Here is a 57,210-nt window from a genome sequence, read left to right on the forward strand (position 1 = left end):
TTGGAGAGGCGAGAGCCAGCAGCAGCGTCGCTGCGAGCAGCGCGTTGCGGCGAGAAGTTTTTAACATGGTGAATTCCCTCCTTCGGATCTTATTGTGAGCAGGTGAGGGTGACTTTAAACGGGGTGAAAAGAAATGACAGGAAATAAATGAGTCGTGGAGGAGACGTTAAAGCGATGGAGTGGAAAGTCGAACGCAAATAAAAAGAAGCCTAGCAGAGCGAGGCTTCTATCATGGATAAGTATGGTGATCTGAACAGGGATCGAACCTGTGACCCCTACCCTGTCAAGGTAGTGCTCTCCCAGCTGAGCTATCAGATCGTGTCGGAAGGAACTTTTATATAATAGCAAGATAAGCTATCGAAGTCAACAACAGATTTTCTTGAAATTTTCGCCGGTGCGGGATGATTCGCCCGATCGCCGCGTAAACTGGTAATACCGGCATCTCAGGTTAGTATGGACAGAATCGGAGGCGCTTCCCGGGAATGGACAATATCCCGTTGTTAACGCTTTGGCTCGTCTTGCTGTTCGGTCTCATCGGAACGGTGCTGCTCGCGGTCGTTCGTCTGCTCGATCGCGAAGGATAGAAGAGGTCGGATCGGTACAAACTGGGGATATCCGAGAGAAGAAAAGAGGAATCCCCGATGAACGTTCGCAAGCAGGGCCGCGCGCTCGGTGCGGCCAAGTTGTTGATTATCGCCGGTACGACCGCAACGCTTGCCGGCTGCAGCCTTTTCCCCAAGCCCGAAGATACGGCTCCCGTGCTGACCACGGTTTATGAGCCGTCCGTCGGACAGGACGTTTATTCGTCGTTGTCGCCTTCCCATTTCTTGGAGTAGGCTTTTTTCGTTACCCATATCGTCAGCCAGATGATGACGGCTACGATAATCGTCGCTCCGATCCACAAGCCTGTCAAGTTTTTCGCCTCCTTAAATGTACGATTCGATATTCATAGACCGCACAGCAAGCTAAAAGCTGTACAGGCGGTGCTGTTCGACGAACCTCATCACGCCGCTGCGGCCGACGTATTCAGGCTGCGCGTCGCCGTAGTGCATGAGGTAAATCCTTCGCTGCAGATCCTCGGGCAGCGTGAGCAGCTGCGGCAGGCAAGTATGCACCACGCCCGGCGCCTCGAGCTGGCAGTCGTGAAAAATCGTCTCCACGCCGCGTTCCGCGACAAGCCGCTTAAGCAGCTCGGGCTCGAATATCATGTCGGACGAGTAGAAAAAAGACGGTCCGAACAGAATGGAATAGCTCAGCTTCCCAGGTATGTGGGGCGTCCGCACCAGTTCTGCCGTGAGTCCCGGGAGAATCTCGAACGGCGTTCCTTCCTGCAACGGCCGAACGTCGAAGTAATCGGCGAGCGAGAGCAGTCCTTCTTGTTCGAGGCCGCCCCGGAGGGAATGCTCCCACAAAATGCCGGTCAACGTATCTGCGATATAGAGCGGGATCCGACGTTTGAACTGGAATTTCATTTGAAAAGCGAGCTCTTCCAGTCCGCCGACATGATCCGCGTGAATATGGGTGATCAGCACGCCGTCGAGTTCCGGCAGGGTGATGCCGAGCTTGCGCATGGCGACGTGCGCGGTCGTACCGCAGTCGAGCAGGAGCTTTTTGCCTCCCGCGTAAACGATGGCGTTATTATTGTAGAACTCCTTGGCGAATGCGCTTCCGCAGCCCAGCATCCGAATATCCATCAGCAGCCTCCCGTGACCAAGCCCATACGGGCCCCCGACCGTAAATTCTAAATTACTGTACCATAATTTATAAGGTTGCAGAAGATGTCAATTCACATACCGGACCGGCAGTGGCGTCCGGGCTTCCGCATGCATAAATTATTCTGGCGCTCCGCACGCGGCCGCCGGAGGAGAAGCGCGAGATGAGTAAGCCAGCAAGCCAGAGCAAAAGCGCTAAGGGCGGGACGAAGAAAAAAGCGCACGCAGAGCATGTCCAGCCTCAGATGAAGGTCGTCCTGTCGGACGTATGCGCCGTGTGCAAGACGCCTTGCGCGCGGGGCATCGCGTACCTCGAACGGATGCAGAAGCCGGGCGCGCTCGGCAAGGGCGTTCCCTGCGTCCTTACGCTTCCCAAAAAAGGATGAAGCGAGCGGGGAAATAAACGGAAGGGGAGAGCATTTCCCGGGCAACCGCATGATCCGAGCCGCCTTGCCGACACTTCGGATTATCGGTCGAATCGTCCCGAAACTTTAATCTCTCCCCTTACCGCAACTTTTGCGCGCGAGCGCGGTATATACGTTTACATACGAGAAAAATGGCGTTTGTCAACTTGCGGCGAAAACGGAGGGAATTTTTATGAAGCTGCGCAGGCTTCTGATATTGACGGTAGCGCTCTCTTTGGTCGGCGGCTCCGCCATATACGCGGACACGATCGCGCAGAAGGTGCGGATCGTCATTAACAAGCAGGAGCTGGACGACCAGGGCATGCTCGAGGACGGCAAAGCGTACGTAGGCGTCCGCAGCCTGGCCGACCTGATGAAGGCGCTCGTCATTTGGGACGACTCCGCCAAGAAGGTATCGATCGTCAAGCCGAACGTGCACATGTTTTTGATGGACGGCAGCAAGCCGTTCGGTGGCGTGGAGCGCGGCAAGAAGAGCTTTAAGGTGTTTTCGCAGGTGGACAATCTGACCGTGTCGATCAACGCGTTCAAGGTGACGATCGCGGACCCTTACGGCGACGAAAAAGAGATCGAGACGCACACGAGCAAGGAAAGCGACTTCCCGACGGACAAGGACAACTTTTGGTTCACGAGCGGCGAGTACGCCTACAATTTCAGCAGCGTAGGCAAGTACACGATCCGCTTCTGGATGAAATCGGCCGACGGAGGCGCGTACCAGGTCGTGTCGGAGAAGACCGTATTCGCCAAATAATCCGCGCCAGGCGCGGGACCATTTACGAGCCGCGAACCTGGATCGCGGCTTTTGGCGCGTCGTTTGACCCGGTACGGGGTTAGTGATAGGATAGGGCGAAGACTAATTTAACCGATGAACGGAGGTTCTCCCATGAGCGATCATGTTCATGACGAAAACTGCGATCACGAGCACGATGAAGCCGTATTCGTCGTGACCGACGAGGATGGCAACGAGCACGAGATGGTGCTGGTGTATACGTTCGAGAGCGGAGACCAAGCGTACGCGGTGCTGCTCGACCGCAACGACCCGGACGACGACGGCGTCATCTTCCGGATCGAGGAAGACGGCGAGGACGAAGTCCTGGTCAACATCGAGGACGACGAAGAATGGGAACGCGTCATGAAGGTGTACGAGGAGCTGGCCGCGCAGGAAGCGGACTAAAGACTCGCGCAAAAAAGCCAATCCGTTCAAATGGGCGACGAAGCCGTCATTTGAGGGATTGGCTCTTTTTGTGCTGGCTTAGGAAATGGCGGTCTCTTCGACGATGACCTTGACGAACTCGACGTTGCGGTCTTCCGGTCCTTTGACGGGCAGCCCGACCTCGAGGTGATCGACGATGTAGTCGATGTTGTCCTGGGAAATGACCTCCCCGGGCAGCAGGATCGGAATGCCCGGCGGATAGACATAGATGAATTCGGCGATGATCCGGCCCGCCGACGCGCGGAAAGGCACGATCTCCGTCTCCCCGTAGAAGGCGTCTCTCGGCGTGAGGGAGAGGTGCGGGATCTGCGGAATCTCGACGACCAGCTCCTTGATCTCGCCTTTGCCCATATAGGTATCGGACAGCTCGCGCAGCGCGGCGAGCAGAATGCCCATCGACGTGTCGTCGTCGCCCGGCGTCACGAGACACAAAATGTTGTACATGTCGCTGAGCTCGACCTCGATGTTGAACTTGTCCCGCAGCCAGTTCTCCGCGTCATAACCGGTGATTCCGAGATGGCGGACGTGAATCGTCAGCTTGGTGGGGTCGTAATCGAAGGTCGCTTCCTCGCCCAGAATATCCTCGCCGAAGCAGTACAGTCCCGGGATCGCGTTGATCTCCGCCCGCGCCTGCCCGGCTCTCGCCACAGCATTCGCCGCAAGCTCTCGGCCGTTCGTCGCCAGGTGGCGGCGCGCCGCATCCAGCGAGGCGAGCAGCGGATACGAGGTCGAGGTCGTCGTAAGCAGGCTGAGGATCGTCTGCACGCGTTGAACGTTGACGAGCGCGCCCTTGACATTGAGCACGGAGCTCTGCGTCATCGAGCCGCCGAGCTTGTGCACGCTCGTTGCGGCCATATCGGCGCCTGCCGCCATCGCGGACAACGGCAGCTCGCTAGAAAAGTGAATGAGCGCGCCGTGCGCTTCGTCGACGAGCACCGGAATGTCGTATTCGTGGACGAGGTCCACGATCTCCTTCAAGTTGGCGCACACGCCGTAATAAGTCGGATTGATGACCAGTACCGCGGATGCGTCGGGATGGCGCTCGAGCGCCCTGCGCACCGACTGTGTCGTCACGCCGTGATCGATCCCGAGATTGCGGTCGCGCGCGGGCGACAGAAAGACGGGCCGCGCGCCGGCGAAGATGATCGCCGACAGGATCGATTTATGCACGTTGCGCGGGACGATGATCTTGTCGCCGTGGCCGCAGACGGACAAGATCATCGCCATGATCGCCGTGCTGGTGCCCTGGACGGAGAAGAACGTAGCGTCGGCGCCGAAGGCGTCCGCGGCAAGCCGCTGCGCTTCGAGAATGACGCTTACCGGCTGGTGAAGGTCGTCGAGCGGCGCGATATTGATCAGGTCGATGTCCAGAACGTTCTGGCCGACGAAGCTGCGGAATTCGGGATCCATGCCCGCGCCCTTCTTGTGGCCGGGGATATGGAACTGGACGGGATTGCGTTCCTTGTGGCGCAGCAGCGCATCGAACAAGGGGGTGCGGGAATGGTCCACTTTAGCCTCACTGCCTTTCAATGCCGAACATAGAATGCGAACAAGCATGAGTATAGCAAAACCGCGGGGGATTGCAACCGTCGAAACGCGTCGCCGGGACAGGCCGTCGGAGCCCGTCGTACGCGGGGACGCGCGCGCCAAGCTGTCACGAAAACGTCATGCGCTTTCATTTGGAACGACCCGGGCGTTGTGCTACCATATGAGTTATAGATGAAGGCCGGCTCCCGATCGATGCGGGCGCGGGTCTTTAATAGGGTTAAAGGAGCAAGATACGTGAAAAGCAGGCTGATCATCGTAGGACTTATGTTGTTCACCGTATTCGTAGGATTCGGCATCATCATCCCGATCCTGCCGCAGCTGGTGACGAACGCCAGCCCGGAATCGGCGAACTGGCATACGGGCGGCATGCTGTCGCTCTATTCGTTCGTGTCGTTCCTGCTGTCTCCCGTATGGGGCGGCGTCTCCGAGCGGATCGGACGGAGGCCGGTCATCATGATCGGAGTGCTTGGTTTTGCCGCCAGCTTCCTGATGTTCGGACTCGCGGACGGGAATCTGTGGATCATGTATGCGTCGCGGCTGCTCGGCGGTTTGTTCTCCGGCGCGGTCACCGCTTGCATCGTCGCGTACGTCGCGGACATTACGTCCGAGGAGAACCGGACGAAGGGAATGGCCGTCGTCGGCATGAGCATCGGCATGGGCTTTACGTTCGGTCCCTTTATCGGCGGCGAGTTGAGCCATCTGTTTTCCTTGAACACGCCGTTTTTCGCCGCGGCCGCGCTATCGCTGCTCACGTTTTTTGCCGCCTGGCTCAAGCTTCCCGAATCGCTCGCGGCGGACAAGCGCGAAGCGGCCAGGCTGCGCAAGCGCGAGTCCCGCTGGACCGCTTTTCAGGGGCCGCTTAAGCAGCTGTACGTCCTCGCCTTTTTTGTCACGTTCTCGCTGGCCATATTGGAGGGAACGCTGCAGCTGTACGGCATCGACAAGTTCGACGTCACGCCGCGCAAGATCGGCCTCATGTTCTTCTTCTGCGGCTTGGTCGGCGCGCTCGTACAAGGCGGTATCGTGCGGCGTCGCGTCAAGCAAGGGCAGGAGAGCCGCTATATCGCGGTCGGGCTCGTCATCTCCGCGGCAGGGTTTTTCCTGTTGCTGACGGCTCAGAGCTGGATCGCCGCTTCCGTGTACCTGTGCATTTTCGGCGTCGGCAATGCGCTCATCAAGCCGTGCGTCACCTCGCTGATCACGCAGAAGACGACCGTCTCCCAAGGCGTCGCCTCCGGCCTCAGTTCCTCGATGGACAGCCTCGGGCGCATCGTCGGGCCGCTGCTCGGCGCCGCGCTCCTGTCCGCGCAAGCCGGACTTCCTTTTATCGTGTCCGGTCTATTGTCGCTTGGCGCGCTTGGCCTGCTCGCCGGTTACCGGAGCTCCGACCGCGCTTCGGCTTCGCGGGCTTGAAGACAGGCTTCATGTCAAACCGCCCCCAAGCAGCCTTACTCCGACGCCTGTCGGGGTAGGCTGCTTTTTGGTTGGGCCGTTTGGGCATACGCATCTTCCCCGACAGGTCGTCCGCGCTCGCTTCCTGCCAGCGCCCAGAACAACAATGCGGCGCCGCTCACGGCTCCGCCGGCCCAGCAGACGCCGGACCAGCCGGAATAAGCGTATGCGTGCGTACCGATGAGGGAGCCGGCGCCGCTGCCGAGCGAATAAAAAATCATATAGCCGGCGGTTACTCGGTTGCGGGCCTCCGGACGAAGGGAAAACAGGAGGCTCTGATTGGTCACGTGGACGGCTTGAACCGCCAGATCGAGCAGCACGATGCCTGCAATTAACAGCAACGGAGAGCGCGCGAGCATGGCGATCGGAAGCCAGGACGCGAGCAGAAGCGCCAGCGCTCCGCCGGTCGTCCGACGTTGATAGCCTCGGTCGGCGAGGCGCCCGGCGCCGGCCGCGCCTAACGCGCCGGCTGCGCCCGCAAGTCCGAATGCGCCGATCGCGGCCGGGGAATAGGAGAACGGCGGATCGCTTAGCGGCAGCGATAGAGAGGTCCACAACAGGCTGAAGGCGGCGAATATGAAAAACGCGAATGCCGCGCGGATGCGAAACAGCTTTTCTTGGATGAATAGCATGGGCATCGATCGGATGAGTCCCCGATAGGACCCCCAGGATGCGTTCGAAGCGCGGGGAGCGGCATTCGGCAACGTACGCCAGGCCAACACGGAAAGCAAGGCCATGAGCGAAGCGGATATCAAATAAACGAGATGCCAGTCGCCAAGCCTCGCCAGCAGGCCGGCAAAGGTTCGAGCCAGCAAAATGCCGATCACGACGCCGCTTGTCACGAAACCGACGACGCGTCCCCGTTCGCCGGGAGCCGCGAGTATCGAAGCGAACGCGACGAGCGATTGGGTGGCGACGGCCAACAATCCGACGGCCGCCAAGCCGACGTACAGCGTCGTCCGTCCGTGCGCGACCCCCGTCACGGCCAAGGCGGCGGCCGACATCGCTAAATGCGCGGCGATCAGCGTTCTCCGGTTCAAGAGGTCGCCAAGCGGTACGAGCAGCAGCAGGCCGAGCGCATAAAACAGCTGCGTGACCGTGATCGCCTCGCCAATCGAAGAACGCGCGATATGAAGCGATTCGGCGATGTCGGCCAGCAACGGTTGGGCGTAGTAGATGGTGGAGACCGTCATGGACGCCGAGACGGCGAACAGCAATTTGGTCGATCGAAGCATCGGGGCCTGCGGCGCCGGTGAATCGGCTTGCGCGTTATCGGTTTTGGCCGATACGGATTTGTTTGTCGGTTCCGTATTCATCGTTAAGCCTCCTTCGCATCAGTTATTCGACAATAATATACCAAACGGTACAAAACGTTCGTGAACTAATCAAATAAGAATTTCGTTGAAATGTCAATGAAATAATTACTAATTTCAAGTCGCGTTGATCGAATTCCGATTTGAATATATAATTTATTTAATACCGATCGATAAGAAAAGGGGGGCGACGATGAGCCGAACGCGGGACTTCGACGAGAACGAGGCTTTGGAGCGGGCGATGGACGTATTTTGGCGGAGAGGGTATGAAGCGACGTCGCTCTCCGACCTGACCGAAGCGATGAATATCCGGCGTCCGAGCCTCTATGCGGCCTTCGGCGACAAGCGAGCGTTGTTCGAGGCGGCGCTGCGTCTTTATGTCGCCAGGCACGCAGCTTCCGCGCGTGCGGTACTTCAACGTAAAGGCGGGGTCGAAGAAGCGATCCGGGCTTACTTCGAAAGGGTGGTTGCCGATGCTTACGCCTCGTCGGAACGCCCGGGATGCTTTTGCGTCAATACGATGGTCGAGCTCGCGCCGAGAGAACCGATTTTCGAGTTGTTGACCCGCGAGCACCAACTCTATTTAGCCGAGCTGTTTCGCGAACGGTTGGATCGCGGGATACAGACGGGGGAGCTCGATGCGGGTTTGAACGCGGAGGCTTGTTCCAAGTCGCTCGTCGTCTCCGTCATCGGACTGACGGTGATGCTCAAGGCGCGGCCGGACCGTTCATTCGCGGATCAGACGGTCGATGCCGTAATGTCAATATTTAGGTAAGCGTCCGAGGTCCGATTCCTTCTCAGACTTTAGTCTGAGAGAAGATCCGGTCTCTGGCCGTTGTTGCCGGCAGGCCCTTCTCCTATATGCTTGATCGTAGCTGATGCAAGCATGAGGAGAGAGGGGCTATTTTAACGTGAGTTCATTCATTCAAGGCGTATTCAAAAACAAGGCGGCGGTCGTCATTCTGGTCGTGATGACGCTGGGCCTGGGCGTCTTCAGCTACTTTAAGCTGCCCATGGAGTTCCTGCCCGAGGCCGACAACCCGCAGGTGACGGTCAGCGTCATCGGGCCGGGCTACAACACCGCCACCATGGAGCGGGAGGTGACGGATCCGCTCGAGCAGGCGTTGTCCGCGATCAAGGGCAAGACGAGTTTGCTGTCGACGTCGGGAGACGGGTACTCGCAGCTCAACCTGAACTTCGACGCGAACACCGACATGTCGGAGGCGAAGGCCGAGGTCGAGAAGGCGGCGGCGGCCGTGCAGCTGCCCGAGCGCGTATCGAAGCCGTACGTCATCCAGTACAACACGTCGATGATTCCGATCTCGTTCCTGTCGCTGACGTTCAAGGACGGACTAAGCGACGCTGAGAAGGCCAAGGCCGAAGCGCGCGCGGTGGACGCCTTCCGGGCGATCGACGGCGCAGGCCAGGTTCAGCTGTCGGGCAAGTCGAGCCCGAGCATCACGATAACGCCGGATACCGCGAAGCTCGCTGCCAAGGGCGTGCCGGCACAAGCGCTGTACGCAGTATTGCAAGGACGCACCGTGTCGGCGTCGGTCGGCGCGGCCGTGCTTGACGGCGAGGCCGTCAACCTGAACGTGAGCGCCGAGCTCGGCAGCGCCGAGGATGTCGCGAAGCTGCCCGTCGCACCGGGCGTGAAGCTGTCCGACGTCGCCAGCGTGACGCAGTCCGACGACAAAGAGAGCGTGAGCCGCATCGGCGGCAAGGATGCGCTCATGATCGTCGTCTCCAAAGGCGCGAACGCCAATGCCGTCAGCGTGGGCAAGGACGTCGAAAAGACGGCCGACCGCCTGATGGAAGAGGACGGCAACATGGAGCTCAAAGTTATCATGAGCACCTCGGACCAAGTCGTCCATTCCGTAAACAGCATGATGCGAGAAGTGCTGATGGGCGCGCTTTTCGCCACTATCGTCATCCTGCTGTTCATGCGCAACCTGCGGGCGACGCTTGTCACGATCGTATCGATCCCGCTGTCGCTCGGGCTGACGCTATACCTGCTCGACCTGTCGGGCATCAGCCTCAACATCCTGACGCTGGGCGGCGTCGCCGTCGCCGTCGGACGGCTCGTAGACGACAGCATCGTCGTCATCGAGAACATTTTCCGCAGGCTCCAGAAGGAGAAATTCTCCGTCTCGCTCGTCATCGACGCGACGAAGGAAGTGTCCACGGCAATCACCGCCTCGACGCTCACGACGGTTGCCGTCTTCCTGCCGATGGGCCTGCTCCGCGGCTCCCTGCAGTCGTTCCTTCTGCCTTTCGCGTTGACGGTCACTTATTCGCTGCTGTCCTCGCTGATCGTGGCGCTGACCGTCATCCCGCTCATGAGCGCGGGACTGCTGAAGCGTTCCGAGATCAAGGAGCACCAGCCTTCCAAGCGCTTCGGCGGCTTCCTCGAATGGAACCTGAAGCACAAATGGCTGCCGCTGCTCGTCGCGCTGTTCCTGCTCGTCGGCTCGATCGCCACTTACTTCAGCCTGCCGAAGGGCGCGATCGATTCATCCGACGCATCGAACGTCAACGTGCAGCTGTCCTACCCGCAGGATACGCCGGTCGGCGACGTTCTCGAGAACGGCAAAAAGCTCGAGGCGTTCCTCTTGAAGCAAGAAGGCCAAGAGTGGGTGAGCATGGACATGGGCAACAGCGCTGACGGCGCCATGTACGGCAACGTCAAGTCGCCTACCCAGGTCGACTATACGATTCAGATGAAGCCGAAAGCCGACGCGGAAAAAATCATCGAGGCGGTCAAGACCGAGCGCGCGAACTATCCTGGCGCCGAACTGTCCGCATCCGCGGGCTCGCTGATGTTCGGCGGCGGGGGCAGCCAGGTATTCGTCGACATCGTCGGCGACGATCCGGATGAGCTGACCAAGACGGCAGACCTCGTCATGGCCAAGATCAAGCCGATCGAAGACGTGCTCAAGGTCGCCAGCAACCAACAGGAGCGAAAAACCGTCTATACGCTCCAGGTCGACCCGACGGTCGCCAAGGCGTCGGACATCGCTTCCCAGCTGCAGGGCATGCTGAACGCGGTGCCGCTCGGCAACGTCGTCAAGGACGGCCAGCTGCTGCCCGTGTCGCTCGAGCCGCTGCTTAAGCCCGGCGCTTCCGCCGAGCTGAACGATCTGACGGTCGCGACGGACGCAGGTCCGAAGAAGCTGTCCCAGATCGCCGAATGGGTCAAGAGCGACCAGCCGACCGAAGCGTATCACAAGGACGGCAAGACCTATATCCGCGTCAGCGCCACGGTCGAGCCGGCACAGCTGTCGATCGTCGGCGGCAAAATCTCGGACGCCATGAAGGACCTGGAGCCGGCGGACGGCGTGAAGCTGTACGTAGGCGGAGCGTCCGCCGACCAGAACGCGGACTTCGCGAGCCTGTTCATGATGATGCTCGTCTCGATCGGCATCGTCTACCTGATCATGGTGTTCACGTTCAAAACGCTGCGGGCGCCGCTCGCGATCCTGGCTTCGATCCTGTTCGTGCCGATCGGCGCCGTGCTCGGCCTTATCGTCACCGGCGTGACGCCCGACTTTACCGCGATCTTCGGCGTCGTCATGCTGATCGGCATCGTCGTCACGAACGCGATCGTGCTGATCGACCGCGTCAAGAAAAACGAAGCGAGCATGCCGATCCGCGAGGCGTTGATCGAAGCGGCCGGCACGCGGATGCGTCCGATCCTCATGACGGCCATCGCTACCGTATGCGCCATGCTGCCTCTCGTGTTCGGCACGTCTGAGAGCGGCAGCATCGTGTCGCAGAGTCTCGCCATCGTCGTCATCGGCGGCCTGATCGTCGCGACGCTGCTGACGCTGGTGCTCGTGCCTTGCGTCTACGAGCTGCTGCACTTCCGCAAGGCCAAGCGCCAGCGGCGCGCGGCAAGCCAGTCGGCCGCGGCCTAATCCGCCGCAAGCGCCAAGCAGCCCCTCCGGGTCCCGGAGGGGCTGCTCTTGCGTTGTCGGCTGTTTGGCTTTGGCGAATTTTGGTGTATGAATGAGTATGGCGGACGGCGGTTGAGGCTCTCGCTAGAAGGATAGCTTGTACAGCGGCAGCAGCCGGCGGAACGTATCCTCGGCCGTCCGCAGCAGGCTGTCCGGATCTTGCAGGCGTTCGTCGCCTCGCTTGATATGAAGGCCGCAGGTGATCTCCGCCGCCTTGACCGTTCTGAGCCTGGCCAGCCACTCGGTCATCGATTCGGCAGAGAGCTCGGCATGCGGCACGCCGTCAGGCAGCATATGGTCCTTGGACCAGACGAACGAAGCGGGAATCGCCGCGCGGATCGAATCGAGCTCGTCCGCCGCGCGTTCCGCGAATACCGTTTTGTTGCCGCTTTCGTAGATGATGGCGAACTGGATGAACAGATGCGTGGACCACAGTCCGATCTGAAAATGAGGATGCGCCTTGTAGCCGCGGGGATGACGCGACCACGCGACCCAAGTGTCGTTCGGCGGATTGACCGACCGCCTGGCGTGCTTGGCCACGTGCGGATACATAGGTTCCGCGCATAGTTCGGCCAGATAGGGAGCCAGTTCGCTCCCGAGTCGCTCAAGCTTGGGCCTTACTTGATGGATGATCGCTTCCATCCGGCCTTCAAGTCCCGGGACGGTCATGGCGTCGAAGTCCGAATCCGTAAAACCCGCGAATCCGGCATTTATTAGTGTGGACATGCTAGTCACCTCAGAGGCAAATTTCGCTTTGCTTTTTGCCCTCACTATACCGGAAAATAGTCAAGAAACCAAGTTGCCATAACATAAGATGAAGTATAAGATAAGGGTAAGAACAAATTATCTGAACATTCGGTCAACAACTCGATCGCTGCCCATACCGCAGGAGGGGGGATGGCCGTGAACCGCAGCCATGAAGTCGAATATTGCAATTTGGAGCTTCGATTCGATCGCGGACAGATTCAGAGTTTGATTCGGGATTTGATCCAAGAAGGCTATTCCCTGTACTGGAACGAGAGCGAGTCGTTTTTTCTCGTTTCCGTCCGCACGGGGAGAAAGCTGCTGAAACTCCGTTTCCAGCGAACCAGCGGACGCTACAAGATGGTCGGCGATTATTTGGTCAAGGACGAGAAGTTCGCGCTGTGGCTGGAGAAGCTGATCAACGATTCGCGAGGTCATGCCGTCGTCAAGCGTTTTCGGGACCGTCACTTGTTGATAGAGAATATTATGTTCGGCGAAATCATACGTCTCGTGGAGGTGTCAGGCATGGAGCATCGGATTATATTCCAGAAGCGCCCTCAGATCACGGTAGAAGATATGATTCAGGCTTACAAATCGAGGCGTGCCGAGCAGCGCGCAGGCGTGCTGCGGCTTGAGATCGACTACGAGCTGGCCGTGCTGCACGAAGCGATCCAGACGGGCGACGCCGAAGGCGTCGAAGCGTCCAAGGCGAAGCTCGCCTCGATGAGGCTCGAGAGCCTTCAGCTTGAACTTTAATTCGGAAGATATCGCATGGATGAAGGACGCTCCGGGAGGAGCGTCTTTTTTGCGGCCGAATTGCCGGATTGGTGTTGTCCTGCGACGCATCAACGGGTTAAAATGTGGGATGGCAACGATGACATCGCGAACGCAGCAGAGCAACGAGCACGAACGAGGATGACATGGGGCGAATCCGGAGGAGGATATTCGAATGAAGCTATCTTCAAATGACAAGCTGGTCATGATCGGCGACTCGATTACGGATTGCGGACGGGGCCGCCCGTTCGGCGAAGGACTGGGCGCGGGACTCGGCACCGGTTATGTGTCTGTTGCGGCGGGACTGCTGCAGAGCGTCTATCCGGAGCTTGCCGTGCGGATCGTCAACGTCGGCACGAGCGGGCATACCGTCCGAGATCTGGCGGGGCGCTGGCAGACGGACGTGCTGGATTTGTCGCCGGACTGGGTATCCGTCATGATCGGCACGAACGACGTCTGGCGGCAATACGATCAGCCGTACATCAAGGAGTCCCACGTATACGCGGAAGAATACGAGGAGACGCTTAGCGAGCTAGTCGAAAAGACGCTTACGCACGTAAAAGGGATCGTGCTCATGACGCCGTTTTATCTCGAGCCGAACCGGAGCGACGCGATGCGCGCCACGATGGACCTGTACGGCGGCATCGTCAAGCGGATCGCGGAAAATCACGGCACGCTGTTCGTCGATACGCAGGCCGCGTTCGACAAGATCCTCGCGCACGTTTATCCGGCGACGATCGCTTGGGATCGCGTCCATCCGAGCGCGACCGGCCATATCGCCCTGGCGAAGGCGTTCCTGGACGCGCTGGGCTTTTCGTGGGAAGGCGAAGCGAAGGCGTAAATTGCGCCGAATCGCGCGCCGCGCCGCCGTTTTTTACGCGCCGCGGCGGCCGGTTTTCATCTTCAGCCAAAAAGAGTACAATAGGGACTGGCTGAAAACGCGCAGAAAATAACGGCTTAACGGCTTGGAGAAAGGAATCGAAACATGTCTAATGCAAATATCGGCGTCGTCGGCATGGCCGTCATGGGACGCAACCTGGCGCTCAACATCGAGAGCCGCGGCTTTACGGTAGCCGTCTACAACCGCTCGCGGGAGAAGACGGACGACCTGATGAACACGGACGGCAAAGGCAAGAACCTCGTGCCTACATACACGGTCGAGGAGTTCGTGGCTTCGCTCGAAAAGCCTCGCAAAATCCTGATCATGGTTCAAGCCGGCTCGGGTACGGACGCGACGATCGAATCGCTCGTGCCGCATCTGGACAAGGGCGACATTATCATCGACGGCGGCAACGCCTATTTCCCGGATACGCAGCGCCGCAGCAACGATCTGACCGCACGCGGCTTCCACTTCATCGGCACCGGCGTATCCGGCGGCGAAGAGGGCGCGCTCAAAGGCCCGTCCATCATGCCGGGCGGTCCGGAAGAAGCGTACAGGCTGGTCGAGCAGATCCTGACGGGCATCTCCGCCAAGGTGAACGGCGAGCCTTGCTGCACGTACATCGGCCCGGACGGCGCCGGCCACTACGTCAAGATGGTCCACAACGGCATCGAGTACGGCGACATGCAGCTCATTTGCGAAGCGTACCAGCTGTTGAAGGACGTGCTGGGCGTGCAGCCGGACGAACTCCACGAGATTTTCGGCGAGTGGAACAAAGGCGAGCTCGACAGCTACCTGATCGAGATCACGACCGACATTTTCGCGGAAAAGGATCCGGAGACCGGCAAGCCGATGGTCGACGTCATCCTCGACTCGGCCGGCCAGAAGGGCACGGGCAAATGGACGAGCCAAAGCTCGCTCGACCTGGGCGTACCGCTGTCCATCATCACCGAATCCGTCTTCTCGCGCTTCCTGTCCGCGATGAAGGAAGAACGCGTCGCCGCCAGCAAGGTGCTGAAGGGACCGGCCAAGACCGCGTTCGCCGGCGACCGCGCCGCCTTCATCGAGAGCGTCCGCAAAGCGCTGTTCGCGAGCAAGATTTGCTCCTACGCGCAAGGCTTCGCCCAGATGCGCGCCGCGTCCGAGGAGTACGATTGGAACCTGCAATACGGCAACATCGCGATGATCTTCCGCGGCGGCTGCATCATCCGAGCTCGCTTCCTGCAGAACATCAAGGACGCTTACGACCGCGACCCGGGCCTTCGCAACCTGCTGCTAGACGAGTACTTCAAGGACGTCGTCGAGTCCTACCAGGACGCATGGCGCGAAGTCGTCGCATCGGCCGTCAAGTTCGGCATTCCGGTACCTGCGTTCGCGAGCGCGCTCGCTTATTACGACAGCTACCGCTCCGAGCGTCTGCCGGCCAACCTGCTGCAGGCGCAGCGCGATTACTTCGGCGCGCATACGTTCAAGCGGCTGGACAAGGAAGGCACGTTCCACCACAACTGGCTGCACAATTAAAGTGAAGCCCGCATAGTCATTTCAGGACGGCCGATCGAGCCCATCTAGTCCGGGACTCCTTCGGCCGTCCCTGCGATATGCGGTCGCGACGGACTGCGGGTAGGAATGCGCCGAATATGCTATGATGAAGGGCGAGGCATTCGCTTGCAAGCCCGGAATCGACAAAAAAGACGCAGGCCGCGCTGCCGCGCGATCTGCGTCCCAACATTCCTTCCGGCTTAAAGCTCGTTCCAGGCCAGCATGCCGCCGACCATATTGACCGTACGGCCGTAGCCGAGCTCGCTCAAGTATTCGCAGGCTCTGCCGCTTCGTCCGCCGCTGCGGCAGATGAAGATGACTTCCTCGTCCTTCGGAATCTCGGACAGCCTGTCCGGCAGCGTCCCGAGACGGATGTGCTTGGCGCCGGGGATCATGCCGGCCGCGACTTCTTCGTCTTCGCGGACGTCGATCAGGTGCAGCTTTTCGCCGGCATCCAGCCGCGCCTTCAACTGCTCTACGGTCGTCGTATCATATGTGTTCATCTGGATTGTCCTCCATCGCTCGATTGGCTTCAGTCCCATCATACGGACACCACGCGGCGCAAGTCAACCTGCGCGTCGTATGAACGACCTACATAACCGATTCCCCTCATTCATGGAAGGAGAACGCTGCCAAATGGATATGATCGTCACGCCGACCCCGCGGCTCGCGGGAGAGATTCAAGCCTTATCGTCCAAAAACTATACGACCCGGTACCTGCTCGTCGCCGCGCTGGCGGAGGGCACGAGCGTCATCCGCTATCCGGCGCACAGCGAGGACAGCGACGCGCTGCGCCGCTGCGTGCGGGACTTGGGCGCCGTCCTCGAAGAAGACGACGAGAAGATCGTCGTCACGGGCTTCGGCAGCCGTCCGAAGCCGGTCAAGGAGCTCGACGTCGGCAACGCGGGCGCGGTGCTTCGCTTCCTGATGGCCGTGGCTGCACTGCTGCGCGAGGTGACGTTCGTCAACAAATATCCGGAATCGCTCGGCAAGCGGCCGCATGACGATCTCATTCGCGCGCTCGAGAGCATGGGCGCGACGATCGAGCACCGCGAAGGCAAGCTGCCGATCACGATTCGCGGCGGCGACGCCGTGCGCGGCGGCAAGATTCAGGTATCGGGCAGCGTGAGCTCCCAATTCCTCAGCGCGCTGCTCTTCCTGACGCCGCTGCTTGCGGAAGACAGCGAGATCGAGGTGCTGAACGACCTCAAGTCGAAGGTCGTCGTCGGCCAAACGCTCGAGGTGCTTGCCCAGGCCGGCATCTTTGTCGAAGCCTCTGACGATCTGATGCGATTCAAGGTGCCGGGCGGCCAGCGCTACCGCGCGCAGGAGTACGTGGTGCAGGGCGACTATCCGGGCTCGGCCGCGATATTGGCGGCTGCCGCCGTCACCGAATCCGACGTCACCGTTCACCGGCTGCTCGAAGAGAGCAAACAAGGCGAGCGGGCCGTCGTCGACGTGCTGAAGGCGATGGGAACGCCGCTCACGCACAAGGACGGCGTCGTGCATGTCCAGGGCAACGGCAAGCTTCGCGCCGTCGAATTCGACGGCGACGAATTCACGGACGGCGTGCTCGCGATGGTGGCCGCAGCCGTGTTCGCCGAGGGCACTTCGCGCTTTTACAACGTCGAGAATCTTCGCTTCAAGGAGTGCGACCGCATCACCGATTACCTGGCCGAGCTGCGCAAGGCCGGCGCGAACGTCGAGGAGAAGCGGGACGAGATCATCGTCCACGGGCGTCCGGAGGGCGTAGAGGGCGGCGTCACGATCGACGCGCACTTCGACCACCGCGTCATCATGGCGCTCACGGTCGTCGGTCTCCGCGCGAAGGCGCCGCTGACGATCAAAGACGCGCATCACGTGGCCAAGTCTTATCCGAATTATTTCGACCATCTGACCGCGCTCGGCGCCAACGTGCGCTGGTCCGAATAAGCCGCCGGACGAACCTTAATTTTATCCTACGGAGGTAGATGAGCATGCCGTTCGAAAATCCGAGCCGCGACGAGATCAAACGCATCCTGCAGGAGACGAAAAACATCGCCGTCGTCGGCTTGTCCGGCGATCCTGACAAGACCAGCCATATGGTGTCCGCAGCCATGCAGGCGAAGGGTTACCGCATCATCCCCGTCAATCCGAAGGAAGCCGAGATTCTCGGCGAGAAATGCTATAAATCGCTGGCGGACATTCCGGAGCCGATCGATATCGTCAACGTATTCCGCCGTCCGGAGCACACCCCGCCGATTGCCGGGGAGGCCGTCGCAGCCGGGGCGAAGGTACTCTGGCTCCAGCTCGGCATCGCTAACGAAGAAGCGGCGGCGATCGCGGCGGCCGGCGGCCTGACCGTCGTCATGGACCGCTGCATCAAGGTCGAGGATTCGATTCTGCTTCCCCATGGGAAAAGCTGACCGGAGTTCGCTTCTCGCGGACGGGCCGCGCCTCAAGCCATAAGCGCTGCGGTCGGTCCGTCCTTTCTTTTTAACGTTAGGTTTGACCGTTAGATCGTATGACCAACCGCGGGAGAGGAGGAGGGAATCCTCGCATGTTCGGTATCGGCTATTTGCAAAGGCTCGGCCGGGCAATGATGCTGCCGATGACGGTTTTGCCCGCGGCCGCCATTTTCCTCATGCTGTCGCGGCTGCCTTGGGACGCCGTCGGCCTTCAGTCGGCGCCGTCGCTGCTGCATGCGGCGGGAATGGCGATTTTCGCCTATGTCCCTTACGTATTCGCGGTGGGCATCGCCCTGGGCTTGTCGAACCAGTCCGTGCACGCCGGCATGGCGTCCCTGGTCGGCATGATCATTTTCGGCGCGGTGACGCAAGCTTTCGATCCCGGCGGCGTCCAACCCTCCATGTTCGCGGGCGTCGTCATCGGCATGCTGTCCGGCTGGGCCAACGAGCGCTTCAAATCGTTCCAACTGCCCGAATCGCTGCAGTTTTTCGGCGGGACCCGCTTCGTGCCGATTTTTATGAGCGCCTTCGCCTTCTTTTTCGCTTGGCTCATGATCGGGATCGGCCAGGGGCTGCTCGCCTGGATCGGCGCGACCGGCGGCTTGGTGAATTCCGCAGGCGGCTTCGGCATATTTCTATACGGCTTTTTGCATCGCATTCTGGTCGCCTTCGGCCTGCATCATCTGCTTAATCATCTGTTCTGGTTCCAGATCGGAGACTACACCGCACCCGACGGCAGCGTATACTTCGGAGACATGCCGAGATTTTTCGCCGGGGATCCGACCGCCGGCGTCTACATGACCGGGCTCTATCCGGTCATCATGTTCGCCCTGCCGGCCATTGCCTTCGCGATCATCCACGAGGCGCGCGAAGACTTGAAGCCTAAGACCGCCAAGCAGTTCAGGGTGGCGGCGCTGACGGCCTTCGTCACGGGCGTGACCGAGCCGGTCGAATTCGCGTTTCTGTTCGTGGCGCCGTATCTTTTTATCGTGCACGCGCTCCTGTCCGGCGGCATCATGTGGCTCACGTACGAGCTGGGCATCCGCGAGGGGTTCACCTTCTCCGCGGGGGCGCTCGAGTATATCATCAATTTCAGGCTGTCGGAGCGGGGCTGGCTGATCATCCCGATCGGCCTGGCGGTCGGCGTCGTCTACTACGTGCTGTTCCGTTGGAGCATTCGCAGGTTCCAGCTGTCGACGCCCGGACGCGAGGACTCTACGCGGCTTGACGATTGGGGCGGCGATATTCCGTACAGAGCGCCGCTCGTCCTGCAGGCGCTCGGCGGCAAGGACAACATCTCGCGGATCGAGGCCTGCATCACCAGGCTGCGGCTGACGCTGAACGACGACAAGCGGGTCGACGCGAAAAGCCTGCGGCATCTGGGCGCGGCCGGCGTCATCCGGCTGGGCGGCGGCCATGTGCAGGTCGTGTTCGGCACCTACTCGGACCTGATCCGCGGCGAGATCGTCAAGCTGATGCAGCTGGACGTGCATCAGGTCCAGTTCCACGCGCCGCTGCAGGGACGCATGATCCCGCTCGAGGAAGTGGACGATCCGATTTTCGCGCAGAAGCTCGTGGGCAAGGGCGTGGCGTTTATCCCCGAAAAGGGAGAGCTGGTCGCGCCGGTGCGCGGGAAAATCATTCACCTGTACCCGACTAAGCACGCGATCGGAATCGAGACGCCGGAAGGACTCGAGGTACTGCTACACATCGGGATCAACACGTCCCAGATGAACGGGGAAGGATTCACGGCGCTCATCAAGGAGGGCGACGAGGTCATGCCCGGGCAGCCGCTCATCCGGTTTCATCTGCCCACGCTTAAAGCGCATGCCAAGTCGCTGGCGACCCCGATGGTCATCACCAATTCGGATATCGTCCGCTCCTGGCGCTTCGCGCCGTTCAAGGCGGTCAAAAAGGGTCAGGCCGCGGTCATGTCGGTCGTCGTAAAAGAGAGAGAAAACGGGGGGGCGGAGTTATGATCCAAGCGATCGGAGGCTCGGAGGGCATCGCCATCGGCAAGGCGTTCGTGCTGCCCAACTGGGAATGGGAACTGCCCGAACAGAAGATCGACGCGCTGGACCTCGCGCTCGAATTCGAACGGCTGTACGAGGGCGTCAAACGTTCGAAGACCGAGATCCGCCAGATGAAAAACGATCTGGACGAAGCGGTCGGCGCAGGGGAAGCCAGCATATTCGACGCGCATCTGGCGATTCTGGACGACCCCGTCTTCATGAACGAGATTCAAGGCATCATCCAACGCCAGTACAAAGCGGCCGAGGTAGCGGTAAAGGAAGCCATCGATCACTTCGTGACGATGTTCGACCTGCTCGACGACGAATACATGAAGGAGCGGGCGCTCGACATCAAGGACGTCGGGAACCGGCTGCTCAAGCACCTGCTGGGCGCCCCCGAGATCGCGCTGCCCACGGACGCCCAGCCGTTTATTCTCGTCGTGCGGGAGTTGACGCCTTCGCAGCTCATCCATCTCAAGCCCGACGTCGTCCTCGGCATCGTAACGATGATCGGCAGCGCCTCCTCGCATTCGGCCATCATGGCGAGGGCGTTCGGCATCCCGCTCGTCATGGGCGTAGAGGGCAAGCTGCCCGAGCCCATCGTGACGGGCGATCTGCTCATTTTGGACGGAGGCGCCGGCACGCTTGCGGTGATGCCCAACGCCGAAACGGTCGGCAGATACACGGAGCTCCGCAAGCAGCATCTGGATGCCAAGGAGCGGCTGCAGGAGCTCGTCCAGGTGCCGTCGGTCACGCCGGACGGCGAGCGGCTGTACCTGGCGGCCAACATCAGCTCGGTCAAAGAGCTGGACGCGGCTTTGTCGCGAGGCGCGGACGGCGTGGGCCTGTTCCGAACCGAGTTTCTGTATATGGACCGCTCGCGGTTCCCGACGGAGGATGAGCAGTTCGAGGTATACAAGGCGGCTGCCGAACGTCTCGGCAACGCCGCGCTGACGATCCGCACGCTCGACATCGGCGGAGACAAGCAGCTGGATTACTACGATATGCCCGAGGAAAACAATCCGTTTCTCGGCTACCGCGCCATCCGCTTCAGCCTGGACCGGAGCGACCTGTTCAAGACGCAGCTGCGGGCGATTTTGCGGGCGGCCGTCTTCGGCAACATACGCATCATGTACCCGCTGATCGCCTCGGTCGACGAAGTCCGGGCGGCCAACGCGCTCCTGGCCGAGGCCCAGCGGGAGCTGGAGGCGGAGGGGCTGCCCTTCCGCGGCGGCTTGCCGACCGGCGCGATGATCGAGGTACCCGCCGCGGTGATGATCGCCGACCTGTTGGCGAAGGAAGTATCCTTCCTCAGCATCGGCACCAACGATTTGATCCAGTTCACGCTCGCGGTCGACCGGATGAACGACCAGATCAATCATCTGTACGAACCTTACCATCCCGCCGTGCTTCGCATGCTTCGCACCGTCGCGGAGTCGGCTGCCAGGAACGGCGTTCCCGTCAGCGTATGCGGGGAGATGGCCGGCGATGTCCGAGCGATCCCGCTTTGGGTCGGCCTCGGCATCCAGATGCTCAGCATGTCCGTGCAATCGGTGCTGCCGGTGAAAGCGACGATGCTGCGCACGAACGCCATGGCCTGCAAAAAGGTGACGGAGGAGCTGTTCGCGCTCGGGACGGCCGCCGAGATCAAGGAACGGCTGGAGCGTTTTCACGCCGGCGCCGCCGTGCAGGACGAGCGGCTTCATCCGGGCAAACGGTAAACGGGGATATGTTCGCGCAAAAAAGATCCGCAAACGGGAGAGAGTCGCACCGTTTGCGGATCTTTTTGCGATCGCCGCTCTTTCTATTATTGCCGCTTTAGAATATTAGGACCGTCTGCCGTACAAAACGTCGCAAAATGCCTTCGCGTATTCGGGCAGATCCGGCGGACGCCGCGCGGAGATCAAATTGCCGTCCACGACGACGGCCTCGTCGAACCAGACGGCGCCCGCGTTTTCCATATCGTCGCGGATGCCCGGCGTAGAAGTGACCTTGCGGCCCTGAAGAATCTTGGCGGAGATCAGTACCCATCCCGCATGGCAGATTTGGCCGATCGGCTTGCCGGCGGCGTCGATCTCGCGCACGAACGCCTGCACGCGCTCGCTGCGGCGGATCTTGTCCGGCGCCCAGCCGCCCGGCACGAGCAGGCCGTCGCAGCGCTCCGCATCCAGCTCCTCATAGGACAGGTCGGCGACGGCAGGCACGCCGTATTTGCCGATATGCTTGCGTCCTTTCTCCGGACCGGCATACAAGACGACTGCGCCTTCTTCGCGGGCGCGGTATACCGGGTACCACAATTCCAAGTCTTCGAATTCGTCGTCGATCAGACAGATGATGCGTTTGGCTTCGTTCAATTCGATTCCTCCCAAGTAGCATTTCATCGGCGCCATTGCGCATAAATATCTTCTATCCTAGCACAATTGTCCGGCGCGATCATCCGTTGGCAGGTATGGTTTTAATACCGATTCATTTCCATAATTTACAGTCGTTTGCTAAGAAGGAGTTGGCGGAGGGATCGGCGAATATACTTTTTCATCGTCCCTCTCGGGGATTTTGGAACCGCGCGCGCGGCGCGTAAGGAGAGAGTCAGTTTGTTCAAACGTTGTATATGCGGGGAAGCGATGGCGCTCGGACTCCGCAAAGTCTTCTATTCCAAAACGGTGAGCATTGCCGGCGTACCCGTATACGCTTGCGGGCATTGCTCGCGCAATGAAGTGTATCCGGGCGTCAAGTCGGATTTGAGCCGCCTATTGTCGGATCTTGGCGCCAAGCCTTTGCCGCGGGAGATTCGCTTCGACGAAGTGCACGAGTGGGCCGGCATGCTGTATCGGGCCGCCTCCGCAAGCGTGCCGCTGAGCGCCGCCGGAATCGCCAAGCTGACGGAGGAAAGGACGAACGAACTGCTCGACCTGCTGCTGATCGCCGCTTCCCTGGGAGATGCGGCATGGAAGCGCGAGCTTGAGGGCCGTCTTTCGCAGCTTAACGGACAATACATAGCCTAGTCGAAAGATGAAGGAGCGATCGCGCTCCTTTTCTTTTTTTTGCGAAACTTTTTCATTTCTGATACCATGAAAATCAATGAAACTTTTTTCAAGGAGGATGCATGAGATGTCGGAAGTGAAGAGACTGCAGACCGTCGAACAGTGGGAAGAAGCGCTTAAGAACACGTCGGGCAAACCGCTGCTCGTCTTCAAGCACAGCACCTCCTGCCCGATCAGCGCGGGCGCGCACGACGAGCTGGACCGCTTCGTCCGCGGGCGCGGCGAGTTGCCCGTAGACGTCGCTATCGTGCACGTCATTGAAGAGCGCCCCGTGAGCAACGCGATCGCGGAAGCGCTGCAGGTGCAGCACAAGTCGCCGCAGGCGATTCTGGTCCGCGACGGGCGCTCCGTATGGGACGAATCGCACTGGCGCATTACCTCGGAATTTCTGAACGAACGCGTCGGTTCGGAAGGCTAAAAGCGCGACGGATGTCGGGGTTTGCCATTGCGGAAACGCCCCTTTTGTCGTATCATTACCTTAATATACCATGGACAGGTCCTTCAATCGGACAAAGACCTGACATGAGCAAATGGAGCGGTGAGATGTGACGGTAACGATCTATGACGTAGCCCGCGAGGCCGGCGTATCGATGGCGACGGTATCCCGCGTCGTCAATAATAATCCTAACGTGAAGCCGCAGACGCGGAAAAAAGTGTACGAAGCGATCGAGCGCCTCGGCTATCGGCCGAACGCGGTGGCCCGCGGATTGGCCAGCAAGAAGACGACGACTGTCGGCGTCGTCATCCCCGATATCGCGAACGCCAACTTCGCCGAAGTCGCGCGCGGCATCGAAGATATCGCCAATATGTATCATTACAACATCATCCTGTGCAACGCCGACAAACGCAAGGAAAAGGAGATTCGCGTCATCAACACGCTGCTCGAAAAGCAGGTGGACGGGCTCCTGTTCATGGGCGGCGTCGTGACGGACGAGCATATCCAGGCGTTCAATACGTCCAACGTGCCGATCGTGCTTTGCGCGACGACCGACGAGAAGGGCACCATGCCGTCCGTCGACATCGACCACGAGACGGCGGCTTACGATGCGGTTCGCAAGCTGATCGCCGAAGGCCATACGCGCATCGCGATGATCAGCGGCACGCTCCAGGACCCGGCGAACGGCTTCGCTCGTTACCAAGGCTACAAGCGCGCGCTCGAGGAGAGCGGCATCGCGTTCGACGAGTCGCTCGTGCGCGTCGGCAATTACCGTTACGAATCCGGCATCGAGGCGGTCCAGTACTTCCTTGAGCTGGCGGAGCGTCCGACGGCCGTGTTCGCGGCTACCGACGAGATGGCGATCGGCGCCATCCATGGCATCCAGGATGCCGGGCTTTCGGTGCCGGGCGATATTTCCGTCATCGGCGTGGACAATATCCGCTTGGCCTCGATGGTGCGTCCGCTGCTGACGACCGTCGCCCAACCGATGTACGATATCGGCGCCGTCTCGATGCGCTTGCTCACCAAGCTGATGAAAAAAGAAAACGTCGAGCAGGCGAGAGTAACGCTGCATCACGAGCTGATCGTGCGCAATTCGGTCGCGCCGCGCGGCTGATCGCCGTTCTTCGGCCAGCCCGTTCCATAACCAGCTTGATCGCCCTGCGCGGGATATTCATCGCCCGCCGCGGGGCTTCTTATTCGAATCGAAGGAGATATGCGCATGATAGGCATCATCGGCGCGATGCAGGAAGAGATCGACCTGCTGCTCGGCGCCTTGGAGGACGCGGTGGAGATGCAGCGATCCGGCATTCGCTACGTAGCGGGCAGCCTGCACGGCCGCAAAGTCGTCGTATGCAAGTCGGGCGTGGGCAAGGTGAACGCGGCGATCTGCACGCAAGTGCTGATCGACCGGTTCAACGTGGACAAGGTGATATTTACCGGCGTGGCGGGGGCGCTCGATCCCGATCTGGACATCGGGGACATCGTCGTATCCTCGAGCAGTTTGCAGCACGATATCGACGTGACCGCGCTCGGCTTCGCAAGGGGCGTCATCCCCTATCAGGACACCTCGGATTGGGCGGCGGACGAAGCGCTCGTCCAGGCGGCGCGCGAAGCGGGAGACAAGCTGTTCCCCGGTCATATCAAGACGGGCAAGGTGCTGTCGGGCGATCAGTTCATCGCCGACAGGGACCAGGTCGCACGTCTCAGGGACGAGCTTAACGGCTCGTGCGTAGAGATGGAGGGCGCTTCCGTCGCGCAGGTATGCGCGATGAACGAGGTGCCGTACGTGGTCATCCGGTCCATCTCGGACAAGGCGGACGGTTCGGCGGACGTGAACTTCGCGGAGTTCACGGTGACCGCGTCCAACCGTTCGTTCGCGATCGTGAACGAGATGCTGCAGCATTTGGGCTAACCGCAATGAACGTCAGAGCAGAGGGTGTCCCGTCCGGTCAAGCCGGCGAGACGCCCTCTGCTTTTCTATATGTTTAAAAAGAATGACCCTAATACGAGCGGACGTTAACCCAGGTGCTGCATGGCGATCGCGGCGATTTCGCGGTTTTTGGCGGTGATCTCCGTTCTGCGCGGCATCGGCGTCCATAACGACGTATCGTCGAGCCAGGTACGCGGCAGATCCGCGGGACGGGTGGGCGACGATAGACGCGGCCATGAGGCAGGGAGCGGTCCGCCGTCGGGCGTCGCGTCGATCGACGCGAGCAGCGGATGGTCGCTCATCTCCAGCCACAGCAGGCTCCACGCCCTGGGCACGACATGCCAATGGTCGTAGCCGCCCCCGCCGAGCGCGATCCAGCGTCCGTCCGTATGCGCGTGCGCGAGCCGATGGATGAGGCGGGGCATCTCCCGGTAGATCCGCATGCTGCAGTGAACGTGCGCGAGCGGATCGAGCGCGTGGGCGTCGCAGCCGTGCTGGCTGACGACGACGTCGGGCTTGAAGGCGCGCATAACCTGCGCGAGGCCGCTTTCGAAGCTCTCGAGCCAGGATTCGTCCTCTGTATACGGTTCCACGGGAATGTTGAGACAGGCGCCGTAGCCGCTGCCCTCGCCGCGCTCATGCGCGAATCCGCTGCCGGGGAAGAGAAACTTGCCCGTCTCGTGAATCGAATAAGTAAAGATGTCCGGGTCGGTATAAAAGCTCCACTGAACGCCGTCTCCGTGATGCACGTCGGTATCGATATACAGCACCTTGGCGTCGTATTTGCGGTGAATCCAGGAAATCGCGCACGCGGCGTCGTTGTAGACGCAGAAGCCCGCGCCCCGCTCGCGAAAGGCGTGATGGAGGCCTCCCCCGAGATGAAGCGCATGAAGCGTCGACCCCGACATGACCGCCTCGGCCGCGGTCAGCGAGCCTTGGACGACGGCCAGCGCGGCATCGTGCATGCCTGGAAAGTAGGGCGTGTCTCCGTCCTCTTCGAGGCCGAACTGCTCGGCCAGGTCCTGGTAAGACACGGCCGGAGCGGCTTCGCTGAGCGCTCGCGCCGTCTCGATATAGTCGGCCCGGTGGATGGCTTCCACGGCTTCGGCAGCGCCCTCCGCGGTCGGCGCGAGCTTGTCCGACGGCCCGAGCGCGCCGCAATCTTCGAGCAGCTCCTCGGTCAAGGCCAGCCGGATCGGGTGAAATGGATGATCTTCGCGAAACGAGTACCGCCGTACGGCGCTGCAGTCGATCCAGCGCGCGTGATCGCTTTTCGATGACACAGGGGTCGCCTGCCTTTCGTCAATACATGAACCGCTGACGGAATCTCACGCGGTCGAACTGCTCGGCCGACGACAGCGGCACGTCCTTGCCGATCCGCACCATCAGGCAGTTCGCCGGATGCGCGCAAATCTCGGGATCGTCCGTGGCGAACCAAACCATGCCGACGGACTTCATCAATTTTTCCATCATCTCGCGGTACTGCCAGACGTTGAGTCCGCTTTTCTCCAAGTCCCAGTGCCAATAGTATTCGGTCGTATATACGATCGCGTTGTCCAGCTGCTCCTCCGCGAACGCCGCGACGATCATCGCTTTGCCGAGGCCGAGCGACCGGTACTCGTCGGCTACCTCAATGGCGCCAAGCTCGATCAGATCGTCCATGCCGCCTTCGGACCATCGCTCGAGCTCATCGGGATAGTGGAAGGTGACATAGCCTACGATCGTGTCTTCTTCGCGGGCGATGATGATCCGGCCTTCGGGCAGACCCGCGATCTCGACGAGGGCCTCATGCTGCTCTCGCGGCCTTCGGAAGGCGTCGAGCTTGTCGTGGAGCCGGTAGCCCTTCAGCCGCTCCGGCTCGACCGGGCCCTCGACGACGAGCGGAACCGTCCGCCCGGGCCTTGGGACGCGCTGATAGCGCTTGTAATGTTCCATGCCGCACGCTCCTTTTGCCGAATCGAATACGTCTTGCGCGACGGGCTTCGACGAATCTCATTATACAGCATTATACAGCAAAGCCGATATCGTGCGTTTTTTTACCATTGTTGCCCTCGTCTTGGAGAAAATTTCCCTCCTTCGGTTGCGTTGCTATGTCCGACGCATGGTATAATGGCAAAAGCAAGCCAAAAGGGCTTTGTTCTTCGTGTAAGCGCATTCGTATACTTAGCATCGGGTTTGCAGCAAATCAACGGGAAGGTGATCGGTAATGACGTTCAGTCAGGATGAAAAATTGGCAGTAACGGCGACAACCGCAAATCTTGGTTCTTATGAGGACGCGGTGCGCAACTTCAATTGGGAGAACATCGAAAACCATTTTTCCTGGTCCAAGACCGGGAAAGTCAATATGGCGTACGAGGCGATCGACCGCCATGTCGAGGAGGGCAGGGGCGATACGGTCGCTTTGCACTATAGCGACGCTCAGCGGGACGAAAGCTATACGTACGCCGACCTCTCGAGGCAGTCCGCGCGCTTCGCGAACGTGCTTCGCGGGCTCGGCATCGGCAAGGGAGACCGCGTCTTCATCTTTATGCCGCGCACGCCGGAGCTGTACTTCGCGCTGCTCGGCGCGCTGAAGATCGGCGCCGTCGTCGGACCGTTGTTCGAAGCGTTCATGGAGACGGCCGTTCGGGACCGCCTGCAGGATAGCGGCGCCGCGGCGATCGTGACCACGCCGGCATTAATGCCCCGCATCTCGCGCGCGGAACTGCCGGAGCTGAAGCATCTGATCGTGTTCGGCGACGGCGTCGCGGCCGGAGATGGCGTCGTAGACTTCAAGTCCGAGATGGAAAAGGCGCAGGAGACGGCCGAGATCGAATGGCTCGACCGCGAAGACGGCATGATTCTGCATTATACGTCGGGCTCCACGGGCAAGCCGAAGGGCGTCTATCACGTGCAAAACGCTATGATCCAGCATTATTATACCGGGCGCATCGTGCTAGACCTGAAGGAAGGCGACGTTTACTGGTGTACGGCCGACCCGGGCTGGGTTACCGGCACGTCCTACGGCGTGTTCGCGCCATGGCTGAACGGCGTGACGAACGTCATTCGCGGCGGACGCTTCAGCCCGCAGGACTGGTATTCCACCCTCGAGAAGTACAAGGTTACCGTGTGGTACAGCGCGCCGACCGCCTTCCGCATGCTGATGGGCGCAGGCGACGACGCGGTCAGCGCGTTCGATCTGTCGAACCTGCGCCATGTGCTTAGCGTCGGCGAGCCGCTGAACCCCGAGGTCGTCCGATGGGGCCTCAAGGTGTACAATCAGCGTATCCACGATACGTGGTGGATGACGGAGACGGGCGGACAGCTTATTTGCAATTACCCGAGCATGGAGATCAAGCCGGGCTCCATGGGCCGGCCGATCCCCGGCGTTCAGGCGGCTATCATCGACGATCAGGGCAACGAGCTGCCGCCGATGCGGATGGGCAACCTGGCGATTCGCACGCCGTGGCCTTCGATGATGCGCAAGATCTGGAACAATTCGGCGAAGTACGAAGAATACTTCCGGATCCCGGGCTGGTACGTGTCCGGCGACTCCGCGTACATGGACGAAGAAGGCTACTTCTGGTTCCAAGGCCGAATCGACGACGTCATCAACACGTCCGGCGAGCGCGTCGGACCGTTCGAGGTCGAGAGCAAGCTGGTAGAGCATCCGGCCGTTGCCGAAGCTGGCGTCATCGGCAAGCCGGATCCGCTCCGCGGCGAGATCATCAAGGCGTTCATCTCGCTGCGCGAAGGCTTCGAGCCTTCCGAGGAGCTGAAGGCGGACATCTCGAAGTTCGTCAAGGTCGGGCTGTCCGCGCATGCGGCGCCGCGCGAGATCGAGTTCAAGGACAAACTGCCGAAGACCCGCAGCGGCAAGATCATGCGGCGCGTGCTTAAGGCTTGGGAGCTGAATCTGCCGACCGGCGATCTATCCACGATCGAGGACTGATAGCGATAGGTGCGGCCGCCCTTCCGAAGAAGCGATTCTTCGGGAGGGCGGCTTTTTTTGTCGTTCATACGCAAAAAAGAACGCTCCGGCGGATGATGCCGAAGCGTTCTTTTCGACTGCGGGAAGCTAGCTGTTCTTGATCTCTACGGATGGCGAGGCATCGGAGGCGCCGGTATCGTTGACGGCCCGTACGCGATACCACCCGGCCGTGTTATTGCCGGACACCTCGTACTGGGTCGACTGCGTAGACTCGACGCGGCGGTAATTGCCTTGTTCGCTGGCGCTGTACCACACCTCGTAACGCGTGACTTTGTCGGTGTCGGGATTGGCGTTCCAGCTGAGCGTCGCGCCGCCGGCCGAAGCCTGGGCGGCTAGGCCGCTCGGCGCGGCCGGCGCTGCAGGCGCTGGAGGCTGCGCTTGGCCGGGGTCGTTCGACGGCACGCCGCCGTCCGTGACCGGATCGGTCTGGCCGGTGTCTCCGCCGCCCGTCGGCGGGAATTCTTCGTCTGGGGTCGAGGTGTCGCCGCCCCCGTCGCTTCCGCCGCCGCCGGACGAAGCGGATTCGCTGCGGCCCGATTCGTTGCCTGCGACGTCGACGGCCGTGACCGCATACCGGACGCTGCCGGAGGACGAGTAGTCGATGAAGCGAGTATCTTCTCCGGTCAGCACGGAGTTGCCTGATCTGACGTACGAGCCTCCGTTCACCGAACGGTAGAGGCGGTAGCCGACGACGTCCGCTTGCGGACTCTTCGTGAAGGAGATGCGCGCTTTGCCGCCTCCGAGCTGTTCGACCGCGATGTTGCCCGGCGCGCTCGGCGCCGAGCCGTCGTCCACGCGCGGATCCGGCTTCGAGGGCGCGCCGCCGGACGCATCCTTCGGCAAATAATAGGACAGCGACTTCCGGCTCGAAGCCGGCACCTTGTCGAGCGCGGCCTTGAGCTCCTCGATGAGCTCGTCGAGCGGCTTTTCGCGCTTCGTCATGACGGATTCTCTGAGCATGTCTTCCGGCGTTTCCGGCGATGGTATATAGTTCACGCCGTTGTAGGAAATGTACTTGACGGCGACGAGCGCGTCGTCTTCCTCCGTCGGAATGTATTTTTTGTTGAAAATGTCCGTTACGAGCTTGCCCGCGGACCGGGTGAGCTCGGTCGGCAGCTTGCCGCTGACGCTGGATACCGTCATCGAGACGATGCCGTCCGGCTTTTCGAATGCCTTGGTCGGGAAAAGCTCGGGCCGGGCTTCGGTCACTTCGTTCATGACCTTGGTCCAAATCTCTCTGGCGCGCGCATGACCGTCGGTGGAGAGCGTGTTAACCGACTTTTCGTAGCCGGCCCAGACGCCGAGCGTGATATCCGGCGTGAAGCCCTCGAACCAGACGTCCGCGTAGTTTTGCGTCGTTCCCGTCTTGCCGACGATCGGGATTTGACCGTAGTTTTTAAAGCCGTTTTTGACCGATTTGGCCGTTCCGTCCGTGACGACCGTGCGAAGCATGTCGGTCATCAGGTAGGCGGATTGCTCGGATACGACGCGCTTGGGCGCCGCCTTGTGCTCGTAAATGATGTTGCCGTAAGAATCCTTCATTTTTTCGATCAGGTACGCGTCGTTGAACACGCCTTTGTTCGCGATGGCGCCATACGCGTTGGTCAGCTCCTCGACCGTCACGCCATACTTGAGTCCGCCGATGACGCCGGTCTGCGCATAGTCGTCTTCAGGGACGAGCGTCGTGATGCCCAGCTGCCGCGCGAAGTCCCAGGCTCCCTTGATCGTGACCTTGTCGAGGAATACCTTGAGCGCCGGTATATTCAGCGAGTTGTTCAAAGCGTAGCGAGCAGTGACGAGACCCGAGTACCGATTGTTCGAGTTTTTCGGGATGTGCATGCCGGCGCCGCCGTTTTTCAAAATGATCGGCGCGTCGTCCAAAATGCTGGCCGGGCTGATGAGCCCCTTGTCGATCGCCGGCAGATAGGCGCCGATCGGCTTCATGGCCGAGCCGGGCTGCCGCTCCATCTGGGTGGCGAAGTTGAGCTGCTCGATGTGGAAGTCGCGGCCTTCGATCATGCCGAGGATCGCGCCCGTTTTGTGGTCCAGCATGACGGCGGCCGTCTGCTCGACGCCCTTCGTTTTGCTGTCCGGCGAGAAGTTTTTCGGATCCTCCGCGACCGCATGCATCGTATCGTACACTTTTTTATCGATGGTGGTCGTAATCTTGTAGCCTCCGCGAAGGAGCTGCTCGCGGGCGTCTTCGATGAGAGAGGCGTTTTCTTTGTTTTTCAGGTCGTCGATGGTCAGCGTCGGGTTCTGCTGCAGCACGAGCTGCATGGCAGCCTGGCGTTCGACCTCGAGCATCAGATACGGATACGTGTTATAAGCTTTCTCCGTCGGCTTGGCGAGCGAACCGTAAACGTCGAAGGCGATCGCCTCGTCGTATTGCTGCTGGTCGATCTTGCCGTATTCGAGCATCTTCTGAAGGACGAGCTTTTGTCTCGCCAGCGCCCGCTTGAAGTTGGCTTCGTTGAAGTCGCCTTTGCCCGTAAAGGCCGAATAGGCGGATGGACGCTGCGGCAGTCCGGCCAGATAAGCCGCCTGCGCCAGATTGACCTTGCTCAGGTCTTCGATGCCGAATATGCCCTTGGCGGCGGCCTTGATGCCGTACACCTGGTAACCGGACGCGCCGTTGCCGTAAGGGATCTTGTTCAGATAAGCGGTGAGGATCTCTTCTTTGCCGAGGAATCGCTCGAGCCGCAGCGACAGGAAAATCTCCTTCGCTTTGCGGCTTTGCGTCTGGTCGAGGCTCAGGAACACGCGCCGCGCGAGTTGCTGCGTGATCGTGCTGCCGCCGGTCTGCACGTCTTCGTTGAGCAGCTGCTGCTTGACGGCGCGGAACAACCCGTTGGTGTCGACGCCGATATGATTGTAGAAATTTTTGTCTTCGATGGACAGGACCGAATCGATAATGACCTGAGGAATCTTGTCGTAGGTGATCGGCTGCCGGTCTTCCTCGGTTCGAAGCTGGCCGATCAGCGTTCCGTCGCGGAAATAAACGAAACCGGTTGCATTGTTTTCGTTGATTTTTTCTTCGATTAATGCTCTCGACCTGACGGGATCGTCCTTGACCAAGGCCGCGATGTATCCGCCTACCGCCCCGCCCGCTGCCAGTCCTGCCAGCACCGCGAAGAAGACCAGCCACAATATGGTAAATGAGAACAATTTGGCGGCCATAACCCATGGCGAGCGTTTTTTTCGTTTCGGCTTCTTGGAAGGCTGCTTGGTATCGCTCATCTTATGTATTCCTCCTTCAACAAAACAGACTTATTATACCACAATAGGCGATTGTTTGACTTCTCGCTTCTCCGTTCGAGCATATCCGCGGGCGTTAAAGGGACGGGCGCTTCCAAATATTTCTCCGGCTGGCCGATATCAGGGGGATACCGAGAAACTTTTGGAAATGCTTGTCGTATGTATTAATGTCGACGATAACGGATTCTGGCGCAGGAGGAGAGGGAAGCGTGGAGATATTGTTCTGGAGCTGTTTGGCGTTCGGCGTGCTGATGGCGTTAGCTACGCTGCTCATCGGCGATCTCGGAGGCGCGTTCGATTTTCTCCCTCACGATCTGTTCGAGCCCGTCGTCCTGGCAGGCGGCATCACGATCTTCGGCGGAGCGGGGCTGCTTCTGGCCCGATACTCCGCGATTCCGCCCGGCGGCGTGTATGCTTGCTCCGCAGCGGCCGCAGCGCTTGGAGGTTTGGCGATGCACTTCGTTTACGTAAGACCGATGAAGAACAGCGAAAATTCAGTCGCGTACTCGATTCGGGACTTGGAGGGAAAGCGGGCCGAGGTCATCACGTCCATTCCCGCCGCCGGTTTCGGGGAAGTGCTGGTGAGGGTGGGGGCGGGGAACGCCAACCACATCGCCGAGAGCTTCGAGAAGGAGGCGCTCGCCGAAGGCACGAAGGTGGTCGTCGTGCGGGTGAAGGACGACGTGCTCGGCGTATCGCGGCTCGATTAGCAAGAAGAATTCATACTTACGCGCGTAGAGGAGAATGCAAATGCAAACGATTGATGAAGCGCTTTATATCCCGATCATTGTCGTCGCCGTGCTGCTCGTGCTCGGGCTCGCGTTTTGGGCGCGATACAAGACGGTGGCGCCGGACTTGGCCATGATCGTGACCGGCTCGTTCCTTGGCAGCAAAAACGTCTCGGTGGACGAGTCGGGCCGCCGGATCAAGATCGTGCGGGGCGGAGGCGCGTTCATTTTGCCGATTTTCCAGCAAGCCCAATTTCTGTCCCTGCTGTCGCACAAACTCGACGTGAGCACGCCCGAGGTCTACACGGAGCAAGGCGTGCCGGTGTTGACCGACGCGGTCGCGATCATCAAGATCGGCGGCGCGGTGGAAGACGTGGCGACGGCTGCCGAGCAGTTCATGGGCAAGCCGACTGAAGCGCTTCGCAGCGAAGCCCAAGAAGTGCTCGAGGGTCATCTGCGCGCCATACTCGGCACGATGACGGTCGAGGAGGTATACCGCAACCGCGAGCGCTTCGCGCAGGAGGTTCAGGGACAAGCGGCGCGCGATCTGAAGAAGATGGGCCTGCAGATCGTCTCTTTCACGATCAAGGACGTTCGAGACAAGCACGGGTATCTGGAGGCGCTCGGCAAGCCGCGGATCGCGGCCGTCAAGCGGGACGCGGATATCGCCGAAGCCGAAGCGATTCGGGACTCGCGAATTCAGAAGGCCGCTGCGGAGGAGCAGGGCCAGAAGGCGGAGCTGCTGCGCGACACGAACGTCGCCGAGGCGACCAAGGAAAAAGAATTGAAAGTCGCTTCGTTTAAAAAGGAATCGGACCTGGCGAAGGCCGAAGCGGACCAAGCCTATTCCATCCAGGAAGCGCGCTCGAAGCAGAGCGTCGTCGAGGAGCAGATGCAGGTCGAGATCGTGCGCAAGGAGCGGGAGATCGATCTGGAGGCGAAGGAAATTCTTCGTCGCGAGAAGCAGTACGACGCCGAGGTGAAGAAGAAGGCGGACGCGGACCGCTATGCGGTCGTCCAGGCGGCCGAAGCCGACAAGGCCAGGCAGATCAACGAAGCCGACGCCCAGAAATACCGCATCGAGGCGGAGGCCAAGGCGAACGCCGAACAGAAGCGGTTGAACGGCTTGGCAGAGGCCGAAGCGGCGAGGGCGAAAGGTACGGCCGATGCGGAAGTCGTCCGGCTGCGCGGTCTGGCCGAAGCCGAAGCGAAGGAGAAGCTCGCGCAAGCGTTCGAGAAGTTCGGCGAGGCGGCCGTGCTCGACATCATCGTGAAGATGCTGCCGGAGCTCGCCGGCAAGGTGGCGGAGCCGATCTCTGCGATCGACAAGCTCACCGTCGTCGACACCGGCCATGGCGAAGGGGCGGCGCGCGTCAGCAATTACGTGACGTCGCTCATGGCGACCGCGCCGGAGATGCTGAAGAACGTATCCGGCATCGACATCGGGCAGCTCATCCAGCGTTTGACCAAGCCGGGCGCGGCAACGCCGGCGCAGGCGCCGGCACCCGCGCCGGTCGTTCTGTCGCAGCCAAGCGACGGGTCGCAGGGCTCGAACGCTTAGTCAAGCTTAATCGGACTTTTTTGTCGATCGATTCGAACGTCAAACAGCCCGTCCGCGCCAGCGGACGGGTTCGTTGCGTTTGCGTGAATATCCGGATGATGACTTCGTTTCGTCCTGCATCCGCCCGCGCGTACCGCGCATGGCGTCTTGCGCCATGTTCGGCACCAATAAAAAAACGCTCCGGCTGGGCCGGAGCGCATGCTTGCGATGGCGGAACGATTAGCGGCTGTAGAATTCGACGATTTGTTGCTCGTCGATATCTTGGGACAGCTCTTCGCGGCTAGGCAGGCGAACGTACTTGCCTTCCATAGCGGCTTGGTTGAAGTCCAGGTAGCCGGCGATGTGATGACGGGATTCCGAAGCTTCCTTGATCGCCTTCAGGCCGCGGCTGCGCTCGCGAAGACCGATGATGTCGCCTACTTGTACCGTGTACGAAGCGATGTCGACCTTCTTGCCGTTCACGGTCACGTGACCGTGCGACACGAGTTGGCGCGCGCCTGCGCGGGAGTTGGACCAGCCGAGGCGGTATACCAGGTTGTCCAGGCGGCTCTCAAGCAGGAACATGAAGTTTTCGCCCGATTTGCCCTTCAGCTTGGAAGCGCGGTCGAACAGGTTGCGGAATTGCTTTTCGTTCAGGCCGTACATATGGCGAAGCTTTTGCTTTTCGAGCAATTGCTGGCCGTAGCCGCTGATCTTGCGGCGTTGGTTAGCGCCGTGCTGTCCCGGAGGGAACGCGCGCTTGAGGTCTTTGCCGGTACCGCTCAGGGAAATGCCGAGGCGGCGGCTCAGTTTGAATTTAGGACCTGTATATCTGGACATGAATGTGTGACTCCTTTTTCAAAAGGGAATTTTTGAAAATGGGTTGTCGTTGCGCCGAACGCATTCCATAAAGACGAAATGGATCAACCATCCTTCTTCCCGGCAAGAAGTTCAGCCGCTGCCCGCCGAGGGAACCGTTCGTGAGGGTGACACAAACAATGAGCCCAATGTTCAACTATACATATTATAAGAAAAATAAGGCGAATGTCAAGGTCGTCACGCTTACAGCTGGACAACTTAAATGGTGCTTGCTTTTTTCGGTAAATAAGTAAGATATATAAGTGTCGAGACGCAAGACGCAAGTCCCGATATTTGCTCGCTTTCTAGTGCAAAAATCACGAGTCCATTGTATAGTTAATATAGAAGCGCGGCGAGGAGGGTCCGGGATGGTTCAACCAAGGGAAAATTTAGACTCGGTTCGACATCCTCGTGCGGGAGTAGAACTCGGGCGCGCTACGGATGACTTGCCGTCTTGGATCACAGGACAGGATATAACGGAAGCCGATCTTCCTTACATACATTCGCTGTTGAAAAAAAGTTTCGGCGATTGGGTCGAGCAGAGCGAGGGTTTTCCGTGGCTGTCCGGATGGCCGATCGTGCTGCTTCATCCCGATTATACCGAAGTCGCCGTCTCCGGCGCATCCGCGAACGATGGGCTGCCGGCCTCGTGGCGACGCGAGGCGGCGGGTCCGACCGCTGCCGGCATGGCGCTCGAATCGTGCAGGCCCGCCCTTATGCGCGCGGAGGAGCACGTGCATCCAGCGCTAAGGAGCCGGGACACGCTGGCCGTCCCGATTTTCAGCCGCTCCACCGGGTTCGTGTGCGCGGCGATCGCCTGCTCGGCGCCGTCCGGCGCGGCGGGCGCCGGAGAGCTCAAGCTGCTGCAGGCTGCGGCGCTGCATTTCAAAACATGCCTGTATCGCCGCTTCGAGCATCTGTTCGTCGAAGACCAGCTGCATGCGGCAACCCAAGCGAGCCGGGAGGACCGGCGCAAGGATCGGCTGCTGGAGATCATGCGGCGGATGAACGACCACATCGACGTGGAAAACGTGCTGGCCGAAGTGTTCAGCAGCCTCGAACAGATGTATCCGACCTGCAGGACGAATCTCTTTTTGTCCCAGGATTACAGCAGTACCAACGAGCGCGTGCAGCCGCTCGCCTTTCATCACCAGGACATGGATCTGTGCTGGAGAGCGTTCATGGACGGCGAACGGCGCGAAGACGGGGTAGGCGAGTTCCGCCGGATCGCGTTTCCGCTGGCGGGCAAGCAGGGCGTATACGGCGTGCTCAGGCTCGACCTGTCGGCCGAGCCGTTCGACGATCTCGACATGCGCTTCGTCTCGACGCTGACGAGCGGGGCGGGCACAGCCTTCGAGAAGGCGCGAATGCACGAGCAGGCGAACGTGCTGATCGGAGAGCTGCGTCTCATTAACGAGCTGACGCAGCGCCTCAACAGCAGTTTGCGGCTGTCCGACACGATTCAGTTCGCCACGTCCGAGCTGATGACGATATTTAGCGCGGACTTTTGCTTTATCATGCAGCTGGACATGCAGCTGAATCATTTTAGCGTCATCTCGTCCAACGTGCCCGAGCTGAACAACGATGTGTTCACGATCGATTACGGCTTTTGCGGCGTCATGCTGGCGACCAAGGAGCCGATTATTCTATCGGATTATCACTCGGCGACGCCGGTGAGGTCCAGGCTGCTCGAATCGACTGGCTCGCGCTCGCTGATCGCCTCTCCGCTGCTGCTGAACGGCGAAGTGATCGGCGCGATCATGGTCACGCATCGTCAGCCGAATCATTTTTCCTACGAAAATTACAAGCTGCTCCAGGTTCTGTCCGCGCATATCGGGCTCGCGGTGTCGAATTCGTCGCTGCACGCCGAGGTGCGGCGAATGGTCATCACGGACAATCTGACGGGGCTTTACGCGCGTCATTATTTGAACGAACGGATTCAGCGCAAGCAGGAGAAGGACGCTTCGGGCTCGCTCATCGTCGTCGATATCGACCATTTCAAAAAAATCAACGACACGTACGGCCATCAGGTCGGAGACGCGATTCTGATTCAAGTCAGCTCCATCATCCGCAGCGCGATACGCGAGAGCGACATCGCAGCGCGATGGGGCGGCGAAGAGCTCGCGATCTACTTGCCGCAGCTGAGTCTCGAACAGACGCTCAAAGTTGCCGAACGGATCCGCAGCCGCGTAGAGGAGGAGACCGCGCCCAAGGTGACGGTGTCCTGCGGCGTCTCGGAGTGGTCGTCGGGCGACGAACGGATCAGCGTCGAATCGTTGTTCTACCGCGCGGACATGGCGCTGTACGAAGCCAAGCACCAAGGCCGCAACTGCGTGACGGTCGGCTGACGCGACGGCCGCCGTTCAGGGACAAGCCGGAGGGATTCCTCCGCTTGTCCTTTTTGGCTTGCGGCGGATTTTTAATTGTGATGTCCGCGGTGGTACAATGTTAACACGCTTCAGACAACAGACAATCGGAGGTCAATCGATGCGCGACTCGCGAATTCAACAATTGGCGGCCAACCTGGCCGGATATTCCGTTAACGTGCAGCCCGGCGAGCATGTGCTGATCGAGATGATCGGACCGGAGCGGGAGCTGCTCAAGGCGCTCGTCGAGGAGGTCGCGAAGCGGGGCGGGTATCCGCACATAGAGATCGAGGATCGCTCCGTCACGCGGGAGCTGCTCCGACATGCACGCCCCGAGATGGTCGAGACGTGGGCCGCTTACGAGATGGACCGGATGAAGCGCATGCAGGGCTACATCGGCATCCGCTCCGGCGACAACGTGAACGAGCTGTCCGACGTCCCCAAGGACAAGATGGCGCTCTTCGACAGCGTGCACCGTCACCCGATCCATTTGGAGCAGCGCGTCAAGCATACGAAGTGGGTCGTGCTCCGATATCCGAACGCCTCCATGGCGCAGCTGTCGGGCCGTTCCACCGAAGCGTTCGAGGATTTTTACTTCGACGTCTGCAATCTGGACTACGCCAAAATGGACAAAGCGATGGACCCGCTGCACGAATTGATGAAGAAGACCGACAAGGTGCGAATTACGGGGCCCGGCACCGAACTGTCTTTCTCGATTCGAGGCATCGGCGCCAAAAAATGCGCCGGCGCCCGCAATATTCCGGACGGCGAGGTGTACTCGTGTCCGATCCGCGATTCGGTAAACGGCACGATCGCCTACAATACGCCGAGCGTATATAACGGATTCGCTTATGAAAATATCACATTTACGTTCGAAAACGGAAAAATCGTAAAAGCGACCGCGAACGATGACGAGCGGATCAACGCGCTGCTCGACACCGACGAAGGCGCCCGGTTTATCGGCGAGTTCAGTCTGGGCTTCAATCCGTACATCCTTCACCCGATGAAGGACACGCTGTTCGACGAGAAAATCGCCGGCAGCATGCACTTCACGCCCGGCCAGGCTTACGAGGATTGCGACAACGGCAACCGCTCGGCCATCCATTGGGATCTCGTCCTTATCCAACGCCCCGAATACGGCGGCGGAGAGATCTATTTCGACGACGTCCTGATTCGCAAAGACGGACTGTTCGTCCTGCCCGAGCTGGAAGGATTAAACCCGGACAACCTGAAATGAAGCGTTTACCCCTTGCCACCGTTCCGCGATACAGAGTATGATGGGTAATGAAATCGTGAACCCTAACTCTTGGAGGGATTGCCTTGACCAACAACGCTGCAATCGTTGAATTGTCACAAACTGCGAACAAGTTCCGCTCTTCGATCGTTCTTCAAGCCGACAACAAGTACATCGACGTGAAAAGCATCCTGGGCCTGTTCACTACCCTTGTGGGCGGACATGCTTATGAACTTCACGTTCACGGTCCCGATGCGGACGAGGCGAAGAAGGAGCTCGGCGAAGTGTTCGCCAAGCACAACCTGAACGTCACGATCGTAGACTGACGCCTGCGGGCGTACGGTGCCCGGCATTACCCATATCGGCTTCCCCCGTCCATTCGGACGGGGTGTTTGTCTTCAAGGGACGTTGCGCATTCGCGATACATATCCGGGCAGCGCGCTGCCCGCACCAGGAGATGCAGACGATTCATGACCGACTCATTGCTAGGGCTCGTGTTCGAATACGGCTACGTCGGATTGTTTCTCGCGATGGCGCTCGGCTTGGTCGGCATTCCGGTGCCGGACGAAGCGCTGTTGACCGCAGCGGGTTATCTAATGGCGCAAGGGCATCTGAAGCTCGGCTTCACGATGCTGGCGGCGATCACGGGGAGCTTGACCGGAATGTCGCTGAGCTATTTGCTCGGCAGATGGCTCGGACGCCCGCTGCTGACGAAGTTCGGGCCGCTGCTGCGCTTGACGCCGGACAAGCTCGCGAGGCATGAGGAGCGATTTGCCAAATGGGGGCATGTCCTTTTGCTTGTCGGCTACTTCGTGCCCGGTCTAAGGCATATGACGGCTTTGTTCATCGGCCTGGGCAAGCATCCGTACCGGCCGTTCCTATTCTACGCGTCCCTCGGCGCGCTCGCTTGGACGAGCACGTTCGAGCTGCTCGGCGTGCTCCTCGGCGAGCACTGGCGCGAGAGCGCCCTGTTCATTCAGCGCGAAGCGGTCATGGCGTTTTTGCTGGTCGTCGGCATGGGCGGACTGCTGCTTCTTCTTCGGCGTTACTCGATTCGGCGAAATAGCGGCTGACGCGGTTTTTCGCTCGCGCTTGCCGCCTTCTTTCTCGTCTCTGTCCTTGTGCTTGGGCCGCTTTTCGTCTAATATGAATAGTGAAGCATTATATCGCGTACAAGAGGCGGCTCTGCCGTTTGAAATTGAATCGGCATGATGGGCACAGGGGGAGTGGGAATGGCTTCATCGGATGTCATGTTGAATCTGAACGAGAAGGCGCTTCGCCTCCTGCAGGACGACGCCGGCAAGATCGAGAAACTGATCGCCATCCAGATGGAGAACCTGGCCACCCGCAAATGCCCGCTTTACGAAGAAGTGCTGGACACTCAGATGTACGGCTTTTCTAGGGCGGTCGACTTTGCGGTACGGGCGGGTCTCGTAGAAGAAGCGGAAGGCAAGCATTTGATCAGTCAATTGGAGCGCAACCTGGCTCTGTTATACGAAGCGTTGGCGCAGAAGGCGGAGCTCGAAGCCTGAATCTCCCGCGCAAAAAAAAAAGACCTTTGCTTGCGGCCTGCAGCCGCGAGCGAAGGTCTTTTCTTCCTCTTTGCGCTTAGATAAAGTAGAAAGCGACGCCGAGCATGATATAGACGAGAAGCAGCAGTTTGCCTTCGTACCAGGTCGTGGAGCCGTCGCGGGATACCGAGGTCGTGATCAGCGCCGCCACGGCGATCGCCGCGATCTCGACGGTAGTGAAGATCAGGTCCATCTGCTCCGTGAACAGCAAGCTGACGAAGACGAGGACGGGAGCGACGAACAAGGCGATCTGCAGGCTGCTGCCTACCGCGATCTCCACGGCGGCGCCCATTTTGTTTTTCATGGCGAGCATGATCGCCGCGCTGTGCTCGGCCGCGTTGCCGATGATGGCGACGATGAACGCGCCGACGAACAGTTCGGACATGCCGTAATCGGCGGTGAACGTATGAAGCGTGCCGACCAGCCATTCGCTCACGAAGGCGACCATCACGGTAGCGACGACCAGGAACAGGATGGAACGGCTCTTGGACCAGGTAGGGACCTCGCCGTGATCGGCCTGCGTGTCCGCATGGTCCTCCAAGAAGCTTTTGTGCGTGATCATCGAATAGATCAGCCACCCGATATAAGCGACGATGAGCAGGCCGGAGACGATCTCGCTCATCCTGAACGCGTCGGCGCCGCCGATATGCTCGGTCTTGACGAAGATCGCCGGGACGAACAGCGCGATCACGCCGAGCAGCATCAGCGAAGCGTTCTGTCCCGCCAGGTGGACGTTGAACTTTTGCTCCTTGAACTTGAGTCCGCCGGCGAACGCGCTGGCGCCCAGGACGAGCAGCAGATTGCCGATGATTGAGCCGGTGAGGCTCGCTTTCACCATTTCGAACAAGCCTTCCTTGACGAGGAAGATGGCGATGATGAGCTCCGCCGCATTGCCGAAGGTGGCGTTCAGAAATCCGCCGAGCCGCTGCCCGGCGTAGTGGGAGACGGCTTCGGTCGACTTGCCGAGAAATCCGGCGACGAATACGACCGCGATCGCCGACACGACGAACTGGAACACCGTGTTCATGTGCGCGTAATGCGCGATGGCGCTCAGCACGAAGAAGACGGCCAAGAGCGGGAAAAACAGCTTTTTCAACCTTGAACACCTCGAGTCGGAAAAATATGTATCGAACCGGCATTTCTTAATATATCCAATGCGGCCCTACTTGTACAATACCCAATTGGTTGCGCGCATCCTCATCTTCCATTACAATGTAGTCAATATCTTAACGGGAGCGTGGTCCGCGGATGAGCGAACAACTGCAGGAAGGCCTCATACGAATCTCCGACGACGTCGTCGCGACGATCGCCGGCCTGGCCGCGCTGGAGACGCCCGGCGTCGCCGCGATGTCCGGCGGGATGTCCGAGGGCCTGGCTAAGCGACTGAGCGGCAAAAACGCGCAGAAGGGCGTATCCGTCGAAGTCGGCCAGCTGGAAGCCGCCATCAATCTGCGTATCGTCGTGCTGTACGGCAGTCCGATCCAGGAAGTCGGCCGCCGACTTCAGGAGAGCGTGCGAGAAGCCGTCGAGAATATGACAGGCCTTCGCGTCGTCGAAGTGAACGTCAAGGTCGAAGGCGTCGCTTTCAAAGACGAAGCCGGCGCAGAACAAGAGGAAGCGCTCACCGTTCGGGTCAAGTGAACGCGGCGCATACATAAAGGCGACAAAAAAAGCGCATTGCTGCTCATACGTGCAGCGACGCGCTTTTTTTGCGGGGTTCCGGGCGTTGGACGCCGACCCGGTTGTATTCCCTGGAGATGCTGAGCAAGATGCCCATCCCGATCATCAGCGATAGTAGCGAGGAACCTCCGTAACTAATGAAGGGCAGCGTGACCCCCGTCATCGGAATCGCGTTGCTGACGCCGCCCATGTTGATGAGCGCCTGAATGCCGATGAGCGATACGAGACCGACGCCGACGAGCGTGCCGTAGATGTCGGGACAACGCAGCGAGACGATTAGCGCGCGCCAGAGGAAGAGCATGTAAAAAATCAAAAACACCGTCACGCCGAAAAAGCCGAGCTCTTCCGCGATGACCGAAAAAATAAAGTCGTTGTACGCCTCGGGCAAGTAAAACAGCTTCTGCACGCTGTTGCCCAGGCCAGCGCCCCAGAAGCCGCCGTGGCCGAACGCCTCGAGCGAGCGGAGAAGCTGCAAGCCGTTGCCCTGCGGATCCGAGAAAGGATCGCGGTATGCGGTAATCCGCTCCATGCGATAACCGCCGTCATCGCCGGAGGCGAGGAAGTAGATGCTGAGCACGAGCGCGGCCAGGCCGCCGAGCACGGCGCCGGACAGCAGCACTTGCTTCAGGTTGGCGCCGCCCGCGATGATGATGATCGCCGCCGTGAGCAGCAGGATGACGCTCGAGCCGAAGTCGGGCTGCAAGATGATCAGTCCGATGATGAAGCCCACCACGATCATGACGGGAAGGAGGCCCCGCTTGAACTCGCGGAACTTGTCCTGCTTTTTCGTGATGATCGCCGCCAGGTACAGGATCACGGCGAGCTTGGCGAGCTCCGTGGGCTGGATGCCGAGGCCCGCGAAGCGGATCCAGCTGCTCGCGCCGTTGATCGCCGAGAAAAACGGCACCATAATAAGCAGCACGATCGTGAACAGCATAAGCGGCAGAAAGAGCTTCTTGAACTTGGCGTACGGCACGTTCATGATGACGAGCATCAGGAACGTGCCGAGTCCCGCCCAAGCGAACTGGCGCTTGGTGAAGAACAACGCATCGTTGCCGAACTTCTCCGATGCCCCGGCCATGCTGGAGCTCGCGCTGAAAACCATGACCAGACCGAAACCGACCAGTGCGAGCGTCAAAATCATCAGCAGAAAGTCGGGCGCGCCCCGCGAGCCTTCGGAGGTCTTCATGGTCTGTCGCTCCTGAAGGTCAAGCGAGCAGCTGTCTGAGCTCGTTCAGGCGTAAAGTGGCGGTGTTGAGGATCGGCTGAGGTACCGGCGATTCGTACTCCATACCGTGCGGGAACGTAGCGCGTCCGATATAGACCGCTTCGATCGCCAGGATCGCGTCCGGATTTTCCAGCCGGCCTTCGACCGCGCGCGTGCTGAAGCGCAGGAAGTAGTCGCTGTTCGTGCCTGCATCGGTAAGCTTCAGATCGTATGTAGCGCGCGTATATTCCCACTGCCAGCGGATGAAGCCCACTTTTTCGGCCGACTCGTCCAACGTGGCCAGATCAACTTGCGTCCCGTTCAATCCGGTATTTTCAATTAACATCCCAAGTTCCTCCTTTAAAAAATGCGGCAAGGCTTCTTTCCACCCTCCATCATAGACGGTTTGGACACCTTCTGCAAGCGTTCTTCCGCGCTGCCGCGGGCGCGGGAACGGTTCGGCGACGTGTCGGATCGGGCGACGATCTGTTACAATAGGAAACAATGAAGAGCCATGGAGAGGAGACGGACGCTGTGGGCATCGATGAACAACAATTGCTGTCGCTGCATGGGCAAGCCGTCGAATGGCGCAGGCATCTGCACAAGCATCCCGAGCTGTCATTCAAGGAAACGAATACCGCGGCGATGATCGCCGATCTGCTGGAATCGTGGGGGCTTGAAGTCAGGCGCGGCGTATCGGGTACGGGCGTCGTCGCGAAGCTGAAAGGCGCGCTGCCCGGCAGGACCGTCGCCCTGCGCGCCGACATCGACGCGCTGCCGATCCACGACGCCAAGGACGTCGCGTACGCGTCCCAAGTGCCGGGGGTCATGCACGCCTGCGGACATGACGGACACACGGCGCAGCTGCTTGCCGCAGCCAAATATTACGCGGACCATCAAAAGGAAACGGCGGGGACGCGCGTCTTTTTGTTCCAGCCCGGCGAAGAAGTGCTTCCCGGCGGCGCGATCGGCATGATCGCGGACGGCGCGCTGGACGGGGTCGACGTCATTTACGGCATTCATCTGTGGACGCCGCTGCCGATCGGCACGATCGCGACCCGGCCGGGTCCGCTCATGGCCGAGCCGGACGAGTTCGAGATCGAGATCCGCGGTCGCGGCGGCCACGGCGGATTGCCCCACGAAGCGAAGGACGCGCTGGTAGCGGGCGCCCATCTCGTCGTGGCCCTGCAGACCGTCGTCTCGCGCAGCGTCGACCCGCTGGAGGCGGCGGTGCTGTCGATCGGTCAATTCCGGGCCGGCACCGCGCGCAACGTCATCGCGGACAGCTGCAAGCTGAGCGGCACCGTGCGCAGCTTCGATCCGCGCGTGCGCGAGCTCGTGCGGAGCCGGATGGACGACATCATCCGGCATGCCTGCGGACTGCACGGCGTCGATTATACGTTCGAGTTTTACGAAGGCTATCCGCCGGTCGTCAACGATCCGCATGAAGCGGCGCGCGTCCTTCGCGTCGCCGCGGAGGCGCATGGCGAAGGCGAAGTTCGCGAATGCGAACGCATTATGGCCGGCGAAGACTTTTCCTATTATTTGAAGGAAAGGCCAGGCTGCTTTTTCTTCGTCGGCGCAGGCCGCGACGACGGATCGTCAGCGCCGCATCACCATCCGGGCTTCGATATCGACGAGCGCGCGCTGCGGCATTCGATCAAGCTGCTGATCGCGGTGGCGGACGACGCCGCGACGGATGTACAGCAAGCGTAGCTTACGCAGGCGGACGGATCGCCTGCTCAGGCGAATGCCATAAAGCCGAGGCCGATTCGTCGTCTTCGGGACAAACAGGCTGCTCTTTCTTCGCGTTAAGCGATAGGGGGCGGCTTGTTTTTTTTGCGGTCGGATGAGCGGGGGCTGCATAGAGCGGCGCTTATAAACGCGGGGTTCGGGGCATCCTTGGTATAAAAAGGAGAGGAGGCGCCCGCCTTATGACGCTGTCACGCAAGACCGCCGCGCCGATCATCGCCCAGTCGGACGGCACGCTGCTGCTGGACGAGCGGCTGCCGGGGTTCGGCGAAGCGCAGGCGCTGCTGCGCGCGATCGCGGAGCTTCAGAAGCGACCCGGCCATCTGCATACTTATCGCATTACGCCCGTCACCGTATGGAACGCGGCCGCTTCCGGCTGGACGGCCGCGCGCGCTCTGGGCAGCTTGCGCGCCCTGTCCAGATACGGCGTGCCGGCATCGCTGGAGCGGGATCTCGCCGCGCAGTTCGCCAGGTACGGTCAGCTTCGCCTTGGCGTACAAGACGGCGAGCTCCGCCTGCTGGCGAAGGAGCCCGCGCTGCTCGCGGCCGTCGCCGCCCTTAAGGCGGTGTCCGGCTGGCTGCGACTGTCCGCGGACGGCGGCTATGCTGTCGTTCGCCCCGATGCCAGAGGCTGGCTCAAGCGCGAGCTGGCGCTGGCTGGGTACCCGGTCATCGACGATGCCGGCTACCGAAGCGGCGAGCCGCTGCCGCTGGCGCTGCGAAGCTCCGGCGCGTTGCCCGGACTGCGCGACTATCAGCAAGCGGCCGTGGACGCGCTGCTTGGCAAAGAAGGCGGCACCGTACTAGCCGCGACTGCGGCCTCGCCCGCTCCGGCCGTCGCGGGCGGCAGCGGGGTCGTCGTGCTGCCCTGCGGCGCCGGCAAGACGTGGGTGGGCATCGGCGCGATCGCGCGCCTCGCTTGCGAGACGCTGATTCTGACGCCGAACACGATGTCGGTCACCCAGTGGATCCGCGAGCTGCGCCGCGCGACGACGCTCGGGGACGATCAGATCGGCGCCTATACCGGGGAGCGCAAGGAGGTACGGCCCGTGACGGTCGCCACTTACCAGGTGCTGTCCAGCCGCGGCGGAGAGCGCGGCAGCAACGCGCATTGGCCGTTGTTCCAAGACCGCAACTGGGGGCTCATCATTTACGACGAGGTGCATCTGCTGCCGGCTCCGGTGTTTCGCCTGACCGCCGAGTTGCAGGCGACGCGAAGGCTCGGGCTGACCGCGACGCTCGTGCGCGAGGACGGCCGGGAGGGCGACGTATTCGCCCTGGTCGGGCCGAAGGCGTACGAGGCGCCGTGGAAAAGCCTTGAGGAGGCCGGCTGGATCGCCGAAGCCTCCTGCAGCGAAGTGCGAGTGCCGCTTGAGCCCGGCTGCGCCGAGCGGTATGCGGACGCCCCCGCGCGCGCCCGCAGCCGGATCGCGGGCGAAAATCCGCGCAAGGCCGAGGTCGTCCGCGCGCTGCTGGCACGCCACGAGGGCGAGCAGGCGCTCGTGATCGGCCAATATCTCGACCAGCTCCGCCGCGTGTCCCGGGAGCTCGGGTTGCCGCTCGTGACCGGCGACATGGCGCACGGCGAGCGGCAAGCGCTCTTCGACCGCTTCAACCGGGGCGAGCTGCGCGCGCTGGCGCTGTCGAAGGTCGCGAACTTCGCGGTCGACCTGCCGGACGCCGCCGTCGCGGTCCAAATCTCCGGCAGCTTCGGGTCCCGGCAGGAGGAGGCGCAGCGCCTCGGGCGCATCTTGCGGCCCAAGGCGAACGGAGGCGGCGCTTCGTTCTACTCGCTCGTCAGCGAACACACGGACGAGGTGGAGTACGCCCGCCGAAGGCAGCAATTTCTCGTCCAGCAGGGCTACCGCTACGAAGTGCGGCGCTGGGCGGAAGACGGGAGCGAGGCGGATCTACCGGCCGCGAACGGTCCGCGATGAAAACGCGGGAGATCGTAGGCGAACTGCCCGAAGGAGCCCTCGCTTGGCAGCGCGAAGGCCCATGGACGGCCGGCAGGCTCGCGCAGGGGAGAAGCCTCGCGGAAGTGCTGGCCGATCCGTCCCGCGCGGCCGAGTGGGCCGAATCGGCGCCGCCGTTCGCGCGGGACACGCTCGCGCTGATCGTCAAGCGCTTCGGTCCCGCGCCGTTCCCGGAGGAGAAGCTCGCGACGGAAGGCGGCAGGCCGCCGTTCGGCTGGACGGGGGCGGAGCTCCGGCTCGCCGTCCAGCTGCTTCGGCGCGACGGCATCGTGTTCGCGATGGATCGTCCCTGGGGAGACCGTCTGCTTCTCGTGCCCTCCGATATGTGCGCGGCGTGGCGCAGACTGCTGCTGCCGCTGCGCGCCCGGCCGCTGCCCGAAGAGGCTTGGATGGACGGCTGCGATGCCGCGGCTGCGCCGCTGTCCCACGAGCTGATCGCCGCATGGTCGGCGATTCGAAGGACCGGACTGCCGCTCACCGCCAAGGGAGCGCCGCGCAAGCAGGATGCCGCCAAACTTGCTTCCGCCATGCGACTCGCGCCTGAAGACATCCCGCCGCTGGCGATGCCGCCGGCCTGGGAGGCGCTGCCCGCATCGGCCGTTCTGGCGCTTCGGCTGGGCAGCGCGCTGGGCATGCTGAAGCGGCGCGGACGGGCGATCTCGGCGGAGCCGAACGAGGCAGCGAAGGCATGGCTGGCGCTGCCCGCCTCCGAAGCGGAGCTTCGTCTGCTCGAGCAAGCCGCACACTGTCTGCTCTCGGCGGCGGCGCCCGAGTCCGGCGCATGGCTGGCCGCGGAATCGCTGCGCGACCTGGCGCCGATGCGCTGGTATTCGGCGGCGGAGATCGCGAAGGCGCTGCCGACGAAAGAAGCCGCCGGCGCTGCCGAGGCCTGGGTCCGGTTCCTTCGGGCAGCCGGATGGATGGAGACGGGGAGCGGCGCGGAGGGCGCCGCCCTGCGGTGGATCATCGAGCCGAATCCGGAGCGACTGTGGGTGTCGGCGGACGGCTACGACCGCTACGAGCTCATGCCCGATCTCGAGGCGATCGTGCCGCCGGAGGTGCCGCCCGGCGCCAGATGGGAGCTCGAGCTGTTGGCGCGCCGCCTGTCCGAGGACGTCGTGGCCGTCTACCGGCTCGATGCGGACGCTTGCCGACGGGCGTTTGCGGGCGGGACAAGCCTCGAGCAGGCACGGTTCGCGCTGGAACGCGGCTCGGGCGCGCCGCTGCCCGGCGCCGTCGACATCGCGCTGCGCGATTGGTTTCACGCTGCGCCTGCCCATTCGGCAGGGCAGTCGGCGCCGCTAACGGAAGCTGCGGCACAGCTATCGGGAGCGCCGCAGCAGGAAGCGCACGCCAAGCAGCCGGAGGCCGGCGATGACGAGCGCCATAACGAGCGCTATGACGGTCGCCATATGGAAAGCCAAGACGATCCCCATAGCGAGGCGCCCGCCGACGATATCTTCGGGTGCGCCGAAGCGGCGGAGCGCACAGGCGCACCTGAACAAGCGCGCGCCTGGGACGCCAGGCCGCCGATGCTCTCGCGCAAGCTCTATCCCGGCGCCGAAGGCGTGCCGCCCGGCTGGCTGCGGCAGCCCGCGGCCTATCACGCTTCGACGCGCAAAGAAATCATAGAGCGGGCCATCGGCTGGCGCTCGGGATTGAGGCTGTGCAAAGACGGCGCATGGATGGATTTCGCGCCGGAGCGTGTCGTGCCCGCCGAGCGCGGCGGCTGGCGCGTCTGGGGCAGGCCGTTCGTCCGGGAGGCCGGCAGCGGCAAGCCGGTGCTCGCCGAGAACCCGATCGCCCTCGAAGCCGCGGAGATCGGTCAGATCATGATCTCGCTCCCGGATTCGGAGTTCGGCGTCGACTGCCGGCCGATCACTTGACCCCTCGCCGCGATTATGTGATATGATAGACCATGTATCCCAAGCGCATAAGGGGCAGGTGGTTAAGTCTTGACCATGGTTAAATCCCTCCCTGCGGCGGAGGCGTCCGTCGGATATTCGTCGGATCCCGCGGTCGACCTTACGGCGATCGCGGCACGCGCCTTCGAGCTGGGAGATCTGATAAAGCACTCCGCATTGACGGAGGATTACGTATACTGGAAGCGCTCCGTGGAGCGCAGCGGCGAAGCGCAGCTTCGCATCCGCGAGTTTCTCAAGGCCAAGGACAAGTTCGGCGAGTGCGAGCGGTTCGGTCATTTTCACCCGGATTACCACGAGGCGCTGGACCAAGTCTACGCGGCCGAGGCGAAGCTCGAGGAGATCGAGGCGGTCCGCCGCTTCAAGGAAGCGGAGCGCGCTGTCGACCTGCTGCTCCACGAAGTATCGCTGCTGATCGCGCATTCGGTGTCCGAGACGATCAAGGTGCCGGACAACGATCCGAACCCCAAGGCGTCGGGCTGCGGCAGCGGCGGCAGCTGCTCCTGCGGTAGCGGGGGCTGCGGATAATATGAACGCCGGCTTCGGCCGGCGTGCGGAACGGAGGAGCGTCATGTTCGCCGAACGGATCGGGTACATCGTATGGTTCAGCGATTGGAAGGCGGCGCGCGCGCTGGACAAGTACGGCAGCCTGCATTATATGTCTCGCAAGATGAATTATGCCGTCCTCTACATGGACGGGGAAACCTCGGAGGACACGGTGCGCAATCTGCAGCGGTTGCCTTACGTCCGCAAGATCGAGCGCTCCTACCGGGGCGAGATCAAGACCGAGTATGAGAGCAACGTGCCGGACAAGACCCGGTTTTACGGGCTCTAAGCGAGGGGCAAGCGATTGGAGCGCCGCGCCGGCGACCGGGCCGGCGCTCTTTTTTTATAGCCAAAAAAGAGGCCTGAACATTAAAAAAATGTAAAGTCTGGAATCTATTTTTTTTAATGTTGAATGTACGGGAATATTTGCGATAGAATGTATATATATGCCTAACACCTCAAACCCTTTATAGGTCTTTTGGCTCATGCGAGCGAGGGAGGGAAGTCCCGTGAAAGACAAGCAAACGGAGCGTTGGAGCACGTACGAGCCTTTTTTCGTTGAGCTTGGGGATAAAAAAGTCGCGGACATCATCATTACGAATCATGCTCGCGTTCGTTGGACGGACCGCGTCGAATCCGAAAAGACGGGCTTTTCCGATATCGCCGAGTTTTTATGGCAGTGTCTGAAAGAGGGGCGCGTCGTATCGTACTATCGCAACGAAGAGGACGTCTACACGATCGACGACGACCTCGTGTTCGTGGCGGAGTTCGCCGTCTCCGAAAAGGAAGTCGACTTGATCGGCAATCCGCTCCACAAGATGATCGTCGTGACCTTTCTCGGCAGAATGTCGGAGACGATGGAGCTGCGGGACTTAAAGACGTACTATTCCTGGCTGCGGCATTCGCGCCGCATGACTCTGATCAAGAACAACCGGAAACGCCGCTAAGCCTATTCATATGAAAGCATGCCGCGAGGCATGCTTTTTTTTGCGCGTTTTTTCTGCATGTCCTTTTCTGTACGTCTGTTCTGCATGTCCTTTTTCTGCACGTCTCTCATGCTTTCCTATTTGCATGGCTTTTTTGCGGGGCTGAAGCGAATGGCGAAAGCGGCGAAGATCGCCGCGGCCGATTATGTTATAATGCATTCAAATGTCCGGAAGGCGGGAATTCGAAAATTATGGCGTTGAACGTGCATCAACTCCACACCTTTTACGCGGTGGCCGAGAGGGGGAGCTTTTCCGCCGCCGCACAGACGCTGCACATGACGCAGCCCGCGGTGACGATGCAGATTCAGGCGCTCGAGGAGCGGTTCGGGGCCAAGCTGTTCCGAAGGTCCGCCAAGAAGCTCGAACTGACCGATGCGGGACGCGCCCTGCTGCCCCAAGCGCGCAAGGCGATGGAGCTGATGCGGGAGACGGACGAGGTCATGGCCGTCCACGCCGAACAGCTCAAGGGCCGGCTTAAGTTCGCCGCCAGCCTGACGATCGGCGAATACGTGCTGCCGCGCCTGCTCGCGCCTTTTTTGAAAAAGTACCCGGATCTGTCGCTAAGCATGCGCATCATCAACACGTCCGAGATTATCGAGGAGATCGAAAATCACGGGCTCGCCTTCGGATTGGTCGAGGGGCGCGCGGAAGGGCCTGGATTGATCGCCGAACCGGTCATGAACGACGAGCTCGTGCTCGTCGTGCCCGCGGGGCACCCGTTCGCCGCCCGTAGCGAGGTCGAGCTCGAAGAAGTGCTGAAGGAGCCGATGGTGCTGCGGGAGACGGGATCGGGCACGCGGCAGGTCATGGAGGAGGAGCTCCTCCGGCACGGCGCGCAGCCTTCGGACCTGCGGGTCGTGAGCGACTTCGGGAGCACGGGCGCCGTGAAGTCGGCCGTCGAGGCCGGCCTGGGGCTGTCCTTCGTCTCGGTATGGACGATCCGGCACGAGGCCGCGCTCTCGCTGCTCGCGCCGGTGAAGATCCGGGGCGTATCGTTCCGAAGGCAGTTTTACGCGGTTCGCCAGCAATCGTCGGACCTGCCGATCGCAGGCGCGTCGCTGCTAGATTACTTAAGGGGGATTCAAGCTTGAAGAGAGCGGACCTGCATACGCATACGACCGCGTCGGACGGTCTTCACAAGCCGTCCGAAAACGTCCGCATGGCGGCGGGGGCGGGCCTCTCCGCCATCGGCATCACCGATCACGATACGGTGGCCGGACTGGACGAAGCCAGGCAAGCCGCAAAAACGTACGGCATCGAGGTCGTGCCCGGCGTCGAGATCAGCACGGCGCAGGACGGCCAGGACATCCACATTCTCGGTTATTTCGCGGACGACCGAGATCCGGTATTCCTGGCGCGGCTCGCTTCACAGCGGCGCGTGCGCGATTCGCGCAACGAGCTGATCGTGGCGAAGTTGAACGAGCTGGGCGTGAGCCTCTCCTGGGAGACGGTGCTCGACGCGGCGGGACGGGACCGAGGACCGGACGAGACGGTCGGCCGGCCGCATATCGCCGAAGCGATGGTCAGGATCGGGGCGGTAGGCTCGGTGCAGGAGGCGTTCGACCGGTACCTGGCCGAGGGCAAGCCGGCCTATGTCCTGCCGCCGCGGATCGCGCCGGCCGAAGCGATCGCCTGGATTCACGAGGCCGGCGGGGCCGCCGTCATCGCCCATCCCGGGCTCTACGGCGCGGACGAAGCCGTCGAAGCGCTGCTGCGGGGCGGCGTCGCGGACGGCGTCGAGGCGTACCATTCGGACCATACGGCCGAAGACGAGCGTCGCTATGCGGCGATGGCGCAGCGGTACGGCGTCATCGCGACCGGCGGGTCGGATTTTCACGGCGAACGCAAGGGACGGGTGTATCACGGTCCGATCGGCTGGCGGTCGGCCGATGGGGACGTCGTGCGCGCGCTCAGAGAGCGGTCGAAGGATCGGCTGGCGGCGCGCCTGTCGGACTCGCCGGACGGCGGCGGTACTGCATCGGACTGACGCCGTAGTAGGCGCCAAAGTGACGCGTAAACGGATGGATCGAAGGATAGCCGAGCTTGTCCGCGACGGCGGTAATCGTGAGGTCGCTTTCGCGGAGCAGGATCGCCGCCCTGCGCATCCGCAGGCGGTGCTGGTAGGCTTTGGGCGTAAACCCCGTCTCCCGAAGGAACAGCTCGTGAAAATAGGTGCGGCTAAGACCGCACATCTCCCACCATTCGCCGACGCTCTCTCTCCGGCCGGGGTTGTGCTCGAGCCGCTCCAGCAGCTTCACGATCCGGTAGTCGCTCGGCCTCCGCGTATGGCGCGCGTTGAACCAATTCAGCATCCACGCATACATCATGCTGTTCAGAATCTCGCTGCGATAGTAGCGGGATTCTTCGTATACCCTGACGATCCGAAGCAGCTCCTCGTAGAGCTGCGGATCGTCCTGGAGCGACGATACGCCGGGGAGGGCGTCCAATTCCGCGCACGGACAGGCGACGGAGACGGCGCCTAGCCGGAAGGGCTCGGGCGCATAAATAAATATGCGGTTCAGCGATACCGGGTCCTTGGCGTCCCAAAGGTCGAAGTACAAATTAAAAGAGGAAAGCGGCCGCTCCGGCGAGATATGGAACGCGTGGGGCTGGCCTGGACGCAAGAAGACGAGCGCCCGCTTGTCCAGCGGATACCGTACGCCCTCGATCTCCATTTCCCCGCCGCCCTCCGGGAACAGATGCATCGCGTACACGCTGCATACCCGAAGCCCTTCATTCGCGCTTCCGTCATAGACGTACGGCATGAGATCGCCGAGATAAGGCGTCATGTCCGACAGGCTTTTCATATCGGAACCTCCTCCTAAACAAGAAAATGAGCGGACGAATCGTCAAATAAGTGGATGCGCTAACAAATACGAAACGCTCTTCTCATGGTACGATATCGATGACGATATGAAAAGCATTCGTGCGGATATGCGGACGATCGAACAAATAAGATCGCAACGGGACCGCCGGCGGAAGCGATAGAAACTTGAAGGGTGAATGGACGATGAGCGATACGAAGCTGTGGTACGACAAAGGCGCGGACGGTTGGAAGCAGGGACTGCCGCTCGGCAACGGACAAATGGGAGCCGTCATATACGGCGACGCAGCGCGCGAGGTCTGGAGCTTGACGGAAGTCACCTATTGGTCGGGCAAGGCGGAGGAAACGCCGTTCGCGCCGCGTGACAAAGCCGATCTGGAACAGCTGAAAAGCCACTTCTGGAACGGCGATTACGCGGCCGGCGAGGAGCGCGCCGCGGCGCTGCTGCAATCGGAAAAAGGAAACTTCGGCACGAATATGCCGATGTGCGATCTGATTCTGACGTTCACGGACGCAATCGGAGGGGGAGTGACGCGGGAACTCGATCTGGAGAACGCGCTGTACGGGTTCAAATGCGAGGATCGGACGGGCATCCGCCGCGAAGCGCTGGCGAGCCACGCGGACGGCGTGATCGCGGGGAGCCTTGCGAGCTCTAGATCGGGCGGCGTGTCTTTCACGCTCGCGCTGGAGGGCCGTACGGAGCGCTTCACTTCTACGGCGGATCCGGAATCGGGCGTCTTGTCCTTCGCCGGCAAGGCGACGGAGACGATGCATAGCGACGGCCAGTGCGGCGTACGGGCGGAGGGGCGCGTCCGCGTCGTCGCGCGCGGTGGACGGTTGACGGCGCGCGGGGGACGTCTGGTCGTCGAGGGAGCCGACGAGGCGTGGATCTACGTCGCCGCAAGCACGGATTACGACAGGGAAGGCGAGGCGTGGCGCACCGAATGCGCGACCGCGGTCGAACGGGCGGCAGCCAAAGGATACGCGAAGATACGCGAGGATCATATCGCCGACTATCGCGGTTTGTTCGGACGCGTGGATGCCTCCCTCGGAAACTCGTCGGAGAGCGGCGTACTGCCGACCGACGAGCGAATGAGCCGTTTGCGCGAAGGCGCGGACGATCCAGGCCTGTTCGCGTTGTTTTTCCAATACGGACGCTATCTGACGATCGCCGGCTCGCGGGCGGATTCGGCGCTGCCGCTTCACCTGCAAGGCATCTGGAACGACGGCGAGGCCAACCGCATGGCATGGAGCTGCGACTATCATCTCGACATCAACACGGAGATGAACTACTTCCCGACCGAAGCGGCGAACCTGGCCGACTGTCATCTGCCGCTCCTGCGCTACGTGGAGCGCCTGGCCGAAGCGGGACGCCGCACCGCACGCGACTTTTATGGCGCGCCGGGCTGGGTCGCGCACGTGTTTTCCAACGCTTGGGGCTTTACGGCGCCGGGCTGGCATTATTCTTGGGGGCTGAACGTGACGGGCGGGCTGTGGCTGGCGGAGCAGCTCCGCGTCCATTACGAATACGGGCTCGACGACGACTTCCTGCGGCGAAGCGCCTACCCGGTGCTTAAGGAGGCGGCGCTCTTCTACCTGGACTATATGAGCGTCCATCCGGAGAAGGGCTGGCTCGTGACCGGGCCTTCCAATTCGCCGGAGAACAGCTTCTATGCTGGGGCGGGCCGCGAGCGCAGCTACGCGTTGTCCATGGGCGCGACGCTTGACCAGGTGCTCGTGCGCGATCTGTTCGCGTTTTGTCTGGCCTCCGCGGAGCGGCTCGGCATCGACGAAGACTTCCAAGTCCGGCTGCGCAAGGCCGTCAGCCTGCTGCCGCCGCTGCAGATCGGCGCGGGCGGCCAGCTGCAGGAATGGCTGGAGGACTATGGCGAGGCGCAGCCGGACCACCGGCACGTGTCTCATCTGCACGCGCTTTTCCCCGGCGCCCAGGTAACCCCGCGCGACACGCCGGAGTTGGCCGAAGCGGCGAAGCGTACGCTCGCGAACCGGATGGACGCCGCCGAGCTCGAGGACGTGGAGTTCACGCTCGCGCTGTTCGCGGGCGGCTTCGCAAGGCTCGGCGACGGGGAGCTGGCGCTTCGCCAGCTATCCTATCTGGTCGGACGGCTATGCTTCGACAATCTGCTGACTTACTCCAAGGCCGGCATCGCGGGGGCGGAGAGCAATATTTTCGTCGCGGACGGCAACTTCGGCGGTACGGCCGCCTTCGCGGAAATGCTGATGCAAAGCCACGGGGGCGTCATCCACCTGCTGCCCGCCCTTCCGGCGAGCTGGCATACCGGCAGCATTCGGGGGCTGAGAGCACGCGGCAACGCCGAGGTCGATCTGGTCTGGTCCGACGGCGCGCTGACGAGCGCGACGATCCGGGCAGGCTCGGATCTGCAGGCGGTACTGCGTTACCGGGACCGCGAGACCGGCTTCACGCTGCGGGCCGGCGAAGCGATCGTCGTGGACGCCGAGCTCCGAGCTTAACCGAGGCAAAGCGAGCCGAATCATAGGACGCAAGGTTGCGACAACTACGGGACTGCCGATTACGGCGGACCGGTAGTTGTCTTTCGTGTATAATGGTGCTACTAGAAAAAGGGGGGTCGGGCGTTGCCGAAGCATTCGAGGATCTACCGGAACTTTCTGCTCTCCTATCTCGTCATCCTGATCCTGCCCAGCATCGCGGGTTATATGTCCTACCGGACCTCGATAGAGGTCACGCAGTCGATCTCGATCGAAAACGGCGTCACCCAGCTGCAGAACGCGCAGCAGCTGCTGGAGCGCAGAATGGCCGAGGTCGAGGGGTTCACCCGGCAGCTGGCGCTGAACCAGGATCTGTTCGTGCTCATGAACGAGAAAAAGAGCGACGGCGACGTCAATTTGTACAGCATCTGGAACGTGCTGCGAAGCGTCATGGTTTTCGGCCAGACCAACGACTTCCTGCGGAACTACTACATTTACTTGCGGAACTATAACGTCGTCCTGACGCCGGGATCCGCTTATTTCCGTCCCGAGCATTACTACGAGACCGCGCATTATCGCAATATGACGCTGGACGACTGGCGCAATACGATATTGAACAAGCCCCATAGCCGGGAAATTCTGCCGCTCAGCCCGTTCGAGGACGGCGACGGCCAGACGTCGGTCATTTCGTATATGCAATCGCTTCCATTGGATAGCTTCGGCGAGGTCTCCCCGGCTACCGTCGTCGTCATCATCGACGAGAAGACGATTCAGAGCCTGCTGACGGGACTGAAGGATCGGTACGGCGGCTGGACGTATATCAGCGACCGCGAAGGGAAGACGATCAGCCGGCAAGGCATCGCGGAGAAAGAGATTCTCGAGCTGAACGGGACGGACGGCT

52 protein-coding genes and 1 tRNA gene (2 of these 53 running past the window's edge) are annotated in these 57,210 nt (G+C 61.0%); 37 read left to right on the top strand and 16 right to left on the bottom strand.

What is annotated here, in order from left to right:
• Both BM235_RS16725 and BM235_RS16730 read right to left on the bottom strand, forming a co-directional pair.
• On the bottom strand, positions 1–67 hold the 5' end (the start) of the coding sequence (locus BM235_RS16725) for a hypothetical protein (RefSeq protein WP_090115296.1). The gene continues 359 nt to the left of window position 1, outside the view; only the first 67 of its 426 coding nucleotides appear in the window; its start codon is at positions 65–67; its stop codon lies off the left edge, out of view.
• Between the two features lie 175 nt (positions 68–242).
• Positions 243–318, bottom strand: a tRNA-Val gene (locus tag BM235_RS16730).
• Positions 319–641: 323 nt separating this feature from the next.
• Between BM235_RS16730 and BM235_RS16735 the strand changes: the two genes are divergently transcribed.
• Positions 642–836 carry a hypothetical protein gene (locus BM235_RS16735; RefSeq protein ID WP_090115298.1) on the top strand — a complete coding sequence of 65 codons (195 nt, stop codon included), beginning with the start codon at positions 642–644 and terminating at the stop codon, positions 834–836.
• A 129-nt stretch (positions 837–965) separates the two neighbouring features.
• Here the strand turns inward: BM235_RS16735 and BM235_RS16740 are convergent, their stop codons facing one another.
• Positions 966–1,700: an MBL fold metallo-hydrolase gene (locus BM235_RS16740; RefSeq protein WP_090115300.1), complete on the bottom strand. Its 735-nt coding sequence runs from the start codon at positions 1,698–1,700 to the stop codon at positions 966–968.
• Between the two features lie 176 nt (positions 1,701–1,876).
• Between BM235_RS16740 and BM235_RS16745 the strand changes: the two genes are divergently transcribed.
• The 3 genes from BM235_RS16745 to BM235_RS16755 all read left to right on the top strand — a co-directional run bounded on the left by BM235_RS16745 (position 1,877) and on the right by BM235_RS16755 (position 3,308).
• Entirely contained in the window at positions 1,877–2,098 is a 222-nt protein-coding gene (locus tag BM235_RS16745) for a hypothetical protein (protein WP_090115302.1), read from the top strand.
• Between the two features lie 211 nt (positions 2,099–2,309).
• A complete protein-coding gene (locus BM235_RS16750) occupies positions 2,310–2,885 on the top strand; it encodes a copper amine oxidase (RefSeq protein WP_090115304.1) in 576 nt (191 codons plus the stop codon).
• Positions 2,886–3,017: 132 nt separating this feature from the next.
• Entirely contained in the window at positions 3,018–3,308 is a 291-nt protein-coding gene (locus BM235_RS16755) for a DUF1292 domain-containing protein (RefSeq protein WP_090115327.1), read from the top strand.
• Between the two features lie 78 nt (positions 3,309–3,386).
• On the opposite strand, the gene BM235_RS16760 is transcribed toward BM235_RS16755, so the two are convergent.
• A complete protein-coding gene (locus BM235_RS16760) occupies positions 3,387–4,856 on the bottom strand; it encodes an aminotransferase class I/II-fold pyridoxal phosphate-dependent enzyme (protein WP_255374422.1) in 1,470 nt (489 codons plus the stop codon).
• A 273-nt stretch (positions 4,857–5,129) separates the two neighbouring features.
• Here BM235_RS16760 and BM235_RS16765 point away from each other — a divergent pair, with 273 nt between their 5' ends.
• Positions 5,130–6,308 (top strand): MFS transporter, encoded by a 1,179-nt coding sequence (locus BM235_RS16765; protein ID WP_090115331.1) that lies wholly within the window; start codon positions 5,130–5,132, stop codon positions 6,306–6,308.
• A gap of 35 nt (positions 6,309–6,343) precedes the next feature.
• Here the strand turns inward: BM235_RS16765 and BM235_RS16770 are convergent, their stop codons facing one another.
• Complete coding sequence (locus BM235_RS16770; RefSeq protein WP_090115336.1) at positions 6,344–7,663, bottom strand: MFS transporter; 1,320 nt, start codon at positions 7,661–7,663, stop codon at positions 6,344–6,346.
• Between the two features lie 190 nt (positions 7,664–7,853).
• On the opposite strand from BM235_RS16770, the gene BM235_RS16775 reads away from it, so the two are divergent.
• Positions 7,854–8,435: a TetR/AcrR family transcriptional regulator gene (locus BM235_RS16775; protein ID WP_090115337.1), complete on the top strand. Its 582-nt coding sequence runs from the start codon at positions 7,854–7,856 to the stop codon at positions 8,433–8,435.
• Between the two features lie 136 nt (positions 8,436–8,571).
• Entirely contained in the window at positions 8,572–11,577 is a 3,006-nt protein-coding gene (locus BM235_RS16780) for an efflux RND transporter permease subunit (RefSeq protein WP_090115338.1), read from the top strand.
• Positions 11,578–11,700: 123 nt separating this feature from the next.
• Here the strand turns inward: BM235_RS16780 and BM235_RS16785 are convergent, their stop codons facing one another.
• Positions 11,701–12,342 (bottom strand): YktB family protein, encoded by a 642-nt coding sequence (locus BM235_RS16785; RefSeq protein WP_090115339.1) that lies wholly within the window; start codon positions 12,340–12,342, stop codon positions 11,701–11,703.
• 177 nt (positions 12,343–12,519) lie between these two features.
• On the opposite strand from BM235_RS16785, the gene BM235_RS16790 reads away from it, so the two are divergent.
• From BM235_RS16790 to gndA, 3 genes are all read left to right on the top strand, one after another.
• Positions 12,520–13,116 (top strand): hypothetical protein, encoded by a 597-nt coding sequence (locus tag BM235_RS16790; protein WP_090115462.1) that lies wholly within the window; start codon positions 12,520–12,522, stop codon positions 13,114–13,116.
• A 193-nt stretch (positions 13,117–13,309) separates the two neighbouring features.
• A complete protein-coding gene (locus BM235_RS16795) occupies positions 13,310–13,975 on the top strand; it encodes an SGNH/GDSL hydrolase family protein (RefSeq protein WP_090115340.1) in 666 nt (221 codons plus the stop codon).
• A gap of 144 nt (positions 13,976–14,119) precedes the next feature.
• Positions 14,120–15,535 (top strand): NADP-dependent phosphogluconate dehydrogenase, encoded by a 1,416-nt coding sequence (gndA, locus tag BM235_RS16800; protein ID WP_090115341.1) that lies wholly within the window; start codon positions 14,120–14,122, stop codon positions 15,533–15,535.
• 218 nt (positions 15,536–15,753) lie between these two features.
• Here gndA and BM235_RS16805 read toward each other — a convergent pair whose 3' ends face one another.
• Positions 15,754–16,056: a rhodanese-like domain-containing protein gene (locus BM235_RS16805; protein ID WP_090115342.1), complete on the bottom strand. Its 303-nt coding sequence runs from the start codon at positions 16,054–16,056 to the stop codon at positions 15,754–15,756.
• A 133-nt stretch (positions 16,057–16,189) separates the two neighbouring features.
• On the opposite strand from BM235_RS16805, the gene aroA reads away from it, so the two are divergent.
• The 4 genes from aroA (at position 16,190) to ptsP (ending at position 21,733) form a co-directional block, all read left to right on the top strand.
• Complete coding sequence (gene aroA, locus BM235_RS16810; RefSeq protein WP_090115343.1) at positions 16,190–17,485, top strand: 3-phosphoshikimate 1-carboxyvinyltransferase; 1,296 nt, start codon at positions 16,190–16,192, stop codon at positions 17,483–17,485.
• A gap of 44 nt (positions 17,486–17,529) precedes the next feature.
• On the top strand, positions 17,530–17,958 hold the full coding sequence (locus tag BM235_RS16815; RefSeq protein WP_090115344.1) for a CoA-binding protein: 429 nt from the start codon (positions 17,530–17,532) through the stop codon (positions 17,956–17,958).
• Between the two features lie 134 nt (positions 17,959–18,092).
• Positions 18,093–19,979, top strand: coding sequence for a glucose PTS transporter subunit IIA (locus BM235_RS16820; protein ID WP_090115345.1), 1,887 nt, complete (start codon positions 18,093–18,095; stop codon positions 19,977–19,979).
• Positions 19,976–21,733 carry a phosphoenolpyruvate--protein phosphotransferase gene (ptsP, locus tag BM235_RS16825; protein ID WP_090115346.1) on the top strand — a complete coding sequence of 586 codons (1,758 nt, stop codon included), beginning with the start codon at positions 19,976–19,978 and terminating at the stop codon, positions 21,731–21,733. Before BM235_RS16820 ends, ptsP begins: the two co-directional genes overlap by 4 nt.
• Before the next feature lie 105 nt (positions 21,734–21,838).
• On the opposite strand, the gene BM235_RS16830 is transcribed toward ptsP, so the two are convergent.
• Positions 21,839–22,393: a type 1 glutamine amidotransferase domain-containing protein gene (locus BM235_RS16830; RefSeq protein ID WP_090115463.1), complete on the bottom strand. Its 555-nt coding sequence runs from the start codon at positions 22,391–22,393 to the stop codon at positions 21,839–21,841.
• Between the two features lie 210 nt (positions 22,394–22,603).
• Between BM235_RS16830 and BM235_RS16835 the strand changes: the two genes are divergently transcribed.
• The 4 genes from BM235_RS16835 (at position 22,604) to BM235_RS16850 (ending at position 25,404) form a co-directional block, all read left to right on the top strand.
• Positions 22,604–23,014, top strand: a complete 411-nt coding sequence (locus BM235_RS16835) for a hypothetical protein (RefSeq protein WP_090115347.1) — start codon at positions 22,604–22,606, stop codon at positions 23,012–23,014.
• A 106-nt stretch (positions 23,015–23,120) separates the two neighbouring features.
• On the top strand, positions 23,121–23,471 hold the full coding sequence (gene ytxJ, locus BM235_RS16840; protein ID WP_090115356.1) for a bacillithiol system redox-active protein YtxJ: 351 nt from the start codon (positions 23,121–23,123) through the stop codon (positions 23,469–23,471).
• A 127-nt stretch (positions 23,472–23,598) separates the two neighbouring features.
• The gene (gene ccpA, locus BM235_RS16845) at positions 23,599–24,606 is read left to right on the top strand and encodes a catabolite control protein A (RefSeq protein ID WP_090115357.1); all 1,008 of its coding nucleotides are present in this window, start codon (positions 23,599–23,601) and stop codon (positions 24,604–24,606) included.
• A gap of 105 nt (positions 24,607–24,711) precedes the next feature.
• Positions 24,712–25,404, top strand: a complete 693-nt coding sequence (locus tag BM235_RS16850; protein ID WP_090115358.1) for a 5'-methylthioadenosine/adenosylhomocysteine nucleosidase — start codon at positions 24,712–24,714, stop codon at positions 25,402–25,404.
• A 104-nt stretch (positions 25,405–25,508) separates the two neighbouring features.
• On the opposite strand, the gene BM235_RS16855 is transcribed toward BM235_RS16850, so the two are convergent.
• Positions 25,509–26,705: an acetoin utilization protein AcuC gene (locus tag BM235_RS16855; RefSeq protein WP_090115359.1), complete on the bottom strand. Its 1,197-nt coding sequence runs from the start codon at positions 26,703–26,705 to the stop codon at positions 25,509–25,511.
• 19 nt (positions 26,706–26,724) lie between these two features.
• Positions 26,725–27,357, bottom strand: a complete 633-nt coding sequence (locus tag BM235_RS16860; RefSeq protein ID WP_090115360.1) for a GNAT family N-acetyltransferase — start codon at positions 27,355–27,357, stop codon at positions 26,725–26,727.
• A gap of 271 nt (positions 27,358–27,628) precedes the next feature.
• On the opposite strand from BM235_RS16860, the gene acsA reads away from it, so the two are divergent.
• On the top strand, positions 27,629–29,353 hold the full coding sequence (gene acsA, locus BM235_RS16865) for an acetate--CoA ligase (RefSeq protein WP_090115361.1): 1,725 nt from the start codon (positions 27,629–27,631) through the stop codon (positions 29,351–29,353).
• Between the two features lie 126 nt (positions 29,354–29,479).
• Here acsA and BM235_RS16870 read toward each other — a convergent pair whose 3' ends face one another.
• Positions 29,480–32,632, bottom strand: coding sequence for a penicillin-binding protein 1A (locus tag BM235_RS16870; protein WP_090115370.1), 3,153 nt, complete (start codon positions 32,630–32,632; stop codon positions 29,480–29,482).
• 227 nt (positions 32,633–32,859) lie between these two features.
• Here BM235_RS16870 and BM235_RS16875 point away from each other — a divergent pair, with 227 nt between their 5' ends.
• Both BM235_RS16875 and BM235_RS16880 read left to right on the top strand, forming a co-directional pair.
• Complete coding sequence (locus BM235_RS16875) at positions 32,860–33,360, top strand: NfeD family membrane protein (protein WP_090115371.1); 501 nt, start codon at positions 32,860–32,862, stop codon at positions 33,358–33,360.
• A gap of 40 nt (positions 33,361–33,400) precedes the next feature.
• Positions 33,401–34,939, top strand: coding sequence for a flotillin family protein (locus BM235_RS16880; protein WP_090115372.1), 1,539 nt, complete (start codon positions 33,401–33,403; stop codon positions 34,937–34,939).
• 219 nt (positions 34,940–35,158) lie between these two features.
• Here the strand turns inward: BM235_RS16880 and rpsD are convergent, their stop codons facing one another.
• Positions 35,159–35,758 (bottom strand): 30S ribosomal protein S4, encoded by a 600-nt coding sequence (gene rpsD / locus BM235_RS16885; RefSeq protein ID WP_090115373.1) that lies wholly within the window; start codon positions 35,756–35,758, stop codon positions 35,159–35,161.
• A 527-nt stretch (positions 35,759–36,285) separates the two neighbouring features.
• On the opposite strand from rpsD, the gene BM235_RS16890 reads away from it, so the two are divergent.
• The 5 genes from BM235_RS16890 to BM235_RS16910 all read left to right on the top strand — a co-directional run bounded on the left by BM235_RS16890 (position 36,286) and on the right by BM235_RS16910 (position 40,908).
• Entirely contained in the window at positions 36,286–38,124 is a 1,839-nt protein-coding gene (locus BM235_RS16890; protein WP_177244242.1) for a GGDEF domain-containing protein, read from the top strand.
• A 139-nt stretch (positions 38,125–38,263) separates the two neighbouring features.
• The gene (locus tag BM235_RS16895) at positions 38,264–39,379 is read left to right on the top strand and encodes an aminopeptidase (RefSeq protein ID WP_090115375.1); all 1,116 of its coding nucleotides are present in this window, start codon (positions 38,264–38,266) and stop codon (positions 39,377–39,379) included.
• Positions 39,380–39,462: 83 nt separating this feature from the next.
• Positions 39,463–39,702 carry an HPr family phosphocarrier protein gene (locus tag BM235_RS16900; protein WP_090115376.1) on the top strand — a complete coding sequence of 80 codons (240 nt, stop codon included), beginning with the start codon at positions 39,463–39,465 and terminating at the stop codon, positions 39,700–39,702.
• Positions 39,703–39,846: 144 nt separating this feature from the next.
• Positions 39,847–40,449 (top strand): DedA family protein, encoded by a 603-nt coding sequence (locus BM235_RS16905; protein WP_090115377.1) that lies wholly within the window; start codon positions 39,847–39,849, stop codon positions 40,447–40,449.
• Between the two features lie 159 nt (positions 40,450–40,608).
• The gene (locus BM235_RS16910) at positions 40,609–40,908 is read left to right on the top strand and encodes an Fpa/YlaN family protein (RefSeq protein ID WP_090115378.1); all 300 of its coding nucleotides are present in this window, start codon (positions 40,609–40,611) and stop codon (positions 40,906–40,908) included.
• A gap of 76 nt (positions 40,909–40,984) precedes the next feature.
• On the opposite strand, the gene cax is transcribed toward BM235_RS16910, so the two are convergent.
• On the bottom strand, positions 40,985–42,043 hold the full coding sequence (gene cax, locus BM235_RS16915) for a calcium/proton exchanger (protein ID WP_090115379.1): 1,059 nt from the start codon (positions 42,041–42,043) through the stop codon (positions 40,985–40,987).
• A gap of 152 nt (positions 42,044–42,195) precedes the next feature.
• Between cax and BM235_RS16920 the strand changes: the two genes are divergently transcribed.
• Positions 42,196–42,588, top strand: coding sequence for an Asp23/Gls24 family envelope stress response protein (locus BM235_RS16920; protein WP_090115380.1), 393 nt, complete (start codon positions 42,196–42,198; stop codon positions 42,586–42,588).
• A gap of 43 nt (positions 42,589–42,631) precedes the next feature.
• Here BM235_RS16920 and ftsW read toward each other — a convergent pair whose 3' ends face one another.
• Together ftsW and BM235_RS16930 are read right to left on the bottom strand one after the other, a co-directional pair.
• Entirely contained in the window at positions 42,632–43,816 is a 1,185-nt protein-coding gene (ftsW, locus tag BM235_RS16925; protein ID WP_090115381.1) for a putative lipid II flippase FtsW, read from the bottom strand.
• Positions 43,817–43,835: 19 nt separating this feature from the next.
• The gene (locus tag BM235_RS16930) at positions 43,836–44,180 is read right to left on the bottom strand and encodes a YugN family protein (RefSeq protein WP_090115382.1); all 345 of its coding nucleotides are present in this window, start codon (positions 44,178–44,180) and stop codon (positions 43,836–43,838) included.
• Positions 44,181–44,338: 158 nt separating this feature from the next.
• Here BM235_RS16930 and BM235_RS16935 point away from each other — a divergent pair, with 158 nt between their 5' ends.
• The 8 genes from BM235_RS16935 (at position 44,339) to BM235_RS16975 (ending at position 53,003) form a co-directional block, all read left to right on the top strand.
• Positions 44,339–45,550, top strand: coding sequence for a M20 metallopeptidase family protein (locus BM235_RS16935; protein ID WP_090115383.1), 1,212 nt, complete (start codon positions 44,339–44,341; stop codon positions 45,548–45,550).
• A 218-nt stretch (positions 45,551–45,768) separates the two neighbouring features.
• Positions 45,769–47,523 carry a DNA repair helicase XPB gene (locus BM235_RS16940; protein ID WP_090115384.1) on the top strand — a complete coding sequence of 585 codons (1,755 nt, stop codon included), beginning with the start codon at positions 45,769–45,771 and terminating at the stop codon, positions 47,521–47,523.
• Positions 47,520–49,448: a hypothetical protein gene (locus BM235_RS16945; protein ID WP_090115385.1), complete on the top strand. Its 1,929-nt coding sequence runs from the start codon at positions 47,520–47,522 to the stop codon at positions 49,446–49,448. The genes BM235_RS16940 and BM235_RS16945 overlap by 4 nt, the downstream gene beginning before the upstream one ends.
• 75 nt (positions 49,449–49,523) lie before the next feature.
• On the top strand, positions 49,524–50,012 hold the full coding sequence (locus BM235_RS16950) for a YlbF/YmcA family competence regulator (protein ID WP_090115386.1): 489 nt from the start codon (positions 49,524–49,526) through the stop codon (positions 50,010–50,012).
• 43 nt (positions 50,013–50,055) lie between these two features.
• Positions 50,056–50,319: a YlbG family protein gene (locus tag BM235_RS16955; protein WP_090115464.1), complete on the top strand. Its 264-nt coding sequence runs from the start codon at positions 50,056–50,058 to the stop codon at positions 50,317–50,319.
• 220 nt (positions 50,320–50,539) lie between these two features.
• On the top strand, positions 50,540–50,977 hold the full coding sequence (locus tag BM235_RS16960; protein ID WP_090115387.1) for a hypothetical protein: 438 nt from the start codon (positions 50,540–50,542) through the stop codon (positions 50,975–50,977).
• 230 nt (positions 50,978–51,207) lie between these two features.
• Positions 51,208–52,107 (top strand): LysR family transcriptional regulator, encoded by a 900-nt coding sequence (locus tag BM235_RS16970; protein ID WP_090115389.1) that lies wholly within the window; start codon positions 51,208–51,210, stop codon positions 52,105–52,107.
• Positions 52,104–53,003, top strand: coding sequence for a PHP domain-containing protein (locus BM235_RS16975; protein ID WP_090115390.1), 900 nt, complete (start codon positions 52,104–52,106; stop codon positions 53,001–53,003). Before BM235_RS16970 ends, BM235_RS16975 begins: the two co-directional genes overlap by 4 nt.
• Here BM235_RS16975 and BM235_RS16980 read toward each other — a convergent pair.
• Positions 52,927–53,823 (bottom strand): helix-turn-helix transcriptional regulator, encoded by an 897-nt coding sequence (locus BM235_RS16980; RefSeq protein ID WP_090115391.1) that lies wholly within the window; start codon positions 53,821–53,823, stop codon positions 52,927–52,929. The genes BM235_RS16975 and BM235_RS16980 overlap by 77 nt on opposite strands.
• A 203-nt stretch (positions 53,824–54,026) precedes the next feature.
• Here BM235_RS16980 and BM235_RS16985 point away from each other — a divergent pair, with 203 nt between their 5' ends.
• Both BM235_RS16985 and BM235_RS16990 read left to right on the top strand, forming a co-directional pair.
• A complete protein-coding gene (locus BM235_RS16985) occupies positions 54,027–56,333 on the top strand; it encodes a glycoside hydrolase family 95 protein (RefSeq protein ID WP_090115392.1) in 2,307 nt (768 codons plus the stop codon).
• A gap of 123 nt (positions 56,334–56,456) precedes the next feature.
• Positions 56,457–57,210, top strand: the 5' end (the start) of a protein-coding gene (locus BM235_RS16990) for an AraC family transcriptional regulator (RefSeq protein WP_090115393.1). It continues 1,541 nt past the right edge of the window; the window shows 754 of its 2,295 coding nt (coding positions 1–754); its start codon is at positions 56,457–56,459; its stop codon lies off the right edge, out of view.

This window comes from Cohnella sp. OV330 (genome assembly GCF_900112065.1).
Classification (GTDB): Bacteria; Bacillota; Bacilli; order Paenibacillales; family Paenibacillaceae; genus Cohnella.

What these genes read in the sequence shown, in the direction of transcription:
- BM235_RS16735 (WP_090115298.1), top strand. Translation starts at nt 642, where the DNA reads ATGAACGTTCGCAAGCAGGGCCGCGCGCTCGGTGCGGCCAAGTTGTTG.
- BM235_RS16745 (WP_090115302.1), top strand. Translation starts at nt 1,877, where the DNA reads ATGAGTAAGCCAGCAAGCCAGAGCAAAAGCGCTAAGGGCGGGACGAAG.
- BM235_RS16750 (WP_090115304.1), top strand. Translation starts at nt 2,310, where the DNA reads ATGAAGCTGCGCAGGCTTCTGATATTGACGGTAGCGCTCTCTTTGGTC.
- BM235_RS16755 (WP_090115327.1), top strand. Translation starts at nt 3,018, where the DNA reads ATGAGCGATCATGTTCATGACGAAAACTGCGATCACGAGCACGATGAA.
- BM235_RS16770 (WP_090115336.1), bottom strand. Translation starts at nt 7,663, where the DNA reads ATGAATACGGAACCGACAAACAAATCCGTATCGGCCAAAACCGATAAC.
- BM235_RS16775 (WP_090115337.1), top strand. Translation starts at nt 7,854, where the DNA reads ATGAGCCGAACGCGGGACTTCGACGAGAACGAGGCTTTGGAGCGGGCG.
- BM235_RS16785 (WP_090115339.1), bottom strand. Translation starts at nt 12,342, where the DNA reads ATGTCCACACTAATAAATGCCGGATTCGCGGGTTTTACGGATTCGGAC.
- BM235_RS16795 (WP_090115340.1), top strand. Translation starts at nt 13,310, where the DNA reads ATGAAGCTATCTTCAAATGACAAGCTGGTCATGATCGGCGACTCGATT.
- gndA (WP_090115341.1), top strand. Translation starts at nt 14,120, where the DNA reads ATGTCTAATGCAAATATCGGCGTCGTCGGCATGGCCGTCATGGGACGC.
- BM235_RS16805 (WP_090115342.1), bottom strand. Translation starts at nt 16,056, where the DNA reads ATGAACACATATGATACGACGACCGTAGAGCAGTTGAAGGCGCGGCTG.
- aroA (WP_090115343.1), top strand. Translation starts at nt 16,190, where the DNA reads ATGGATATGATCGTCACGCCGACCCCGCGGCTCGCGGGAGAGATTCAA.
- BM235_RS16815 (WP_090115344.1), top strand. Translation starts at nt 17,530, where the DNA reads ATGCCGTTCGAAAATCCGAGCCGCGACGAGATCAAACGCATCCTGCAG.
- BM235_RS16820 (WP_090115345.1), top strand. Translation starts at nt 18,093, where the DNA reads ATGTTCGGTATCGGCTATTTGCAAAGGCTCGGCCGGGCAATGATGCTG.
- ptsP (WP_090115346.1), top strand. Translation starts at nt 19,976, where the DNA reads ATGATCCAAGCGATCGGAGGCTCGGAGGGCATCGCCATCGGCAAGGCG.
- BM235_RS16830 (WP_090115463.1), bottom strand. Translation starts at nt 22,393, where the DNA reads ATGAAATGCTACTTGGGAGGAATCGAATTGAACGAAGCCAAACGCATC.
- ytxJ (WP_090115356.1), top strand. Translation starts at nt 23,121, where the DNA reads ATGTCGGAAGTGAAGAGACTGCAGACCGTCGAACAGTGGGAAGAAGCG.
- BM235_RS16850 (WP_090115358.1), top strand. Translation starts at nt 24,712, where the DNA reads ATGATAGGCATCATCGGCGCGATGCAGGAAGAGATCGACCTGCTGCTC.
- BM235_RS16860 (WP_090115360.1), bottom strand. Translation starts at nt 27,357, where the DNA reads ATGGAACATTACAAGCGCTATCAGCGCGTCCCAAGGCCCGGGCGGACG.
- acsA (WP_090115361.1), top strand. Translation starts at nt 27,629, where the DNA reads ATGACGTTCAGTCAGGATGAAAAATTGGCAGTAACGGCGACAACCGCA.
- BM235_RS16870 (WP_090115370.1), bottom strand. Translation starts at nt 32,632, where the DNA reads ATGAGCGATACCAAGCAGCCTTCCAAGAAGCCGAAACGAAAAAAACGC.
- BM235_RS16880 (WP_090115372.1), top strand. Translation starts at nt 33,401, where the DNA reads ATGCAAACGATTGATGAAGCGCTTTATATCCCGATCATTGTCGTCGCC.
- rpsD (WP_090115373.1), bottom strand. Translation starts at nt 35,758, where the DNA reads ATGTCCAGATATACAGGTCCTAAATTCAAACTGAGCCGCCGCCTCGGC.
- BM235_RS16895 (WP_090115375.1), top strand. Translation starts at nt 38,264, where the DNA reads ATGCGCGACTCGCGAATTCAACAATTGGCGGCCAACCTGGCCGGATAT.
- BM235_RS16905 (WP_090115377.1), top strand. Translation starts at nt 39,847, where the DNA reads ATGACCGACTCATTGCTAGGGCTCGTGTTCGAATACGGCTACGTCGGA.
- BM235_RS16910 (WP_090115378.1), top strand. Translation starts at nt 40,609, where the DNA reads ATGGCTTCATCGGATGTCATGTTGAATCTGAACGAGAAGGCGCTTCGC.
- BM235_RS16920 (WP_090115380.1), top strand. Translation starts at nt 42,196, where the DNA reads ATGAGCGAACAACTGCAGGAAGGCCTCATACGAATCTCCGACGACGTC.
- ftsW (WP_090115381.1), bottom strand. Translation starts at nt 43,816, where the DNA reads ATGAAGACCTCCGAAGGCTCGCGGGGCGCGCCCGACTTTCTGCTGATG.
- BM235_RS16930 (WP_090115382.1), bottom strand. Translation starts at nt 44,180, where the DNA reads ATGTTAATTGAAAATACCGGATTGAACGGGACGCAAGTTGATCTGGCC.
- BM235_RS16935 (WP_090115383.1), top strand. Translation starts at nt 44,339, where the DNA reads ATGAAGAGCCATGGAGAGGAGACGGACGCTGTGGGCATCGATGAACAA.
- BM235_RS16940 (WP_090115384.1), top strand. Translation starts at nt 45,769, where the DNA reads ATGACGCTGTCACGCAAGACCGCCGCGCCGATCATCGCCCAGTCGGAC.
- BM235_RS16945 (WP_090115385.1), top strand. Translation starts at nt 47,520, where the DNA reads ATGAAAACGCGGGAGATCGTAGGCGAACTGCCCGAAGGAGCCCTCGCT.
- BM235_RS16950 (WP_090115386.1), top strand. Translation starts at nt 49,524, where the DNA reads ATGGTTAAATCCCTCCCTGCGGCGGAGGCGTCCGTCGGATATTCGTCG.
- BM235_RS16955 (WP_090115464.1), top strand. Translation starts at nt 50,056, where the DNA reads ATGTTCGCCGAACGGATCGGGTACATCGTATGGTTCAGCGATTGGAAG.
- BM235_RS16970 (WP_090115389.1), top strand. Translation starts at nt 51,208, where the DNA reads ATGGCGTTGAACGTGCATCAACTCCACACCTTTTACGCGGTGGCCGAG.
- BM235_RS16980 (WP_090115391.1), bottom strand. Translation starts at nt 53,823, where the DNA reads ATGAAAAGCCTGTCGGACATGACGCCTTATCTCGGCGATCTCATGCCG.
- BM235_RS16985 (WP_090115392.1), top strand. Translation starts at nt 54,027, where the DNA reads ATGAGCGATACGAAGCTGTGGTACGACAAAGGCGCGGACGGTTGGAAG.